Annotated in this window: 61 protein-coding genes and 1 tRNA gene (1 of these 62 only partly in view); 31 read left to right on the plus strand and 31 right to left on the minus strand. The window is 59.8% G+C overall.

All coding sequences use genetic code 11. From position 1 onward, the window contains the following. The first annotated feature begins 273 nt into the window (after window positions 1–273). The 7 genes from ACR0J2_RS13820 (at window position 274) to ACR0J2_RS13850 (ending at window position 6,080) form a co-directional block, all read left to right on the plus strand. Complete coding sequence (locus tag ACR0J2_RS13820) at window positions 274–1,455, plus strand: phosphoserine transaminase (RefSeq protein WP_480812926.1); 1,182 nt, start codon at window positions 274–276, stop codon at window positions 1,453–1,455. A 59-nt stretch (window positions 1,456–1,514) separates the two neighbouring features. Continuing rightward, window positions 1,515–3,110, plus strand: coding sequence for a phosphoglycerate dehydrogenase (serA, locus tag ACR0J2_RS13825; protein ID WP_480812927.1), 1,596 nt, complete (start codon window positions 1,515–1,517; stop codon window positions 3,108–3,110). A gap of 118 nt (window positions 3,111–3,228) precedes the next feature. Then, a complete protein-coding gene (locus ACR0J2_RS13830) occupies window positions 3,229–3,966 on the plus strand; it encodes a metallophosphoesterase family protein (RefSeq protein ID WP_480812928.1) in 738 nt (245 codons plus the stop codon). Window positions 3,967–4,069: 103 nt separating this feature from the next. Further along, on the plus strand, window positions 4,070–4,948 hold the full coding sequence (gene serB, locus ACR0J2_RS13835; protein WP_480812929.1) for a phosphoserine phosphatase SerB: 879 nt from the start codon (window positions 4,070–4,072) through the stop codon (window positions 4,946–4,948). A gap of 42 nt (window positions 4,949–4,990) precedes the next feature. Further along, window positions 4,991–5,320 (plus strand): ArsR/SmtB family transcription factor, encoded by a 330-nt coding sequence (locus tag ACR0J2_RS13840; RefSeq protein WP_170614139.1) that lies wholly within the window; start codon window positions 4,991–4,993, stop codon window positions 5,318–5,320. Then, entirely contained in the window at window positions 5,308–5,736 is a 429-nt protein-coding gene (locus ACR0J2_RS13845; RefSeq protein ID WP_170614140.1) for an SRPBCC family protein, read from the plus strand. The genes ACR0J2_RS13840 and ACR0J2_RS13845 overlap by 13 nt, the downstream gene beginning before the upstream one ends. Before the next feature lie 23 nt (window positions 5,737–5,759). Beyond that, a complete protein-coding gene (locus ACR0J2_RS13850; protein WP_170619302.1) occupies window positions 5,760–6,080 on the plus strand; it encodes a YciI family protein in 321 nt (106 codons plus the stop codon). Between the two features lie 5 nt (window positions 6,081–6,085). Here the strand turns inward: ACR0J2_RS13850 and ACR0J2_RS13855 are convergent, their stop codons facing one another. Further along, window positions 6,086–7,084, minus strand: a complete 999-nt coding sequence (locus ACR0J2_RS13855; RefSeq protein ID WP_480812930.1) for an asparaginase — start codon at window positions 7,082–7,084, stop codon at window positions 6,086–6,088. Window positions 7,085–7,264: 180 nt separating this feature from the next. Between ACR0J2_RS13855 and ACR0J2_RS13860 the strand changes: the two genes are divergently transcribed. The 5 genes from ACR0J2_RS13860 (at window position 7,265) to ACR0J2_RS13880 (ending at window position 10,786) form a co-directional block, all read left to right on the plus strand. Further along, window positions 7,265–7,798, plus strand: a complete 534-nt coding sequence (locus ACR0J2_RS13860; protein WP_170614143.1) for an invasion associated locus B family protein — start codon at window positions 7,265–7,267, stop codon at window positions 7,796–7,798. 171 nt (window positions 7,799–7,969) lie between these two features. Further along, window positions 7,970–8,134, plus strand: a complete 165-nt coding sequence (locus tag ACR0J2_RS13865) for a hypothetical protein (RefSeq protein ID WP_170679265.1) — start codon at window positions 7,970–7,972, stop codon at window positions 8,132–8,134. Between the two features lie 146 nt (window positions 8,135–8,280). Continuing rightward, window positions 8,281–8,658 carry a lysozyme inhibitor LprI family protein gene (locus ACR0J2_RS13870; RefSeq protein ID WP_170679751.1) on the plus strand — a complete coding sequence of 126 codons (378 nt, stop codon included), beginning with the start codon at window positions 8,281–8,283 and terminating at the stop codon, window positions 8,656–8,658. 79 nt (window positions 8,659–8,737) lie between these two features. Beyond that, entirely contained in the window at window positions 8,738–9,925 is a 1,188-nt protein-coding gene (gene rlmN, locus ACR0J2_RS13875) for a dual-specificity RNA methyltransferase RlmN (RefSeq protein ID WP_480812931.1), read from the plus strand. Window positions 9,926–10,186: 261 nt separating this feature from the next. Continuing rightward, complete coding sequence (locus ACR0J2_RS13880; RefSeq protein WP_480812932.1) at window positions 10,187–10,786, plus strand: cytochrome P460 family protein; 600 nt, start codon at window positions 10,187–10,189, stop codon at window positions 10,784–10,786. A 7-nt stretch (window positions 10,787–10,793) separates the two neighbouring features. Here ACR0J2_RS13880 and ACR0J2_RS13885 read toward each other — a convergent pair whose 3' ends face one another. Together ACR0J2_RS13885 and ACR0J2_RS13890 are read right to left on the minus strand one after the other, a co-directional pair. After that, on the minus strand, window positions 10,794–11,138 hold the full coding sequence (locus ACR0J2_RS13885; protein WP_480812933.1) for a hypothetical protein: 345 nt from the start codon (window positions 11,136–11,138) through the stop codon (window positions 10,794–10,796). Further along, the gene (locus tag ACR0J2_RS13890) at window positions 11,135–12,061 is read right to left on the minus strand and encodes a DnaJ C-terminal domain-containing protein (protein ID WP_480813127.1); all 927 of its coding nucleotides are present in this window, start codon (window positions 12,059–12,061) and stop codon (window positions 11,135–11,137) included. Before ACR0J2_RS13890 ends, ACR0J2_RS13885 begins: the two co-directional genes overlap by 4 nt. A 151-nt stretch (window positions 12,062–12,212) precedes the next feature. On the opposite strand from ACR0J2_RS13890, the gene ACR0J2_RS13895 reads away from it, so the two are divergent. Then, complete coding sequence (locus ACR0J2_RS13895) at window positions 12,213–12,596, plus strand: hypothetical protein (RefSeq protein WP_170679273.1); 384 nt, start codon at window positions 12,213–12,215, stop codon at window positions 12,594–12,596. On the opposite strand, the gene ACR0J2_RS13900 is transcribed toward ACR0J2_RS13895, so the two are convergent. Then, a complete protein-coding gene (locus tag ACR0J2_RS13900; RefSeq protein ID WP_480812934.1) occupies window positions 12,597–13,697 on the minus strand; it encodes a cystathionine gamma-lyase in 1,101 nt (366 codons plus the stop codon). A 3-nt stretch (window positions 13,698–13,700) separates the two neighbouring features. After that, entirely contained in the window at window positions 13,701–14,543 is an 843-nt protein-coding gene (locus ACR0J2_RS13905; protein WP_480812935.1) for an LOG family protein, read from the minus strand. 79 nt (window positions 14,544–14,622) lie between these two features. On the opposite strand from ACR0J2_RS13905, the gene ACR0J2_RS13910 reads away from it, so the two are divergent. The 3 genes from ACR0J2_RS13910 (at window position 14,623) to dapD (ending at window position 17,157) form a co-directional block, all read left to right on the plus strand. Continuing rightward, complete coding sequence (locus ACR0J2_RS13910) at window positions 14,623–15,534, plus strand: threonine/serine dehydratase (RefSeq protein WP_170614152.1); 912 nt, start codon at window positions 14,623–14,625, stop codon at window positions 15,532–15,534. A gap of 44 nt (window positions 15,535–15,578) precedes the next feature. Beyond that, window positions 15,579–16,178 (plus strand): GntR family transcriptional regulator, encoded by a 600-nt coding sequence (locus tag ACR0J2_RS13915; RefSeq protein ID WP_170614153.1) that lies wholly within the window; start codon window positions 15,579–15,581, stop codon window positions 16,176–16,178. A gap of 151 nt (window positions 16,179–16,329) precedes the next feature. Beyond that, complete coding sequence (gene dapD, locus ACR0J2_RS13920; protein WP_480812936.1) at window positions 16,330–17,157, plus strand: 2,3,4,5-tetrahydropyridine-2,6-dicarboxylate N-succinyltransferase; 828 nt, start codon at window positions 16,330–16,332, stop codon at window positions 17,155–17,157. 134 nt (window positions 17,158–17,291) lie between these two features. On the opposite strand, the gene ACR0J2_RS13925 is transcribed toward dapD, so the two are convergent. Both ACR0J2_RS13925 and ACR0J2_RS13930 read right to left on the minus strand, forming a co-directional pair. After that, window positions 17,292–17,762, minus strand: coding sequence for a hypothetical protein (locus ACR0J2_RS13925; RefSeq protein ID WP_480812937.1), 471 nt, complete (start codon window positions 17,760–17,762; stop codon window positions 17,292–17,294). Window positions 17,763–18,254: 492 nt separating this feature from the next. Continuing rightward, window positions 18,255–19,187 carry an MBL fold metallo-hydrolase gene (locus ACR0J2_RS13930; RefSeq protein WP_480812938.1) on the minus strand — a complete coding sequence of 311 codons (933 nt, stop codon included), beginning with the start codon at window positions 19,185–19,187 and terminating at the stop codon, window positions 18,255–18,257. Between the two features lie 116 nt (window positions 19,188–19,303). Between ACR0J2_RS13930 and ACR0J2_RS13935 the strand changes: the two genes are divergently transcribed. Together ACR0J2_RS13935 and gltX are read left to right on the plus strand one after the other, a co-directional pair. Then, window positions 19,304–19,738: a DUF1801 domain-containing protein gene (locus ACR0J2_RS13935; protein WP_480491148.1), complete on the plus strand. Its 435-nt coding sequence runs from the start codon at window positions 19,304–19,306 to the stop codon at window positions 19,736–19,738. Between the two features lie 95 nt (window positions 19,739–19,833). Further along, window positions 19,834–21,159, plus strand: a complete 1,326-nt coding sequence (gene gltX / locus ACR0J2_RS13940) for a glutamate--tRNA ligase (protein WP_480812939.1) — start codon at window positions 19,834–19,836, stop codon at window positions 21,157–21,159. 81 nt (window positions 21,160–21,240) lie between these two features. Here the strand turns inward: gltX and ACR0J2_RS13945 are convergent, their stop codons facing one another. After that, complete coding sequence (locus ACR0J2_RS13945) at window positions 21,241–21,810, minus strand: gamma-glutamylcyclotransferase family protein (protein ID WP_480812940.1); 570 nt, start codon at window positions 21,808–21,810, stop codon at window positions 21,241–21,243. A 95-nt stretch (window positions 21,811–21,905) separates the two neighbouring features. Here ACR0J2_RS13945 and ACR0J2_RS13950 point away from each other — a divergent pair, with 95 nt between their 5' ends. Beyond that, complete coding sequence (locus tag ACR0J2_RS13950; protein WP_170614159.1) at window positions 21,906–22,352, plus strand: RrF2 family transcriptional regulator; 447 nt, start codon at window positions 21,906–21,908, stop codon at window positions 22,350–22,352. A 3-nt stretch (window positions 22,353–22,355) separates the two neighbouring features. On the opposite strand, the gene ACR0J2_RS13955 is transcribed toward ACR0J2_RS13950, so the two are convergent. Together ACR0J2_RS13955 and ACR0J2_RS13960 are read right to left on the minus strand one after the other, a co-directional pair. Next, complete coding sequence (locus ACR0J2_RS13955; RefSeq protein WP_480812941.1) at window positions 22,356–24,884, minus strand: ABC transporter permease; 2,529 nt, start codon at window positions 24,882–24,884, stop codon at window positions 22,356–22,358. Continuing rightward, window positions 24,881–25,576 carry an ABC transporter ATP-binding protein gene (locus ACR0J2_RS13960; RefSeq protein ID WP_170619298.1) on the minus strand — a complete coding sequence of 232 codons (696 nt, stop codon included), beginning with the start codon at window positions 25,574–25,576 and terminating at the stop codon, window positions 24,881–24,883. The genes ACR0J2_RS13955 and ACR0J2_RS13960 overlap by 4 nt, the downstream gene beginning before the upstream one ends. A gap of 65 nt (window positions 25,577–25,641) precedes the next feature. On the opposite strand from ACR0J2_RS13960, the gene ACR0J2_RS13965 reads away from it, so the two are divergent. Together ACR0J2_RS13965 and ACR0J2_RS13970 are read left to right on the plus strand one after the other, a co-directional pair. Continuing rightward, window positions 25,642–26,262 carry an arylesterase gene (locus ACR0J2_RS13965; protein ID WP_480812942.1) on the plus strand — a complete coding sequence of 207 codons (621 nt, stop codon included), beginning with the start codon at window positions 25,642–25,644 and terminating at the stop codon, window positions 26,260–26,262. A gap of 9 nt (window positions 26,263–26,271) precedes the next feature. Beyond that, window positions 26,272–26,886, plus strand: a complete 615-nt coding sequence (locus ACR0J2_RS13970; protein ID WP_480812943.1) for an SOS response-associated peptidase — start codon at window positions 26,272–26,274, stop codon at window positions 26,884–26,886. Between the two features lie 5 nt (window positions 26,887–26,891). Here ACR0J2_RS13970 and ACR0J2_RS13975 read toward each other — a convergent pair whose 3' ends face one another. Both ACR0J2_RS13975 and ACR0J2_RS13980 read right to left on the minus strand, forming a co-directional pair. Then, the gene (locus ACR0J2_RS13975) at window positions 26,892–27,452 is read right to left on the minus strand and encodes a L,D-transpeptidase (RefSeq protein ID WP_170679301.1); all 561 of its coding nucleotides are present in this window, start codon (window positions 27,450–27,452) and stop codon (window positions 26,892–26,894) included. Between the two features lie 167 nt (window positions 27,453–27,619). Next, complete coding sequence (locus ACR0J2_RS13980; RefSeq protein WP_170378838.1) at window positions 27,620–27,826, minus strand: cold-shock protein; 207 nt, start codon at window positions 27,824–27,826, stop codon at window positions 27,620–27,622. A gap of 539 nt (window positions 27,827–28,365) precedes the next feature. Between ACR0J2_RS13980 and ACR0J2_RS13985 the strand changes: the two genes are divergently transcribed. Beyond that, entirely contained in the window at window positions 28,366–28,779 is a 414-nt protein-coding gene (locus ACR0J2_RS13985) for a hypothetical protein (protein WP_480812944.1), read from the plus strand. Window positions 28,780–28,969: 190 nt separating this feature from the next. Beyond that, the gene (locus tag ACR0J2_RS13990; RefSeq protein ID WP_480812945.1) at window positions 28,970–29,569 is read left to right on the plus strand and encodes an REP-associated tyrosine transposase; all 600 of its coding nucleotides are present in this window, start codon (window positions 28,970–28,972) and stop codon (window positions 29,567–29,569) included. A 376-nt stretch (window positions 29,570–29,945) separates the two neighbouring features. On the opposite strand, the gene ACR0J2_RS13995 is transcribed toward ACR0J2_RS13990, so the two are convergent. Together ACR0J2_RS13995 and ettA are read right to left on the minus strand one after the other, a co-directional pair. Further along, on the minus strand, window positions 29,946–30,683 hold the full coding sequence (locus tag ACR0J2_RS13995) for a hypothetical protein (protein WP_480812946.1): 738 nt from the start codon (window positions 30,681–30,683) through the stop codon (window positions 29,946–29,948). A gap of 167 nt (window positions 30,684–30,850) precedes the next feature. Next, entirely contained in the window at window positions 30,851–32,518 is a 1,668-nt protein-coding gene (ettA, locus tag ACR0J2_RS14000) for an energy-dependent translational throttle protein EttA (protein WP_010442471.1), read from the minus strand. A gap of 116 nt (window positions 32,519–32,634) precedes the next feature. Here ettA and ACR0J2_RS14005 point away from each other — a divergent pair, with 116 nt between their 5' ends. The 3 genes from ACR0J2_RS14005 (at window position 32,635) to dacB (ending at window position 35,325) form a co-directional block, all read left to right on the plus strand. Continuing rightward, window positions 32,635–33,126 (plus strand): MOSC domain-containing protein, encoded by a 492-nt coding sequence (locus ACR0J2_RS14005; protein ID WP_170824871.1) that lies wholly within the window; start codon window positions 32,635–32,637, stop codon window positions 33,124–33,126. A 32-nt stretch (window positions 33,127–33,158) separates the two neighbouring features. Further along, window positions 33,159–33,779 (plus strand): nicotinate-nucleotide adenylyltransferase, encoded by a 621-nt coding sequence (locus ACR0J2_RS14010; protein WP_170679308.1) that lies wholly within the window; start codon window positions 33,159–33,161, stop codon window positions 33,777–33,779. A 67-nt stretch (window positions 33,780–33,846) separates the two neighbouring features. Continuing rightward, the gene (dacB, locus tag ACR0J2_RS14015) at window positions 33,847–35,325 is read left to right on the plus strand and encodes a D-alanyl-D-alanine carboxypeptidase/D-alanyl-D-alanine endopeptidase (RefSeq protein ID WP_480812947.1); all 1,479 of its coding nucleotides are present in this window, start codon (window positions 33,847–33,849) and stop codon (window positions 35,323–35,325) included. Between the two features lie 2 nt (window positions 35,326–35,327). Here the strand turns inward: dacB and ACR0J2_RS14020 are convergent, their stop codons facing one another. From ACR0J2_RS14020 to modA, 4 genes are all read right to left on the minus strand, one after another. Continuing rightward, window positions 35,328–35,750, minus strand: a complete 423-nt coding sequence (locus ACR0J2_RS14020; protein WP_170614169.1) for a tellurite resistance TerB family protein — start codon at window positions 35,748–35,750, stop codon at window positions 35,328–35,330. Window positions 35,751–35,879: 129 nt separating this feature from the next. After that, the gene (modC, locus tag ACR0J2_RS14025; protein ID WP_170614170.1) at window positions 35,880–36,977 is read right to left on the minus strand and encodes a molybdenum ABC transporter ATP-binding protein; all 1,098 of its coding nucleotides are present in this window, start codon (window positions 36,975–36,977) and stop codon (window positions 35,880–35,882) included. Further along, on the minus strand, window positions 36,974–37,666 hold the full coding sequence (modB, locus tag ACR0J2_RS14030) for a molybdate ABC transporter permease subunit (protein WP_170614171.1): 693 nt from the start codon (window positions 37,664–37,666) through the stop codon (window positions 36,974–36,976). Before modB ends, modC begins: the two co-directional genes overlap by 4 nt. Before the next feature lie 5 nt (window positions 37,667–37,671). Continuing rightward, a complete protein-coding gene (gene modA / locus ACR0J2_RS14035; protein WP_480812948.1) occupies window positions 37,672–38,451 on the minus strand; it encodes a molybdate ABC transporter substrate-binding protein in 780 nt (259 codons plus the stop codon). Between the two features lie 204 nt (window positions 38,452–38,655). On the opposite strand from modA, the gene ACR0J2_RS14040 reads away from it, so the two are divergent. Continuing rightward, window positions 38,656–38,731: transfer RNA gene (locus ACR0J2_RS14040), tRNA-Val, on the plus strand. An 85-nt stretch (window positions 38,732–38,816) separates the two neighbouring features. Here the strand turns inward: ACR0J2_RS14040 and ACR0J2_RS14045 are convergent. The 4 genes from ACR0J2_RS14045 to ACR0J2_RS14060 are packed head-to-tail and all read right to left on the minus strand — an operon-like array spanning window position 38,817 to window position 43,486. After that, window positions 38,817–40,058, minus strand: a complete 1,242-nt coding sequence (locus ACR0J2_RS14045) for a dipeptidase (protein WP_480812949.1) — start codon at window positions 40,056–40,058, stop codon at window positions 38,817–38,819. Between the two features lie 46 nt (window positions 40,059–40,104). Continuing rightward, window positions 40,105–41,286 carry a carbohydrate porin gene (locus tag ACR0J2_RS14050; RefSeq protein ID WP_480812950.1) on the minus strand — a complete coding sequence of 394 codons (1,182 nt, stop codon included), beginning with the start codon at window positions 41,284–41,286 and terminating at the stop codon, window positions 40,105–40,107. After that, a complete protein-coding gene (locus ACR0J2_RS14055) occupies window positions 41,283–42,047 on the minus strand; it encodes a DUF3299 domain-containing protein (RefSeq protein ID WP_480812951.1) in 765 nt (254 codons plus the stop codon). Before ACR0J2_RS14055 ends, ACR0J2_RS14050 begins: the two co-directional genes overlap by 4 nt. Window positions 42,048–42,073: 26 nt before the next feature. Further along, window positions 42,074–43,486: an amidohydrolase family protein gene (locus tag ACR0J2_RS14060; RefSeq protein WP_480812952.1), complete on the minus strand. Its 1,413-nt coding sequence runs from the start codon at window positions 43,484–43,486 to the stop codon at window positions 42,074–42,076. 127 nt (window positions 43,487–43,613) lie between these two features. Here ACR0J2_RS14060 and ACR0J2_RS14065 point away from each other — a divergent pair, with 127 nt between their 5' ends. Further along, complete coding sequence (locus tag ACR0J2_RS14065) at window positions 43,614–44,621, plus strand: helix-turn-helix domain-containing protein (protein ID WP_480812953.1); 1,008 nt, start codon at window positions 43,614–43,616, stop codon at window positions 44,619–44,621. 132 nt (window positions 44,622–44,753) lie between these two features. Here ACR0J2_RS14065 and ACR0J2_RS14070 read toward each other — a convergent pair whose 3' ends face one another. The 6 genes from ACR0J2_RS14070 to ACR0J2_RS14095 form a co-directional block, all read right to left on the minus strand. Next, complete coding sequence (locus ACR0J2_RS14070; protein WP_480812954.1) at window positions 44,754–45,551, minus strand: DUF1217 domain-containing protein; 798 nt, start codon at window positions 45,549–45,551, stop codon at window positions 44,754–44,756. Next, complete coding sequence (gene flbT, locus ACR0J2_RS14075; protein ID WP_170614178.1) at window positions 45,551–45,949, minus strand: flagellar biosynthesis repressor FlbT; 399 nt, start codon at window positions 45,947–45,949, stop codon at window positions 45,551–45,553. Before flbT ends, ACR0J2_RS14070 begins: the two co-directional genes overlap by 1 nt. Further along, window positions 45,946–46,323 carry a flagellar biosynthesis regulator FlaF gene (gene flaF / locus ACR0J2_RS14080; protein ID WP_170807255.1) on the minus strand — a complete coding sequence of 126 codons (378 nt, stop codon included), beginning with the start codon at window positions 46,321–46,323 and terminating at the stop codon, window positions 45,946–45,948. The genes flbT and flaF overlap by 4 nt, the downstream gene beginning before the upstream one ends. Before the next feature lie 77 nt (window positions 46,324–46,400). Continuing rightward, complete coding sequence (locus ACR0J2_RS14085; protein ID WP_170807256.1) at window positions 46,401–47,612, minus strand: flagellin N-terminal helical domain-containing protein; 1,212 nt, start codon at window positions 47,610–47,612, stop codon at window positions 46,401–46,403. Between the two features lie 210 nt (window positions 47,613–47,822). Beyond that, entirely contained in the window at window positions 47,823–48,182 is a 360-nt protein-coding gene (locus ACR0J2_RS14090) for a flagellar biosynthesis protein FlgN (RefSeq protein WP_170679329.1), read from the minus strand. Beyond that, entirely contained in the window at window positions 48,172–48,447 is a 276-nt protein-coding gene (locus tag ACR0J2_RS14095; protein ID WP_480812955.1) for a rod-binding protein, read from the minus strand. The genes ACR0J2_RS14090 and ACR0J2_RS14095 overlap by 11 nt, the downstream gene beginning before the upstream one ends. 131 nt (window positions 48,448–48,578) lie before the next feature. On the opposite strand from ACR0J2_RS14095, the gene ACR0J2_RS14100 reads away from it, so the two are divergent. Genes ACR0J2_RS14100 through ACR0J2_RS14110 form a run of 3 tightly spaced genes read left to right on the plus strand, consistent with a single transcriptional unit; the run spans window position 48,579 to window position 51,375 of the window. Further along, a complete protein-coding gene (locus ACR0J2_RS14100) occupies window positions 48,579–49,784 on the plus strand; it encodes a flagellar hook-length control protein FliK (RefSeq protein WP_480812956.1) in 1,206 nt (401 codons plus the stop codon). 3 nt (window positions 49,785–49,787) lie between these two features. Further along, window positions 49,788–50,453 carry a flagellar hook capping FlgD N-terminal domain-containing protein gene (locus ACR0J2_RS14105; protein ID WP_480812957.1) on the plus strand — a complete coding sequence of 222 codons (666 nt, stop codon included), beginning with the start codon at window positions 49,788–49,790 and terminating at the stop codon, window positions 50,451–50,453. Beyond that, window positions 50,425–51,375: a phosphotransferase family protein gene (locus ACR0J2_RS14110; RefSeq protein ID WP_480812958.1), complete on the plus strand. Its 951-nt coding sequence runs from the start codon at window positions 50,425–50,427 to the stop codon at window positions 51,373–51,375. Before ACR0J2_RS14105 ends, ACR0J2_RS14110 begins: the two co-directional genes overlap by 29 nt. A gap of 7 nt (window positions 51,376–51,382) precedes the next feature. On the opposite strand, the gene ACR0J2_RS14115 is transcribed toward ACR0J2_RS14110, so the two are convergent. The 3 genes in view from ACR0J2_RS14115 to ACR0J2_RS14125 are tightly spaced (each overlapping or abutting the next) and all read right to left on the minus strand, a layout consistent with a single transcriptional unit that may run on beyond the window. Then, window positions 51,383–52,684: an NAD(P)/FAD-dependent oxidoreductase gene (locus ACR0J2_RS14115; RefSeq protein WP_480812959.1), complete on the minus strand. Its 1,302-nt coding sequence runs from the start codon at window positions 52,682–52,684 to the stop codon at window positions 51,383–51,385. Continuing rightward, complete coding sequence (locus tag ACR0J2_RS14120) at window positions 52,681–53,499, minus strand: ABC transporter permease (protein WP_170614186.1); 819 nt, start codon at window positions 53,497–53,499, stop codon at window positions 52,681–52,683. Before ACR0J2_RS14120 ends, ACR0J2_RS14115 begins: the two co-directional genes overlap by 4 nt. Next, a protein-coding gene (locus ACR0J2_RS14125) for an ABC transporter permease subunit (protein ID WP_170614187.1) crosses the window boundary here: on the minus strand, window positions 53,496–54,150 show its 3' portion. 236 nt of this gene lie beyond the right edge of the window; the window shows 655 of its 891 coding nt (coding positions 237–891); its start codon lies beyond the right edge, outside the window; the stop codon is at window positions 53,496–53,498. The genes ACR0J2_RS14120 and ACR0J2_RS14125 overlap by 4 nt, the downstream gene beginning before the upstream one ends.

Consider the following 54,150-nt stretch of genomic DNA (forward strand, 5'->3'; position numbering starts at 1 on the left):
GTCGACAACGCATACGGCGACAGAAACCTCATCTGCACATGCCCTCCAATGTCAGAATACGAAGAAGCCGCTGAGTGAAAGATAAAACCCCGCCAGCAAAATGGCGGGGTTTTTCGCCAATCGGAAACCTGCGTTCCAATTTGTGCCCTTTTTGGATGTCGTTTTCACCCAACGAAGCGTCTTTTCTGCTTGCTGCGGGTGCAAACTGACCATACCTCTGTCCGTGGGACACCCCTCCCCAACGAGGGGCGTGTATCTGGAAGGGTAATACAGATGACTATCGAACAACCGGCGTCGCTCGACGCCGTGCGCAAACCCGAACTGCGGCCGGCGAACCCGCGTTTTTCTTCGGGCCCCTGCGCCAAACCCCCTACATTCGAACTGAACAAGCTGGCCGACGCCGCACTCGGTCGGTCGCACCGGGCCGCTGTCGGCAAGGACAAGCTCAAGGCGGCCATTGAAGGCACGCGCGAAATTCTGGGTATTCCGGCCGACTACAAGATCGGCATTGTTCCCGCTTCGGACACCGGCGCGGTTGAGATGGCGCTCTGGTCGCTGCTGGGCGAACGCAAGGTCGAGATGCTGGCATGGGAGAGCTTTGGCGCGGGTTGGGTGACCGATGTGGTCAAGCAGCTGAAGATCGACGCCGAGGTCAAGACTGCGGATTACGGTCAGATTGTTGATCTGGCGACGGTCGATTTTGCCAATGATGTGGTGTTCACTTGGAACGGCACGACTTCGGGTGTGCGGGTTCCGAATGGCGACTGGATTGCGGATGACCGTCAGGGCCTGACGATCTGCGACGCGACCTCGGCAGCTTTCGCGATGGACCTGCCGTGGGACAAGCTGGATGTGACCACCTTCAGCTGGCAGAAAGTGCTGGGCGGTGAGGCGGCGCACGGGATGCTGATCCTGTCGCCCCGCGCGGTCGAGCGGTTGGAAAGCTATACACCCGCCTGGCCTCTGCCCAAGATTTTCCGCCTGACCAAAGGTGGCAAGCTGACCGAGGGCATCTTTACCGGCGCCACGATCAACACGCCGTCCATGCTGGCGGTCGAGGATTACCTGTTCGCGCTGGACTGGGCGCGCTCGGTCGGCGGGTTGCAGGGGCTGATGGCCCGTGCGGATGCCAATGCCGGTGCGGTGCACGCGTTCTGCAAACAGAATGACTGGATTGCCAATCTGGCCGAGGACGCGGCGACGCAGTCGAATACTTCGGTCTGTCTGAAGTTCACCGACGCGCGCATTCAGGACGGAGCGGGTTTCGCCAAGGCTGTGGCCAAGCGGCTTGAAGCCGAGAATATCGCGCTGGATATCGGGGCCTATCGCGACGCGCCTTCGGGCCTGCGCATCTGGTGCGGCGGCACGGTCGAAACCTCGGATATCGAGGCGATGCTGCCTTGGCTGGCATGGGCCTTCGAGGCTGAAATCGCGGCGCAATCTGAGGCCGCCTGATCTTATTCACCGGGCCACATCCGGCCCGGACATCCAATACAATTCAAGGACCAAAGAATATGGCTCCCAAAGTACTCGTCTCTGACAAACTCAGCGAAACCGCCGTGCAGATCTTCCGTGATCGCGGCGTCGACGTGGATTTCATGCCTGACCTGGGCAAGGACAAAGACAAACTGGCCGAGGTGATTGGCCAATATGACGGTCTTGCCATCCGGTCGGCCACCAAGGTCACACCGACAATTCTGGAGAAAGCGGACAAGCTGAAAGTCATCGGCCGCGCCGGGATTGGCACCGACAATATCGACAAGGAAGCGGCCTCGAAAAAGGGCGTGATCGTGATGAACACGCCTTTCGGCAACATGATCACCACCGCAGAACACGCGATTGCAATGATGTTCGCCGTGGCGCGCCAAATTCCCGAGGCCAGCACCTCGACCCATGCGGGCAAGTGGGAAAAGTCCAAGTTCATGGGGATCGAGCTGACCAACAAGATCCTGGGCGTAATCGGTGCGGGCAATATCGGCGGCATCGTCTGCGAGCGCGCGCATGGGTTGAAAATGAAGGTCATTGCTTATGACCCCTATCTGAGCGAGGAAAAAGCCGACGCGATAGGAGTCGAAAAGGTCGACCTGGATCAACTGCTGGCCCGCGCGGATTTCATCACTCTGCACGTGCCGCTGACCGACCAGACGCGCAACATCCTGAGCCGCGAGAATCTGGCCAAGACCAAGAAGGGAGTACGCATCATCAACTGTGCCCGAGGCGGTCTGGTCGACGAAGAGGCGCTGGCCGAAATGCTGCAATCGGGTCACGTCGCTGGTGCCGCGTTCGATGTGTTCAGTGCCGAGCCTGCGAAAGACAATCCTTTGTTCAACCTGCCCAACGTGGTCTGCACGCCGCACCTTGGGGCGGCAACGACGGAGGCACAGGAAAACGTCGCGCTTCAGGTGGCCGAGCAGATCTCGAACTACCTGCTGACAGGCGCAGTCGAGAACGCGCTGAACATGCCCAGCGTTACCGCCGAAGAGGCCAAGATCATGGGACCGTGGATTAAACTGGCGGGTCATTTGGGCAGCTTCATTGGCCAGATGACGGATGAACCGATCAAGGCGATCAACATCCTTTACGATGGTGTCGCGGCGGAAATGAACCTGGCGGCGCTTAACTGTTCGGTGATCGCTGGGATCATGAAGAAGTTCAATCCCGAGGTGAACATGGTGTCGGCGCCTGTGGTTGCCAAAGAGCGTGGTATCAAGATCTCGACCACCAATCAGGACAAATCGGGTGCTTTTGACGGGTATATCAAGGTGACTGTCGTCACGGAAAAGCGCGAACGTTCGATCGGCGGAACCGTGTTCAGCGACGGAAAGCCGCGATTTATCCAGATCAAGGGCATCAATATCGATGCCGAGATCGGGTCGCACATGCTCTATACCACCAACGAGGACGTTCCGGGCATTATCGGTACGCTGGGACAGACCATGGGAGAGCATGGTGTGAACATCGCGAACTTTACGCTCGGCCGGTCCGAAGCTGGCGGCGAGGCGATCGCCTTGCTTTATGTTGACGAACCCGTCCCGGCCGAGGCACGGGCCAAACTGGCGGAGACCGGATTGTTCACGCAGATCAAGCCGCTGGAATTTGATGTGGCCTGACACCTGTTGAGAATCTGAGACGCACGGATACCCGCAGGTGCATTCCCGCGGGTATCGGCTTTATGAAAGTCGTCAATTGCGCCAGAACGTTCCCTGTGGTCGTCACCGGAGGATACCAATGACAATGCCAGTTTACGCAGTCGGCGATCTGCATGGGCAAGTGGCCGAGTTTGAACGGGCGATGCAACTGGTCGAGCGCGATGGCGGGCCGGATGTGCGCATCGTGTTTCTGGGGGACTATGTCGACCGCGGCCCGGACAGCCGGGGTGTGATCGAAAGGCTCATTGCCGGCCGCGGTGAAGGCCGGGACTGGATCACGCTGCTGGGCAATCACGACCGAATGTTCGCCTGGTTCATGGAGGATGTTCCCCGCCACGACCCCCATCTGCTGGTCGGGTACCACTGGCTGCACGAGCGCCTTGGCGGCATCGAGACCTTGCGCAGCTACGGGGTGGAGTTCGAGGATCGCCTCCGGCTTGAAGACCTGCACGCAATGGCCCGTGCGGCGGTTCCGAAGTCGCATGTGAATTTCCTGCGTGATCTTCTTGCCATGTACCAGACCCAACAGGTTGCTTTCGTGCATGCCGGCGTCCGCCCCGACGCGTCGCTGAGCGATCAGAACGAAAACGATCTGGTTTGGATCAGGCAGGCCTTTCATGCGCACAAGAAGCCGTATTCAAAGCTGATTGTGCATGGCCACACACCGGTAGACAGGGCGACCCATTACGGAAACCGGGTCAATCTGGACAGCGGCGCGGGCTATGGAAAAAGCGTGAGTGTCGCGGTGTTCGAAGGTCGAAGATGCTGGTTGCTGACGGATCAGGGACGCGTGGAACTTCAGGCACCTGTCGGATGACGGGCGGGCACGACCTGACCCAGCGGGGCGTGTTTTCGCAACAGCCTCTGGCCGAAACACTGTACCCGCGATTCTTCGCAGGTGAGCTTGCAGGAGATCGATTATGTTCATTGCCACTCTGTTGACCAGCCCCGAGACACGGACGCTGGACCAGGCTTTGGTCGAGTCGTTGCGCAATGCCTGGGGCGGCGGCGATATTCTGTGGCTCAGCCCGGATGAGGCGGCGGAATTCCCGCTGTCAGAGATGCCCGGAAATCGCTGGGACGTCTGGGCGGATTTGCAGCAGATGGGGGTCGATCTGATCGTGCAGCCAGCGGAAGGGCGGCGCAAAAGGATGCTGCTGGCGGACATGGACAGCACCATGATCCAGCAGGAGTGTATTGACGAACTGGCCGATGAGGCGGGTGTCGGTGAACGGGTCAAGGATATCACGGCTCGGGCTATGAACGGCGAACTGGATTTCGAAGGCGCGTTGACGGAGCGGGTCGGCCTGCTGAAAGGTCTTGATGTCGGCGTCATAGAGAAAGTTCTGGATGAACGTATTACACTTATGCCCGGTGGTAAGACCTTGTTGGGCACAATGCGGACAAATGGCGGTTATGCAGCGCTGGTCTCTGGCGGGTTCACCGCCTTCACCGCACGGGTCGCTGAACTGTTGGGCTTTGACGAAAACCGGGCCAATACGCTGCTGTTCGAAGACGGCAAGCTGACCGGAAAAGTCCAGCACCCCATCCTGGGGCGTCAGGCCAAGATTGAAGCCCTGGAGCAGGTCACCAGCCGCCTGGGCCTGGCCGAGGCCGATGTTCTTGCGGTGGGCGACGGGGCCAACGATCTCGGCATGCTGAGCCGCGCCGGAACCGGCGTCGCGCTGCACGCCAAACCGTCGGTCGCTGAGCAGTGCGAGGTTCGCGTCAACCATGGTGATCTGACGGCGCTGCTTTACCTGCAGGGCTACACACGCGCGGAATTCGTCACGATCTGATCGAGGCTTCCTTTTATTTAACGTATGTGTTAATTATGGGTCATGAACACGCTTCTGACCGCTTTTTCTGCCCTGTCCGACGCCACCCGCTTTTCGATCGTTGAACAACTGATGGAGAAAGGTGAGCTGCCCGCCGGTGATCTGATTGAAGGCCGGGGCATGTCCGGTGCCGCGATCTCTCGTCATCTCAAGGTTCTGCGGGAAGCCGGACTGGTGCGGCAACGGGTGAACGGCACTCAACGGATTTACTCAATCCAGCCCGATGGCCTGCGCGCGATTGCGGAATGGACCATTTCCAAGCGGCAGTTCTGGGAGGCCAGCCTCGACCGTTTGGGCGACATTCTTGAACAGGAGAATTCATGGCCGACCTGAAACTCGAACGGGAATTTCCCGTCAGCCCCGAAACCCTGTTTGCCTGGATCAGCGACGGCGCAAAGCTGTTGCGATGGTGGGGGCCGGAAGGCGTACACGTGCCCGAGCATGATCTGGACTTTTCACGAACCGGACCATGGTTCTCGGTCATGCAGAACGATGAGGGCAAACAGTTCAAGGTGTCCGGTCACGTGACCCATGTTGATCCGCCGAAGTCAGTTGGCTTCACCTGGGCCTGGCATGATGATCAGGACAAGCGCGGCGCGGAAAGCCACGTGACCTTTTCCGTTGCAGCGACGCAAACCGGGGCGCGACTGACCGTGGATCACCGCGAACTCGCGGATGCCGAGGCCGCAGCCAATCACGAGATGGGCTGGACATCGTCCCTGCGCAAATTGCAGGCCCAGTGCACGTAGGTTTTCAAAAAGGGAGGAGCGATATGCCCCAATATTTGTTTGTCTATCACGGGGGAACAACCCCAACCGACCCCGCCGAGATCGAGGCGACCATGGCCGCATGGGGTGCTTGGTTTCAGGGCATGGGCGATTCGCTGGATATCCCCGGCAACCCGGTGGGTCAGTCCTATACGGTCAGCAACAATGGCGTTGCCGATAATGGCGGCGCCAACCCCGCCTCGGGGTTCACGGTCGTTCGGGCCGACAGCATTGATGCCGCGACCGAAATGGCCAAAGGCTGTCCAATGGTCGTCAATGGCTCGGGCTCGGTCGAAGTGGCCGAGGTGCATGAAATCGAGATGTAGCGGGCTTAGCCGGGAAACCCCGGTGCTGGTCTGATCACGCCGCATTCCAGCCCACGGCGGCTGTATTGAATGGCGTTCATGAACTTGCGGGTGGCCGGGTGATCGGCCTCCAGCACACCGAGGCTGACCAGAATAGCAGCGATGGCGCACTCGCTGGCGCGGGTTGTGCCATCAGTGATTTTCAGCGCAACGCCCATTCGTTTCTCGGGGATGATGGCGACAAAAACCGCCTCGGCCCCGGTTTTGATTGCAGCGCGACCATTCATGGCGCGCATCAGTTCGGTACAGGCCCGGGTTTCGCCAGCAACCAGTTCAGGGTGCGCGATCATGGCCTCGGTCAGTTGGCGCGCGGCATCGCTGGCCCGGTCAGATCGGACCGCCGCCGAGGCGAACCAGGCCATCGACCGCGCCAGACCCGAAAGTGTTGTTGCGAAATTCGGGGCGGAACACCCGTCAATTCCAAAGGTCGGGCTGGATACACCCGTGGTTTCTTCAAAGGCCGCCAGGCAGGCCTGCTGAACCGGGTGATCGATTTCAAGATATTCCGGCCCGGCGCCCATATGCTGCGCCACCGAAAGGAACCCGCAATGTTTGCCCGAGCAGTTGTTGTGGATCTGGCACGGCGTATCATCGGCCAGGATCAACCCATCCCGCGCGGCCATGTCCTGCGGCTCTTGCGGGCCGCAGCGCAGGTCAGGCTCGGCCAGACCCAGATGATCCAGCCACGCCGACACACGATCAGTGTGAATCGCGGCACCGCTATGTGACGCGCAGGCCAACGCCAGATGTTCGCTGTTCAACCCGTATCTGGCTGAAGCACCCGAGGTGAGCAGCGGCAGAGCCTGGATCATCTTGGCAGACGACCGCGGATAGATAACCGCCTGCGGATCGCCCCAGCTTTTTACGATCTGGCCACTGTCGTCACAGATCACTGCATGGCCCAGATGCAGGCTTTCCAGCAGCGAGCCGCGCCACAGTTCTGTCATTGCCACGGGCTGCGTCATGTTATCCTCCGAAATTATGCGCAAATTTCTGCCAATCGCCCTTTCGCCTGTGGCGAAACCTGCGTTAGTGTGTGTATGTCGGCAATTATCGGAATGCGCAACATACGAGAGACGGACCATAAGGGTTCGCGGGCGCGTCCGATCGGTTTGGGGTATGGGTCGGGCTAGGAGGCTGGACAAATGGGATCAAGACTAGTCCGCGCAGTTGCGGGCTTGTGCATGGCCGGGATGGCAACAACCGCAACGGCCCAACAGGCAAGCAGCACCAACAGGGTTGCAGCAAAAACCGACTGGAGCGTTTTTGTCGAAAGCGATCCGACGGAATGCTGGAGCGTTTCTGCGCCAAGGGAAACGGTCAACACACGTGGCGGCCGAGTGGTTTCGGTGCGCCGCAGCGATATTCTGCTGTTTGTGTTCTTCCGCCCCAATGCCGAGGTTAAAGGGCAGGTCACGTTTACCGGCGGCTATCCCTTTGCGCCTGGATCGACGGTCAATCTGAACGTCGACGGGACCGAGTTTGAACTGATCACCGAGGGCGAATGGGCTTGGCCAGCAACTGAAGGCGAAGACCTTAAGGTGGTTGCAGCCATGAAGCGCGGCACCGAGGCGGTTCTGACAGCCCGCTCGGAACGCGGAACTCAGACCAAAGACACGTTCTCGCTGCTGGGGTTCACCGCAGCGATCGAAGACGCCGAGAAGCGCTGCACCAACTAAGCGCTCACTTCACGTTCATGCGGCCCCGTCATCCGGCGGGGCTTTTTCGTGAAAAGGTGCAATGCAGTCTTTTCCTTGACGCAACGTTCGATCCTGAACTTGATCCGCATCAAGGCAGGCTACCCGCTTTTTCTGAACTAATCGGTTCAGGAATTGAGAAGGAACCTGCCAATGCTGAACAAATCACTTGCCGCGCTGATGATGGCCGCGATGTTGCTGAGCGCGTGTGAAAAGACCGCCGAAACATACCCTGTGACCGGTGAACAATGTGGCCCGGAAGATCCCGTACAAACCTTGGACGCTGCGGATTGCGATATCCTTCCCCCGGGCGTTTGACGTATTCGCCTGATCTGAAACCCTGAAAGCGAAATGTACTTGTTTCGGTCGCATCGACATGGTCTTTGCGACCGAACTGCGATTGGGACGCCGGGAAAACACGTGCTACTGTGCCCTGATGTAAGGGTTCACATGTGGAAACGATGATGCGTTACGTCTTGATAGCACTTCTATTCTCATCCGCAGCGTTAGCCGACCCCAGCCTGGAATGCTCTGATGCAGGTTCGCAGGTTGAGATCGGGTCTTGCGTCGGGAAAATGGAAGAACGCGTAAACATGGCAGTGAAGGCCAGTTACGATTTTGCCATGCAGACAGCGGCAGAGTTGGATGAGGTGACAGGCCGCGTGGCCGCGCAACCCGCACTTGAGGCCGCACAAAAAGCTTGGACCACGTATCGCGATATGCAGTGTGACGCCGTAGGTGCGTCGTATGGCGGGGGGTCTGGAACCGGGATTGCCATCGCGTCCTGCCGCATTGATCTGGGTCGGGCGCGCGTGGACGAATTGCTGCGCATGGCAAATTAAGTCGCACGATTCCTTTTGATCTTTGCGCGCAATCCTATATAGAGGCGCATCCCAAGCCAGAATTCTTCGAGATAGCCACATGTCGCCCAAAGCGCCGATCACTCAGGATGTCATGACCATCCCCCGCAAATTGCCCGAAGGGAAGGTAAACCTTGTTGGTCTGACCCGTAACCGCTTGCGCGAGGTTCTGATCGAACACGGGACGCCGGAAAAGCAGGCCAAGATGCGCACCGGCCAGATCTGGCAGTGGATCTATCAATGGGGCGTGCGCGACTTTGCCGAGATGACAAATCTCGCCAAAGCCTATCGCGTGCAACTGGCCGAGCATTTCGTCATCGAGGTTCCCGAGGTTGTGACCCGTCAGGTGTCCGAAGACGGCACCCGCAAGTACTTGTGTCGCATCGCCGGCGGGCATGAGGTCGAAGTGGTCTATATCCCCGAAGAAGACAGGGGGACGCTGTGCATCTCGTCTCAGGTCGGCTGCACTCTGACCTGTTCGTTCTGTCATACGGGCACTCAGAAACTTGTGCGCAACCTGACCGCGGCCGAGATTGTAGGTCAGGTAATGATGGCCCGCGACGACCTTGAGGAATGGCCCGTCCCCGGCGCGCCCAAGGACGAAACCCGTTTGCTGTCGAATATCGTTCTGATGGGCATGGGTGAGCCGCTGTATAACTTCGAAAACGTCCGCGATGCGATGAAGATCGCCATGGATCCCGAAGGGATTTCCCTGTCGCGCCGTCGCATCACGTTGTCCACATCGGGCGTGGTGCCGGAAATTGCACGGACTGCCGAGGAAATCGGATGCCTGCTTGCGATCTCGTTCCACGCGACCACGGATGAAACGCGCGATGTGCTGGTGCCGATCAACAAGCGCTGGAACATCGAAGAGTTGCTGCAGGCGCTGGCCAGCTATCCAAACGCGTCGAACTCGGAACGGATCACGTTCGAATACGTCATGCTGGATGGTGTGAATGATAGTGACGAAGACGCGCACCGCCTGATCGACCACATCAAGCGCCATAACATTCCGGCAAAGATCAACCTGATCCCGTTCAACGAATGGCCCGGCGCGCCGTACAAGCGCAGCTCGAACAACCGTATCCGGGCGTTTGCGAATATCATCTATCAGGCGGGCTATGCCTCACCCATCCGCAAGACGCGGGGTGAGGACATCATGGCGGCCTGCGGGCAGCTGAAATCGGCGACCGAACGCGCGCGGAAGTCCCGCAAGCAGATCGAGGCCGAGGCCGGTCTGGGAACCTGACCCTGACACTTGCAACCCTGCCGGTCGCGAGAATTAATGTTCCCGCGCCTGTTCTTTATATGCGCGATTTGTTATGTTTCATCTTGTCAGCGCCCGGGGGGTTCACGCGTGTGCACAAGGCGGTGAAAGCCATGGACCGGTTGTGGCAGGTTTATTTGCGCCTGTTATGATCGAATCTGATGCAGGTGCGCTGAAACAAGGCAAGCCTTTTTCAACTCAGGTGGGTCATCCAGTATGATTGCACGTTACCAGATTCAGTTTTTGAAACCCCTCGTTTTCCTGATCATGGCAACGGCCCTGCCATCTTTCTCGGCGGCTCAGTCCAGTGATGAAGACACGCATCTGGCCATCGAGAACCCGGCGGATTTGTCGAAAAAGGATGCGCGCAAGTTCTATAAGTCCCTGCAAAAGCGTCTGGCGCGCGGGTACGCGGCTGCGCAGATGGATTTGATCCGGAACTATCAAAGCTGGCCGCTGTTCAACGATGCGCCTTATATCTCGGCCACACACGGTCAGCGCTATGTGAACAGCTACGCCAATCGCATGGCGCATAATTACGGAACCCTGCAAGAGGGCGAAGAGTTGCCGATGGGGTCGGTTCTGGCCAAAGACAGCATGACGGTCACTGATACCGGCAATCTGCACCCGGGTGCCATGTTCGTAATGGAAAAGCTGGCCAAAGGCGCCAGCCCTGAAACCGGCGACTGGCGCTATATCATGGTTATGCCGGACGGATCGCTTTTTGGTGACACGATGGGCGCTCGGTCAGAAGCTGTTTCCTATTGCCACGACTGCCACGAGGCCGTGGCGGATCGGGATTACACGTTTTTCGTGCCGGAAGACTACCTTGTGAACAACTGATCGCCGATCACCTGCGGCCAAACCGGGCGGACCCGATGACCTCTATCAGGGTTTGGCGCACCTGTTCGGGTTGGGTATCGACGGCATTCAGAACCTCGCGCAGTTCGGCGCGCAGGCAGTGCATCTGGTCGATCAGGGAAATCATCATCGACAGCGCGTCGGGCTCCATCTCGTATTGATCATGCAGTTCGCAGGCCAGTTCCAGACGGGCGACGTCGATGCTCTGGTAGACAAGCCCTTGCTCGGTTTGCTCGGGGATCACAATTTCAGCGGCCAGATAAACGGACAGCCGGTCCGGTGTCAGGCGGGCAATAGTTGCGAGCACCTCGTCTTCTGTCAGGTGTCGGGTCATGACGGCATCCCCTCGCGTGGATCGTATCGATGCGATTCCCGCCAGGTTTCCATGAAGGCCCTGAGGTCATCATCGACCTTGTCCGGCAGGGTCACGATCAGTTCGATTAGCTGATCCCCGCGCTCGGACGCACCCCGCTTTTTGACACCCTTGCCGCGCAGACGCAGGGTCTTGCCGCTGCTGGTCCCCGCCGGGACTCTGACGTTCACGCCACCGTCAATCGTGGGGGCGGGAACCTTGCCACCCAGAACCGCCTCGTCGATCGAGATCGGCAGAGTGATGTGGATGTCGTCGCCCTGCCGGTCAAAGACCGGATGCTTGGCGACCGAGATGGTGACAAGCGCATCGCCCGCAGGCCCCTGTCCATATCCGGGCGCACCCTTGCCGCGCAGCCGGATGGTCTGACCATCGGTGATGCCAGCGGGGATTTTGACCTCGATTCGATCACCATCGGGCAGGGTCAGCTTCTGACTGGCCCCGAACACCGCGTCCAGAAAGCTGACCTGAAGCGAATAGTTCAGGTTGTGACCGGGCGCGTGAAATTTATGGCTGCGGTGCTGGCCGCGCCCGCCGCGCCCACGCATGAACTCGGCAAAGATGTCGGACATATCCTCGGGGTCCCCATAAGACGCACCCGAACGATAGGGATTTCCTGCCGCCTCGGCATAGTCGCGGTAATATTGCTGTTGGGGTCTCTCCTGGCCCGATGCATCAATTTCGCCATTGTCATAGCGCGCCCGCGTTTCGGGGTCTTTCAGCAGATCATAGGCTGCTGCGGCAGCTTTGAACTTTGCCTCGGCTTTGGCGTCACCCGGTTTCAGGTCCGGGTGGCAATCCTTGGCAATGCGCCGGTAGGCTTTCTTGATATCAGCGGCGCTGGCGTCTTTCTGGACGCCAAGGACCGAATATGGATCGTCGCTCATCTCACTCTCGCGGGTCACGTCTGATCGTTGGGCTTGTTTTTTATCATGCGATTTCAATGCCCCGATTGGAAGAGGCTTTTGAAACCGCTCGCAAATTCCCGCAGGTCTGATAACATATGCATATTTCAGCTTGTTTTCTGACGGAGCCCCCATGACACGCAGAATAAAATCCGCACTGGCCCTTCTGGCGGGGAATGCCATCGGGTTGTTGATCGCCTCACTTCTGTTGTCCGGTTTCGCGATCCGGCCAATCTCGTTCATTGTCGTGGTGATCGTATTCACCCTTGTTCAGGTCGTGGCCGAACCGCTGATCCTGAAGCTGGGAGAGAAGAAAGCGCCCGCGCTGAAAGGCGGGATCGCGCTGATCGTGACCTTTGTAGGCCTTTTGGTAACTGATCTGGTGACGACGGGCCTGACGGTCGGCGGCATCTCCAATCTGCTGGCTGCAACTTTGCTGGTCTGGTTGGGGGCTTTGATCGCCAGCGTGGTGCTGCCGATCTACGTGTTCACAGAACTGCGTGAGCCCAAGAAGTAATCACAGCGCGTTCAGGCTTGCCTCGATGGCCTGCCACAGTTCCTCCACCGGCTCGCATCCGACCGACAGGCGGATGAAGGCAGGATCGACGGCGTCGCCCCACCGTGCGCGACGCTCGGCCGAGCTGTGGATGCCTCCGAACGAGGTGGCCGGGCGCAGCAATGGGCAGGCGTTGATGAAGGTTTCGGCGGTGTCCTCGCTATCCAGTGTCAGAGACAGCAGAAAGCCGAACCGCGCTGTTTGGGCCTGTGCCAATGCGTGTGACGGGTCATTGGACAGACCGGGGTAACGGACTTTTTTCACGGCCGGGTGCGCCGCCAGCCGTTCTGCCAGAACCTGTGCCGACGCGCACATGCGGTCGAACCGGACGTCCAGCGTTTCCAGCCCGCGGTGCAACAGCCATGCCTCATGAGGTCCGGGGATCGAACCGGAGATCTTCCGCCATTCCTCGACCCGCTCCATGATCTTGGCGTCGCGGCTGGCCACATGGCCCATCAGCATGTCGGAATGCCCACCCATCGCCTTGGTGTCCGAAGACACGACGACGTCGATGCCCAGATCCAGCGGGCGCTGGCCCAACGGTGTCAGGGTCGTATTGTCGGCAATGGTCAGCCCCCCGGCGGTGCGCACCTGCCCGGCTACGGCTGCCAGATCGATCATGTCCAGTCCGGGGTTCGAAGGGCTTTCGACAAAGACCACATCGAACCCATCAAAGCCGCCTTCGGCAAAGGCGGTGGTGGGACGTTCCTCGATCTTCACGCCAAGGCGTGAGAGGAACCTGTCCGCCAGCAGGCGCGTGACGTAATATCCGTCCGATGGGATCAGCAGGCGCGATCCGGCTTGCACGGTCGCAAACAACGCCGCTGATATTGCCGCCATGCCGGACGGAAAGCTGAGGCAGGGCGCGTCTTCCAGATGTGCCAGCACGTTCTCAAGATGTACCCATGTTGGATTGTCGACGCGTCCGTAGGTCGCGTGACCATCCGGCGGGCCCGGCAAGTGGAACATGCTGCTTTGCGTCAGCGGCAGCGCCACCGGCTCGCCCATTTTCAGGGCATTCCCGCGCAGGTGAAGCATTTCTCCGGTCTTTGGCGCCGTCATCCGTCAGCGCCCCGGGATTTCGTCGCGGGGCGGGGCGGGTTCCCAGTTTTCGATGATCCCGACCGCCTCTTGTGCCGTGTCGACGAAACGGAAAAGGTCCAGGTCTTCGTCCGAAATGGTGCCAGCGTCCGCCAAAGCTTCCCAGTTGATGACCTTTTCCCAGAATGCGCGGCCAAACAGCAAGAAGGGGACGCGTTCCATACGACCGGTCTGGATCAGGGTCAGCGACTCGAACAGTTCATCCATCGTGCCGAAGCCGCCGGGGAAGATGGTGATGGCGCGGGCGCGCATCAGGAAATGCATCTTGCGGATCGCGAAATAGTGGAAATTGAAGCTCAGGTCCGGCGTCACGTAAAGGTTTGGTGCCTGTTCGTGCGGCAGCACGATGTTCAGGCCGATCGAGTAACCGTCGGCATCCTGTGCGCCGCGGTTTCCGGCCTCCATCACGCCGGGACCGCCGCCGGTGACAATCACGTTTTCGCGGCAGCCGGTTTCCTTCGACTTCAGGGTCATCAGCCGGGCAAATTCGCGCGCTTCGTCGTAATACTGCGACAGGCCAGCCAGCGTTTTGGTCCGAGCGGTGTGCTTTTGTGACGGCTCGGGAATGCGGGCCCCTCCGAACATCACGATGGTCGAGGTGATCTCGCGCTCGGTCATGATCATCTCTGGTTTCAGCAATTCCAGTTGCAGGCGCACCGGACGCAGTTCTTCCCGGCACATGAAGTCCTCGTCGGCAAAGGCCAGACGATAGGCGGGCGACCGTGTCTGTGGCGTGTCCGGCACCTCGCTTGCGGTCGACCGGTCGGTCTGCGCGTCGCGGAAGGGGCTGAGTCGGTCTTCTCTCATGGGTGAACGATCCCTGCTTGCGTGTTTTTCAAACAGCTATAGGGTTCGCGGACAGAGTGCCAGCCACGGAAAGACAAGAATGAACTGGAAGAGTGAAATATCGGCGGCGCGGGATCGCATTGCCGGCTATGCACAGGTCACGCCGGTGATGGAAAGCCGCATTCCGGGGTTTCCGGTTGAAATGAAGCTGGAGCATTTGCAGCACACCGGCAGTTTCAAGGCACGCGGGGCATTCAACACGCTGCTCAGCCTGGATGTGCCCGAGGCGGGCGTTGTGGCGGCATCAGGCGGCAACCACGGTGCGGCGGCGGCCTATGCGGCGCAGTCGCTGGGCCACCCGGCCAAGATTTTTGTGCCGGAACTGGCGGGGCCGTCCAAAATTGCGCTGATCGAGCAGACCGGCGCCGACCTGAGCGTTGTTCCCGGCGAATACGCCAATGCGCTGACCCAGGCCCGTTCTCATGAAGAAGAAACCGGGGCGATGCAGATCCATGCTTACGACGCACCGGCGACGGTGGCCGGGCAGGGCACCTGTTTCGCCGAGTGGGAGGCGCAGGGCTTGCAGGCGGATACCGTTCTTGTCGCGGTCGGTGGCGGCGGACTGATTGCCGGGGCTTTGGCCTGGTTTCAGGGTGCGCGAAAGGTTGTGGCGGTCGAACCGGAAACCTCCTGCGCGCTGCACGCCGCGTTGCAGGCCGGGGAACCGGTGGACGTGTCCGTATCAGGGGTTGCGGCAAACGCATTGGGCGCGCGGCGGATCGGATCGATCTGTTTCGATCTGGCACGCGGCATGTCATCGGTTCTGGTCCCGGATGCGGCCATCACCAAGGCGCAGCGCGCATTGTGGCAGGCCCATAGGCTTCTGGTGGAACCGGCGGGGGCAACGGCTTTGGCGGCCTTGATGTCGGGTGCCTATCGGCCGGAACCGGGCGAGAAAGTGGCCGTTCTGATTTGCGGCGGCAATATTGCCCCGGACCCGTTCGCGGGCTGAATTATCTGCTTGTGGAAGGCGGGCTTCATTTTTATCTACAATCTATGACCGCGACCATTGCCGATACGATCTATCAGAAACTCAGCCAGCAAATCGTCACCGGCGACCTGATCGCCGGTGAAAAACTGCGTCAGGACCATATCGCCCGCGCATTCGAGACCAGCCATGTTCCGGTGCGCGAAGCTCTGCTGAGGCTGGAGGCGCATGGGCTGGCCAAAAGCGAGCCGCGACGCGGGATGCGGGTCACCGCGCTGGACCCATCAGAAGTACGCGAAGTCATCGAAATGCGCGTGGCACTGGAATCGCTGGCGATGCAGCACGCGGTTCAGAACCTGACGCCAGCCGCCTTGCGTAAGATTGACGAAGCACGGCTGGCCTGCGACGCCGCCCGGACCATGCCGGAGTGGGAAGCGGGAAACCGTGCTTTTCACCGGGCCATCCTGACGCCCTGCGGATTGCCACGCCTGCTTCACACGATTGACGATCTGCATATCGCCAGCGCGCGCCATCTGTTTGCCTATTGGCGTCCCCGGTGGAAGCAACGCGCAGACACTGATCACGCCGCCATCGTGCGCGCGATGAAAGGCAGGGACGCAGCCGCCGCTGTCTCGATACTGGTTCGGCACATACGCCGGGCCAGCTGACAAAAGCCGCGAAAGGCTGCGGATAACCACCCGGGCGATGGGCTTTGTCCCACCAGTGACGCAAAACCGCCCGCCTACGCCGCATTGCGCCCTGTGTGTGGCTTGCTTATAGGCAAAAACAACGTGAACAGATTCAGCAGGGAGCGATCTCATGTCCAATGCGCAACTGGAAGCCGCAATCGAAGCCGCCTGGGAGGTTCGCGACACGATCTCGCCCGCCAGCTCCGGCGAGCAGAGAGAGGCGATTGAGGAAACACTGAACGCGCTGGACAGCGGATCGCTGCGCGTTGCCGAGAAGCTGGAAAATGGCGATTGGCACGTGAACCAGTGGGCCAAAAAGGCAGTGCTGCTGGGCTTTCGCATCAAAGATATGGAAATCCACGCCGGCGGACCACAAGCCGGTGGCTGGTGGGACAAGGTCGACAGCAAGTTTGCCGGTTGGGGTGAGAGCCAGTGGCGCGCCGCCGGGTTCCGCGCCGTGCCCAACTGTGTTGTCCGCAAGTCAGCCTATATCGCACCGGGTGCGGTTCTGATGCCGTCCTTTGTGAACCTTGGCGCCTATGTTGACGAAGGTACCATGGTCGACACCTGGGCCACCGTCGGATCCTGCGCGCAGATCGGCAAGAATGTGCACCTGTCAGGTGGCGTCGGAATCGGCGGCGTGCTTGAACCCATGCAGGCCGGTCCGACCATCATCGAAGACAACTGCTTTATTGGTGCCCGCTCGGAAGTGGTCGAAGGCTGCATCGTCCGCGAAGGTTCGGTTCTGGGGATGGGGGTATTCATCGGTAAATCCACAAAGATCGTGGATCGCGAAACCGGTGAGGTCATGTATGGCGAGGTTCCACCCTATTCGGTGGTCGTTGCGGGTTCGATGCCGTCGAAGAACAATATCAGCCTCTATTGCGCCGTAATCGTGAAGCGTGTGGACGAAAGAACCCGTTCGAAAACCAGCATCAACGAGCTGCTGCGCGACTGAAGATATCGTACAGAGTTGAAAGGCCGGTGCGGGACAGCACCGGCCTTTTTTATTGAACTTTCCCGAAGGATTTTGATCCTGAGCTTTCAAAGCTCTGATCAATCGGCTTTTCGGGTAATACCAACCGTGTTTGGTTAGCGATCTTCGCCCGGCCGTTCTACGTCATTCTCGGTGGACCCTTCGTCATCTCCCGAATTGCCTTCGGTGTCTCCATCGTCTTCGGTCTCGCTGCCGCCTTCATCACCGCCCGAGTTGCCATCGGTTTCACCACCGCCTTCGGTCTCGCCACCGCCTTCGGTTTCACCACCGCCTTCGGTTTCACCACCGCCTTCGGTCTCGCCACCGCCTTCGGTTTCACCACCGCCTTCGGTCTCGCCACCGCCTTCGGTCTCGCCACCGCCTTCGGTCTCGTCACCGCCCTCGGTCTCGCCACCGCCTTCGGTTTCGCCACCGCCCTCGGTTTCACCACCACCCTCAGTCTCGCCTTCGCCTTCCTGGGCATAAGCGGAGGTTGCGACAAAGCCGGTCAAAACAGCCGCCGCTGGGGTCATTGACAATACAAGAACACTTGCAGTGGTAGTCAGCAGTTTGGACAAAATGCTCATTTGATTCCCCTTTTGATGAAATTACGGATGCAGTGCCGTCATTCTAGGGACGGGGGTGCTGGCTTCGTAACGGCTTGACCCTGTCTCATTCTGATAGGCCATTACCCGCGTGACTCAGCGCGGGTGGTTGGCAGTTTGATGCCCAATACAACCAGGTAGAGACTCGCCAATGGGTGCGACACTTTTCAGGTGTGGATTCGATTCGCACTGCCGGTGAACTGCCCCAGAGTGCCAAGGACGGTTTCAAGCTTTCTGACTGGCCGGGCAATGTCGCACAGACAGAACTAGTGACGCTCGATGAGGTGTAGCGATATGGCTCGTTGGCCTGCGATGGTCCAGTCGAACAGGCCTCCGGTCTTGCGGCTTTTGCGCGATCTGAACTTTTGCTGGCAAGGCCGCCGCAGGTTGCGACAGGTGGAAATACACGCGCAAAAAAACCCGCCCTAGTTCAAGGGCGGGCCGGGTCCGCTATGAAATCCTGTGTCTTTGGGGTCAGCCCATCATCTGATAACTGACGGGGACAAACCGGAACCCTTCACCACGGGTTTCGACATATCCCGCTGCGGGAAATGGCATGTGATAACCGATCATCGGCACTTTGTCGGCGGCAAGAAGCCCAAGCACATTGCGCCGTGCCGCTGTGGCTGCCGCCTTGTCCATGTCAAACCGGACTTCCCATTCCGGATGGGCGAACGACCAAACATAGTGGTTTGCCAGATCCGCAGTCAGGATCAGACGCCGGCCGTTGCTTTCCAGGTGATAGACTGTATGGCCGGGCGTGTGGCCAAAGGCAGACATGGCCGTGATGCCGGACGCAACATCGCCGCCGTCTTCGATAAAGGTCATCTTGTCGGCCAGTGGTGTCACCTTGGCCGCGACCAGATCGCCGACTCGGTTACCAGCCTCCTGCCCTGCCCAGAAATCGTATTCGTTCGAAGCAGTCACATAGCGTGCATTCGGAAAGGTCGGTGCGTCATTGGTTGTCATACCGCCGATGTGATCGGGGTGCATGTGGGTGATGACCACCACGTCGATCTGATCGGGTGTCACACCGGCATCGGCCAGTGCCGCCTGAATACCACCTTTTCCGAGGCCTGTGTCGAACAGCACCATTTCGGACCCGGTATTGACCAGCGTTGGCGTGAAGAAGAACTGGGCCATGTCGTCTGGAATAAAGTTCTCGGCGGAAACCCTCGCGAATTCCTCGTCCGATGCACCGCCGCCGAAAATTTCCTTGGCGCCGTCGCGCGGCAGACTGCCATCCAGCAATGTTGTAACAGTGAAATCACCAAGCGCGAACGATCTGGCGGTTGTCGGGTTTGCGCCGGTTTCAGCATCATTGGCCAGAACCGGAGCTGCAGCCGACGCAAATGGCATTGCTGCAGCAGCGCCGAGCGCTGCTCTTCTCGTCAAATTGATGGTCACTATGTTTCTCCCTGTCAGGACACCAGGTTGGGAACTAGCCCGCTATGGGTCGTTTGCCATATCTTACCCGCCTGACATGGGCTGCATGGATAAACATTACGTGTTAATTTTTGCTCATGTCCCGATCCGAAAACAAAACACAGCCGACAGGGCAGGCCGTCGACGGGTTTTTGTCATCCGTCCTGCCACCGCGAAAGGCAGACGAGGCGCGGGTGCTGGATGCGCTGTTTCGCGAAGCCACCGGATTTGAACCGGTGATGTGGGGACCTTCGATCATCGGGTATGGCCGCTATCACTATCGCTACAAATCCGGGCGCGAGGGAGACTTTCTGGCAACCGGGTTTTCCCCGCGCAAGGCGGCGCATTCCATCTACATCATGCCCGGTTATGCTGATTTCGGTGACATCCTGTCCCGGCTGGGAAAACACAAACTTGGGAAATCCTGTCTTTACGTGAACAAGCTGGCGGATATCGATCCTTCGGTTCTGTCTGAGCTGATCGTCGCGGGGCTTCAAGATCTGGGCCGGCATTGGCAAGTCGAGCCGACCTGAGCATTACTGGCACGCTCAATCCTGTCCGGATCCTCATTCGCTTGCTGGACAAAACGCCCCTCATGTGACAAGAGCCGCGCCAACAGGAGATATCCATGACCACCACCCGCTTCGCCCCGTCGCCCACCGGTTACATCCACGTGGGCAACCTGCGCACTGCTCTGATGAACTATCTGATTGCCCGCAAAAACGGGGGTACGTTCATCCTGCGCATTGACGACACCGATCCTGAGCGGTCGAAGGAAGAATATGTCGATGCCATCAAGCAGGACCTTGAATGGCTGGGCCTGCACTGGGATCGGGTCGAACGTCAATCCGAGCGTCTGGACCGTTATGCCGAGGCCGCTGACAAGCTGCGCGGGATGGGGCGGTTCTACGAGGCGTTCGAGACGCCGACCGAACTGGACCTGAAGCGTAAGAAGCAACTGAACATGGGCAAACCGCCGGTCTATGACCGCGCCGCGCTGAACCTCAGCGACGCCGAGAAAGACGCGTTGCGCGCCGAACGTGGCAACGGGGTCTGGCGCTTCAAGCTGGATCACGAGCGGATCGAGTGGACCGACGGTATTCTGGGCGACATCTCGATCGATGCAGCCTCGGTTTCCGATCCGGTGCTGATCCGTGGTGACGGTCAGGTTCTTTATACGATCGCTTCCGTTGTGGATGACACTGAGATGGGCGTGACCGACGTGGTCCGCGGCTCGGACCATGTAACCAACACGGCGACCCAGATTCAGATCATCCAGGCACTGGGTGGTAACTGCCCTCGCTTTGCCCACCATTCTCTGCTGACCGGTCCGCAGGGCGAGGCGCTGTCAAAACGTTTGGGCACGCTGGCGCTGCGGGATCTGCGTGAACAGGGCGTGCAGCCGATGGCCTTGCTGAGCCTGATGGCACGTCTGGGATCGTCCGACCCGGTCGAACTGCGCGCGGATATGGCCGAATTGATTGACGGGTTCGACGTAAGCCGCTTTGGTGCCGCGCCCACCAAGTTTGACGTGCAGGACCTGTTCCCGCTGACCGCGAAGTATTTGCAATCACTGCCGCTTGCCGATGTGGCTGATGCTGTTGCCGATGCCGGTGTTCCGGCAGATCTGGCCGAGCCGTTCTGGGCCATGGCGCGCGAGAACATCACCACGCTGGGCGATTTGAAAGCCTGGTGGGAGCTGTGCCGCGTAGGCGCGGAACCACTGATCGCCGATGAGGATCGCGCGTTCATTGCTGAGGCGATGGCGCTGCTGCCGGAGGGCCCGTTTGACGGCGAAACCTGGGGTAAATGGACCAGCGCCGTGAAAGAAGCGACCGGCCGCAAGGGCAAAGGTCTGTTCATGCCGTTGCGCAAGGCGCTGACGGGGATGGAACGCGGGCCCGAGATGGCGGCCCTGTTGCCCCTGTTGCAGGTGATCCGCGCGCGGGGGTGATGAAACGCGCCTTGCGGCGCGTGCCTTCGGCGGGAGTATTTTGAAAAAGATGAAGAGGGCTGGTTGAATCCGGCCCCTTTTTTATGCGTTTTGAACGATGTTTGCCGAGATACTGCGCAGGCGGTCGTCGACGAAGTCTGTTTCGTCGGGGCGGAGCTGTTGATGGCGCGGATAGCGGGGTTCGGAGCGGTCATTCAGGATCGGGGCGTCCCACCCGTCCGTGGTGGCGAAGAAACGATCTGCTCCGTCCAGACCGAAAGCGCGCAGATAACCCTGTACCACCACGTCGATATAGCTGAGCAGCAGCGGATGTTTGTTGCTTGGCGCATTGTGCCGATCCCGCGGAACGGCATAGACGGCGATTTCAACCTCATGCGCCAGGGGGTGGGTCACTGATTGCGTCGCAGTCACGCGATCGTAGGCCCGTTCGCGCTGATCCAGCGCTGCCCAGTCGTTCTTTGGAACATGCGCGATCATGCCTTCGATTTCGGCACCGGGGTCAGGTACCGCGGTCAGAAACGCCACTTCGCGCAGGTCGGTATGGCGCCATGCGCGCCGCCAGCCCTTTAGCCGGGCCGGATGCGGATCGGGAAAGTCATGGGTGGCCAGATTGACCAGGCTGCCATAACCGAAGAAATACGGGTCTTTCATGCGCTGTACCGTCCTGGATCTCGATTGATGTATGTCAAACCGCTTTTTTGCGGAACATGCAATAAGACTGCATCTTGATATTTGGGAGGCCTGTGATGCGGATTACCAAACGGACGAATATTGCAGTGCGCCTGCTGATGTATTGCGCGGCGCATCAGGATCGGCTGGTGACAAAGGCCGAGATTGCCGAAGTGTGCAACATCTCGGAAAACCATCTGGCGCAGGTGATCAACCAGCTCAGCCAGCTGAACTATCTGAACACGCAACGCGGGCGCAACGGCGGCATGATGCTGGCCCGTCCGGCGGAACAGATCCGGATCGGATCGGTGTTTCGCCATGTGGAAGGCAATCTGCCGATTACGGAGTGCTTTGCCGATGCGGACAACACGTGCCCGCTGACCGATGCCTGTCGATTGCGGTTGGCCCTGCGCGATGCAGCCGAAGTGTTTTATGCGTCGCTGGATGAAATCACACTGGACGCGCTGGTCTGTGATAATGATCGCTTGTTGCAGATTTTGCAGCCGGTGGCCTGTGTTCGCTGAGACCTAACCGGCGGCGCGCAGGATGCGCGCCGGCCTGACAGCCAGAGGGCGCAGGGCAAAGACCAGGCCGGCTCCTGTGGTCACGGCGATTCCGGCCAGAACGATGGCAAGGGCGGATGGCCAGATGATCGTGAAGCCGGTGTCAAAAATGAACGTTGCCACGGCCCAACCACCTGTGATGCCGGCCAACAGGGCCACGCCTCCGGCTGCCGTGCCAAGAAGTACGGCGCGCAATGCAAAGCTGAGAAGAATGCGGCGGCGGCCAGCCCCGAGCGTTTTCAGGATTGCGGCCTCGTAGCGGCGCGCGGGCTCTCCGGCGGCGGCCGCGCCGATCAGCACGAGAAACCCGGTCAGCAAAGATACCCCGGCCCCGTAAGACGTGGCGGATGCCAGCCCGGCAAGCAGGCCGGAAACCCGGTCGATCGCGTCCCGCACACGGATCGCGGTGATGTTGGGAAATTGCCCTGCCAGATCGCGTAGTATGGCGGCCTCGGCCTGTTCTTCGGCATAGACCGTTGCGATGAAACTGTGCGGTGCCCCGGCCAGCGCGCCGGGGTTCATGGACATGACAAACCCCATTCCGGCGGTTGAGAAGTCAACCTCACGCAGAGAGGTCAGTCGGGCCGTGATGTCCCGGCCGAGAATGTTAACCGTCAACTCATCGCCCAGCTTGAGTCCCATCTCAGCAGCTTCTTCCGCGGCAAAACTGACCTGCGGCGCGCCGGAATAGTCATCTGACCACCATTCCCCTTTGGTGATGCGCGCGTTCTTGGGGGGACGTTCGGAATAGGTGATACCCCGGTCTCCGTCCAGCACCCAGTGATCGCCAGCCACCTCGCGTGCAGGCTGTCCGTTGATCCCGGTTATGATTCCGCGCAGCATTGGCGCACTTTCGATGCGGCTGACCGCCGGGTCGGTTTCCAGCCGTTCCATGAACCCGGGCATCTGGTCTTTCTGGATGTCGACAAAGAAGTAAGACGGCGCCACGTCCGGCAGATTGCCCGAGATTGCGTTGCGCAATGTTCCGTCAATCTGCCCGACGGCCGCCAGCACCGACAGCCCCAACCCAAGCGACAGCACGACGGGACCAGCACCTTCGCGCGGGTCAGAGATGGCCGACAGGGCCCAGCGCAAGGCGGGCCGCCCGCGTGTCGCCGAGGCGCCGGCTCGGGCAACCCGTCTTATGATCCACGCGGTTGCGGCCAGCAAAGCCATCGCTCCGGCCAGGCCGCCGCTGGTCCACAGGGTCAGGCGGGCGGAGCCGCTGAACCATGCGGCGGCTGAGATCAGGAGAGCAAGGCCCACTGCGGTGGCGATCACGTAAGCAGGACGGGGAAAGAACCGCGCCGATGTCAGGGCGTCGCGAAACAAGGTTGCGGCGCGGACCTCTTCGGTTCGGGCCAGCGGCCAGAGAGTGAACAGGAACGCCGTCAGAACGCCGTAGAGGGCAGCCTCGGCCAATGGCTGGGGATAGATCGAGAATACAGCGGGAACAGGCAACCGGCTTTCGATCAGCGATGAAAGCACCAGGGGGGCAGCGCCGCCCAGGGCTAGGCCCAGCGCGATGCCGATGACAGACAAAATGCCGATCTGGATCATGTATGTCTGAAAAATCGTGGCACGGTCGGCACCAAGGGTGCGCAATATGGCAACCGTTTCCGTCTTTTGCGATAGGTACGCCCGCACCGCTGCCGAGATGCCGATGCCGCCCACGGCCAGACCTGACAGACCTACTAGCACCAGAAAGGCGCTGAGCCTTGCGACGAATTCAGTGATGCCAGGGGCACCGTTGCGAGCATCTGTCCAGCGCATGCCAGTGCCGGCAAAGGCTTCTTTTGCTTCGGTCGACAGGGTGGCAAGATCTGTGCCGGGCGGCAGGTCCAGTCGGTATTTTGTGGAAAACAGCGTGCCGGGTTCCAGCAAACCCGATTTGTCCAGGTCCTTGGTGCGCACCAAAGTACGCGGCCCCAATCCGAATCCGTCAGCGGCCCCGTCCGGCTCGAACACCAGCGCGGCCATTACGACAAACTCCTGCGTCCCGAGCGTGACGGTGTCCCCTGCCTCCAGGTTCAGCCGATCCATCAGGGCGGGGTCCATCACCGCTCCGGGCAGATCATCCTGACCGTTCAACGCAACTGGCAGGGGCATCGCGGGCTCCAGCGTGACAGAGCCAAGCAATGGGTACGCGTCATCGACCGCCTTCACCTGTGTCAATGCGCGATCCGGACCGTCATCGTGTTGCGTGACAGCCATGGACCGGAAGTCGACGATTTCGGATACCTGCCGAGCTGACGCGTTCATCCAACTGCGTTCTTCGTCGCTGGCATAGCGGTAGGTGAATTCCAGCTGCGCGTCCCCGCCCAAAAGGGCGGCGCCCTCTTGGGCCAAGCCAGCCTGAATCGCGTGCCGGACTGAACCCACTGCGGCGATCGCGGCGACACCCAGCGCAAGGCAGGCCAGAAACACGCGAAATCCCTGCAATCCGCCGCGCAGTTCACGGCGCGCCAACCGTCCGGCCAGCCGCAGGCTCATTCAGCGGCCTCCTGTTGGGCATCCCCGGCAATGCGGCCATCCCGCAAGCGCACGACTCGGTCGCATTTCCGGGCCAGTGCGTGGCTGTGCGTTACCAGAACAAGGGTGGCACCGTGTTTGTCCCGCAACCCAAACAACAGCTCGACAATGGCGGCGCCATTGCTTTCGTCCAGATTGCCGGTCGGTTCATCCGCCAGCAGGATCTGCGGCCGGGGGGCCGATGCGCGGGCAAGGGCAACGCGCTGCTGTTCCCCGCCCGACAACTGCGCCGGGTAGTGATTGCGCCGGTGCGACAGTCCAACGGCTTCAAGCTCGGCCTCGGCGCGGGTGAACGCATCCTTGTGACCAGCCAGTTCCAGTGGCGTGGCGACGTTTTCAAGCGCGGTCATTGTCGGGATCAGGTGAAAGTTCTGAAACACAACACCCATGTAGTCGCGCCTGAAACGCGCCAAAGTGTCTTCGTCCAGCCCTGTCAGATCGCGCCCTAGCGCCGAAACCGTTCCACGGGTCGCCTGTTCAAGCCCGCCCATCAGCATCAGAAGTGAGGATTTGCCTGACCCGGACGGCCCGACCAGGCCTATCGTTTCACCCTGCCGCACAGTCAGGTTGATACCATGCAGGATATTCACCCGACCGGCATTGCCATCCAGCGACAATGAGGCATCTTGGAGCGTGAGAACTGGTGACGTCATCAGTCTTTCCGAAAAGGAGCGGTCATTTGGGATATGGAGCGGTTGGGACCTTGCGCAAGACCTTGATGTCGGGCCTGTTTGTCTTTTGCGGCTTTGCGGCCACAGCCGAACCGGTGGTCATCGCGGCGGTAGGGGATTCGCTGACGCATGGCTATGGCTTGCCCGAGCAGGAGGGATTTGTCCCTCAGCTCGGCCGCTGGCTTGAAGATCGCGGCGCCGAGGTGACGCTGATCAACGCAGGTGTGTCGGGGGACACAACAGCCGGTGGCGCGGCGCGTATCGAATGGACGCTGACACCGGAAGTCGATGGCGTAATCGTTGCCCTCGGGGCCAATGATCTGTTGCGCGGTGTTGATCCTGCGGTGTCGCGTGAGAACCTCGATACCATCCTGCAGACAGCCAAAGCGGCCGATGTCGCGGTCTTGCTGATTGGGATGGAAGCGCCGGGAAACTTTGGCCCTGACTACAAACAGGCCTTTGACGCCATCTATCCTGAATTGGCGCAGAAACACGGAACGCTTTATGCAGAAAGCTTTTTCGCCGGTCTTGATGCCGGGGGCGATCCGACTGCCGCGCTTGGGTTCATGCAGGCTGACGGCATCCATCCCAATGCACAGGGCGTGGCCCTGATTGTCGAGGCGCTTGGGCCAGATGTTCTGAAGCTGGTCGGGAACGCAAACCGATAGGAGCGCATCATGCCGGGGCGGTTTTTTCTGACGCGGCCCATTTCCGAGATTGCCCGGATTCTGGGTGTGCCCGCTGAGGTGGCCGCTCAACCGCCGCGTCATAACATTCAGCCGGGGCAGGAGGTGATGACCCTGACAAGCGCGGGGCTGGCGCCGATGCGCTGGGGCATGATCCCGGTGGGGCGGGTCAACGCGCGGGGCCGCCCGGTGATGGAGACGATCATCAACGCAAGATCCGAAACGGTGTTTGCCAAGACGGCGTTTCATGGTGTGGGCCGGGCGGTGATTCCTGTCGACGGCTGGTACGAATGGACCGGAGAGAAACGGCGCAAGACAGCGTGGCGCATTTCGTCGGTTGACGGCGCGCCGCTGATATTTGCGGCGATTACGGACACCTGGCAGGCCCCCGGCGGACTATGTGTCAATCAGGTTGCCGCAGTGACCTGCGAACCGAACGCCGACGTCCGGCCGATCCATCATCGCATGGGGGTTTTGCTGAATCCGTCCGATGTGCCAGGATGGCTGACCGGAACCGAGGCTGAAGCGCAAAGCCTTGCTCGCCCGTGGCCAGAAGGGCGGTTAAGGATCGAGCAGGCTGCGGATGTGGATTGGTCAGCGCCCTGATCGGATTAAACCACACTGACCACCGTGCCCAATGGTACGCGCTGGTAAAGGTCGATCACATGCTCGTTCAGCATTCGGATGCAGCCGTTTGACACCGCCCGCCCAATGGTCTGCGGCTGTGTTGTACCGTGAATGCGGAAATAGGTGTCGACGCCGTTTTGGAACAGATAGAGCGCCCGGGCCCCCAGTGGATTGTCTCCTCCGCCGGGCTGGACATAATCGTTGTCCTTGAACTTGGCGTAAGTCACCGGTTCCCGCTCGATCATTTCGTCCGTTGGCCGCCACGTCGGCCATTCCTTCTTCACGTCGATTGTCGCGGTGCCGGTGAATTCCAATCCGGCTTTGCCGACCCCGCAGCCATAGCGGATCGCCTTGCGCGGCTCGGTCACGAAATACAGATAGAACGAGCGTGGCACGACCAGCAACTGACCAGGCTGAAACTGTTTCTTGATCCGGACCACCTGCGGCGTGGGGTCGTATTCGACGGCTTTCTTCTTGGCCAGGCTCATTCCCGGTGTGAGGCTGGCTGCTGCTGTCGATGCAAGAAATACACGGCGCGTGAACATGGTGGGCTCACCTATCCTTCATGAAAAACATGAATTCAGTCTCGGAAGGATACACGATCCGGTCAATCGCTGCGCACTGATAAAGGGATTGTGATGTATTTTGCGCGCCACAGTTCAAGGGCGCGGCAAGAAAAAGGGCGGAGAGATTCTCCGCCCTTTCTAACTGGTCAGGCCAGTTCGATATTGTCCGCGCTTTCGCGGCCGTCACGACCCGAGCGCAGCTCGTACGTGACTTTCTGGTTGTCCGCCAGACCGGTCAGGCCGGAACGTTCAACGGCCGAGATGTGTACGAAGATGTCTTTGCCGCCATCTTCGGGTGCGATAAAGCCGTAGCCTTTGGTGGTGTTGAACCATTTTACGGTGCCTGCTGGCATGTCCGTTGTCTCCTGTTTTGATGCTGCCCACGGGGTTGCGGCAGCCTGGCGTCGTCGGTCTGGATCGATAGACTGAGCGCCGGAAACGGAGACAGTAGGTCGAAATAGAAAAACGTAAGCAACCGGGATATGGCACCGCGCAGGGCGTGTGACAAGGGAGTTTGTGTGGTTTGTACAACGGTTTTAAGGGCCTGCTGCACGATTTTTACGGTTTCCCGCCTAAGGGTTCGGCCCGAATCCCGCGCACGTCAAACCTGATACGGGGACCGTGATTTTGACAACCTGAGCAGAAATGACAGAAGCGCCTACCACCATGGACCGTGCCCGGGCAATCGTCAGTTGAGTCCCGAGTCGCAGAGCACCCGAAAAACAACAGGGTAGAGAAGCAGGGCCGCCCACAACCCTCGGATTTTATTCAGATATTACGATGTTTTGAAAAGCAGGCTTTTGGTGCTATAGTAACGCACATAACCGTGGGGGCGGATATGAGACTTGTTTGTACATTTGCGGTCCTTTGCTGGGCTGGTTCTACCGATGCATTGACTGTTACAGTTGATTGGGAAAGCCCGTTGCCTGATGGTATCGAACGGGAAACCAACCGGTTGTCCACGTATTCGAGCGAAAAATCCCGTGAGGATATGGAATGGGACATGTTCCGAATCATCCAGTCGGCAGCAACCTCTGATCGCCATCTCGAAGAAATTCGGCATCTTGAAGAGCTGGAGTTGGAGCAGGACCCAATCGAACAGGATCCCATCGAACAGGATGAGGAATTGACGGAAGTTACAGAGCCCGACTTCTGTGAATTGTGGTGCGAAGAGCCCGGGTCGGAAGGTACCGTGACAGAAGTGAATGTCTCTGCCGTCCCAATTCCGGCCACTGGGTTGTTGCTGATCGGTGCTTTGGCGGGACTGTTCGGGTTCAGAAGGATGGGTGGCAGCCGGTCCGGGTAGGCGCGGTAACGAACGACCCCCTGTTATTTCGAAAGTGAATTCTGTAGTCCGTTGGCGCGGTGCTTTGGCGTTGCGCGGTCGCGTATGCAATGAGTCGCTGGATGGGTGGAACCGCCCGTCCTTCCGGTCCCTTACCGTTTCAGTCCACCCCTTTAAGAGTTGGTAGTTATAGCTGCCGTAAACCGGATGCATGTCCAACTATCGGCGTGTCCGCATTCCCGGCGCCAGTTATTTCTTCACCGTTTCTTTGGCCGATCGTTCGTCGGACCTGTTGACACGCGAACTGGCGCATCTGAGGGCGGCCTTTGCGATGACGCAGAGGGAGCGGCCATTCTGGTGCGATGCGTTTGTTGTGTTGCCGGATCATTTGCATGCAGTATGGACCCTGCCACCTGGGGATCCGGATTATTCGACGCGGTGGGGCGCGATCAAGGCACGGTTTAACATGCGTGTGAATAAGGCAAGTTGTAGGCCGGGCTTCAGCCCGGCACTCGTGCCCAGGGAATTGCCTGTAGTGACATCCGGCAGGTATGCCGGGCTGAAGCCCGGCCTACGAGCCGATAAACGCGAAGCGCCTGTATGGCAACGCCGGTTTTGGGAACATTGCATCCGGGACGAACGGGATTACCGCAATCATATGGCGTATTGTTGGGGCAATCCGGTCAAACATGGGTTGGTGGAGCAACCGGCCGATTGGCCGTATTCGTCGATACACCGCGATATTCGCGCGGGCCGGGTTGATCCGCAATGGAGTGGTGTGGTCACCGATGGCACGTTCGGTGAGCCGTAGGATGGGGTTTCACCCCATCATTTGAGAGGTTGGAGTTTAGAAGAAGTTTGGTGCGCGGGAACAGATCGTGCGGGTGTTCGGGTAGGGTCGTTGAGTGGGTGATGGGGTGAAACCCCATCCTACGCTTGCTGATCCGGAATGGAGCGGTGGTGTGACGGACGGCGCATTCGGAGAGCGGTGAAACAAAGAACACCCCCCGTAGGCCGGGCTTCAGCCCGGCATCCACCATTTCCCTCAGAGCAATTGAAGGGGTTTCAGGCCATTGATCGGCGGATTTTGGTAAAGGTGTGGGTGTTTCGAGGGGTGCCGGGCTGAAGCCCGGCCTACCAGTTGGCGAAAGGGGAGCGCGCGCTGGTCCTAGGATTGCAGTCTGCTCTTAGAAATCCGACATCACCCTTCTGAGATCATGTGACCATTCGCAATCGCCGACAAGTTTACGAACAGAATCGTTCGTATGTTTCAAGACTTTTTGCAGGTAATCTTGGTTTCCCTGATGAACGACGCTCCGGCGGCTTCGGCTTTTGTTGTCGACAGCCTCACCCGCAAACTCACTACGGTCTGCATGGGCCACCACCAAATCTTTAATTTCAGGCATGGCTTTGAGTAAAGCGGGTAAGGCAACCGGCCGAAACTTAACACTCTCGTTTGCGTCGTGCCTGTCAAACATAAACATACTGTCTGAGTGTCTAACAAACTCTTCCAGCCCGGCTGTGTCTGACATCGACTGAGGGACAACTCGGTCTGGATGTGCGGTTGTATCCCAGACCGCGGTAACACCAGAGATTTTTTTGCCCCCCTCCACGATCTGCATTACATCAAGCAACATACGGCTAACGCGCATGCGATCCACCTCTGGCAAGTGGATTTTCTTAAGCTCTCGGTACGTGTCATAGGAAACAAATAGCGATTTGACTCGTAAAGTTGAGTTTACAGACAACCCCCTTGAGGCTGCAAATGATGATAACTCAATGTTTCGACCCTTTTCGTTTGGCCAAGGGTACAACATCTTAAATTTACTGTCCGGTTTTTGATCGTAGGACCTGACACACCGTGCTTTGCTAAGTAGCGCCACGGTTTGACATGCGCTTTGGATTGCCTGTTGAAGTTCTGTCATTGTTGTCCTTAGAGCAAATTTTCTGAGTAAGTGAATTGGCCCATTTTTTTTGGACAGGGCCGCAGCGCGGAAATGGGTAAGATTGCGCCGGCGGAAGGATGGGTCAAACTCCATCCCACTCGGTTTCCGTTCCGCTCGACTAGGCGCGACTGCGCCCATTCGAAAACCTACCTAGCAAACTTCTTATGCTTCAATCGCTTGGGCTCCAGCGCGTCCGGTCCCAGACGGCGCTTTTTGTCCTCTTCGTAATCCTCGAAGTTGCCCTCGAACCACTCCACGTGGGCATCGCCTTCGAACGCTAGGATATGCGTGCAAATCCGGTCGAGGAAGAAGCGGTCGTGTGAGATGACAACGGCGCAGCCGGCGAAATCGACCAGCGCGTCTTCCAGTGCGCGCAGGGTTTCGACGTCAAGGTCGTTGGTGGGTTCGTCGAGCAGCAGGACGTTGCCGCCCTCTTTCAGCAGGCGGGCCATGTGGACGCGATTGCGCTCACCCCCTGACAGCAGCGAGACCTTCTTCTGCTGGTCACCACCCTTGAAGTTGAAAGACGAGCAATAGGCGCGGGAATTGACCTGCGCGTCGCCCAACTGAATGATCTCGGCACCGCCGGTGATCGCTTCCCATACAGTGTCGTTATCTTTCAGGTCATCGCGGGACTGGTCGACATAAGACAGCTCGACCGTGTCGCCCAGCGTGATGGTACCACTGTCGGGCTGTTCCTGACCGGTGAGCATCTTGAACAGGGTTGATTTACCGGCGCCGTTGGGGCCGATGACGCCGACGATGCCGCCGGGGGGCAGGGCAAAGTCCAGCCCTTCGATCAGTTGCTTGTCGCCCATGTGTTTCGACAGGCCCTCAACTTCGATCACCTTGCCGCCAAGGCGCTGGCCGTTGGGGATGACGATCTGGGCGCGGGTCAGCTTTTCCCGCTCGGACTGTTCGGCCAGTTCGTTATAGGCGTTGATCCGGGCCTTGGATTTGGCCTGACGGGCCTTCTGGCCCTGACGCATCCATTCCAGTTCGCGCTGCAGGGTCTTTTGCTTGGACTTGTCCTCGCGCGCTTCCTGCTCCAGCCGTTTGGCCTTTTGTTCCAGCCACGCGGAGTAGTTGCCCTCGTACGGAATGCCGCGGCCGCGGTCGAGCTCCAGAATCCAGCCGGTGATGTCATCCAGGAAATACCGGTCGTGGGTGACGATCAGGATGGTGCCTTTGTAGTCGATCAGGTGCTGTTGCAGCCAGGCGATCGTCTCGGCGTCCAGGTGGTTGGTCGGTTCGTCGAGCAGCAGCATGTCGGGCGCTTCCAGCAGCAGCTTGCACAGCGCCACACGGCGTTTCTCACCCCCCGAGAGGTTTGCGATGTTGGCGTCGTCCGGCGGGCAGCGCAGCGCCTCCATCGAGACGTCGATCTGGCTGTCGAGGTCCCACAGGTTTTCCGCGTCGATGGCGTCCTGCAGGGTGGTCATTTCCTCCATCAGCTCGTCCGAGTAGTTCTCGGCGATCTCCATGGCGATTTCGTTGAACCGGTCGACCTTGGCCTTTTTCGCGGCCACGCCCAGCATGACGTTTTCGCGGACCGTCAGCGATTCATCCAGCTGCGGTTCCTGCGGCAGATAGCCGACCTTGGCACCCTCGGCGGCCCAAGCCTCACCGGTGAAATCGGTGTCGAGGCCGGCCATGATCTTCATCAGCGTCGATTTACCCGCGCCGTTGACGCCGACAACACCGATTTTCACGCCGGGCAGAAAGCTCAGGTGGATGTTTTCAAAGCACTTCTTGCCACCGGGATAGGTCTTGGAGACACCCTGCATGTGGTAGACATATTGATAGGCGGCCATGTCGCGTCCTCTGGGTCGGGAAATTGGGTTGGAACGCTAGATATCCAAGCGGGACGGGCGGGGCAAGCTGGTGGTTTCGTGAATTTCGTTCACGGATCGCGACGGGTATTGTGGCCATGATCGAATGGGAGAGTGTTTTGTCGGAACTGGCAGGTTTGATAGCTGGATGGGCGCAGCCGGGGCACGTTGAATGGATCGGGTTGCGGCCGGACAGGCGGGCCGCGATGATCCCTGTGAAACAGGTTCTGGTATCCGAGGCCGGAGCCGAGGGCGATCGGGGCCGTGCAGGTAAACGCGCAGTGACGCTGATCCAGCAGGAACATCTGGCGGCAATCGGTGCGTATCTGGGGCAGGGGCCTGTTTTGCCAGAAACCCTCCGACGCAATCTGGTGGTTTCGGGGATCAATTTGGCCGCGCTCAAGGGGCGCGAGGTGCAGGTGGGTGAGGCCATTTTGCGGTTCACCGTGATTTGTGCGCCCTGCAGCCGAATGGAGGAGGCGCTGGGCAAAGGTGGCTACTCAGCCGTGCGCGGACATGGCGGCTGGTGTGCCGAAGTGGTGCGATCCGGGCAGGTCCGCCTGGGCGACGCGGTGCAACCAGTTGATTGACAAGCCCGACCGAATTTGAACATCAGCAAAGAATGAAGCGGTATTCGATCCCTTTTGCGCGGCCCGGGCAGGTCGTGGGGCTGTTCGGTGGATCCTTTGATCCGCCGCACCAAGGCCATGTGCATGTGACGCTTGAGGCGATGAAGGCGTTCGGGTTGGATCGGGTGTGGTGGCTGGTTTCACCGGGCAATCCGCTGAAAGAGCGTGGCCCCGCGCCGCTGAAACAGCGGGTTCGGGCGGCAAGGGCGGTCATGCGGCACCCAAGGGTTAAGGTCACGGATATCGAGGCGCTGACAGGAACGCGGGCGACGGCGGATACTCTGGCGGCGTTGCAGAGGCTCTATCCGCAGGTCAGGTTTGTCTGGCTGATGGGTGCGGATAATCTGGCGCAGTTTCACCGCTGGAAAGACTGGCGGAAGATCATGGACAGTGTGCCTGTGGGTGTGGTCGCGCGGCCCGGCGACCGGATTTCGGCGCGGATGTCTCCGGCAGCGCGGGCTTACGCAAGATATAGGATTGACGGGCAGGCGCGGCATTTGCTGGGGCGGGCCAGCGCCCCGGCCTGGTGTTTCGTGAATGTGCCGATGGTCGATGTCAGCTCGACCGAAATACGCGGGCGCGGTGAATGGGCAAATCAGGTGTTGCCGGAATAGCCCCCATGGCCACATAATCCTGTGCAGGCGGTTGTTTGGGCGAAAACTCTGGGATTTTAATTGACCTATGGTTGATCGTTATTCGCGTCGATTCATTCTTGGCGGGCTTGGGGCCGCGCTGATCCCTGCTACCGGACTGGCTGGGGCGCCGCTGGTGTCACTGCGGCCGCAGATGCGCGGGCCGGAGTTGAACGGTGTCGAGCGGATTGTCCGCGCAGCCGGACTGCAGGGTGAGGTCGTCTTTGCCGTCGCCGATGCGGAAACCGGGGCGCAGCTGGAAGGATATGGCGCGCAGGACGGATTGCCGCCAGCCAGCGTGGCCAAGGCGCTGACGGCATTGTATGCGCTGGATGTGCTGGGGCCAGAGCATCGGTTTGAAACCAGATTGATGGCGGACGGACCGGTCGAGAGCGGTATTCTGAAGGGCGACCTGATCCTTGTGGGTGGCGGCGATCCGCTGCTGGATACGGATGCACTTGCCAGCATGGCGGCCAATCTGCGCGAGGCCGGGATCACCGAGGTGCGCGGCGCGTTCAAAGTGTATAATGGCGCGCTGCCCTACGTGAACAGCATTGACCCGGGCCAGCCGGATCATCTGGGCTACAGCCCGGCGATCAGTGGCATATCGCTGAATTTCAACCGGGTTCATTTCGAATGGAAGCGCGACGGCAAGGGCTATGATGTGGCCATGGATGCGCGCAGTGCACGGTATAACCCGGCCGTCGACATGGCGACGATGCAGGTCGAAACCCGCAGTTTGCCGATTTACACCTACCAGCCCAGTGCGCGGCAGGACCGGTGGACTGTTGCCAAGGCGGCGTTGGGCAATGGCGGCGCGCGGTGGCTGCCCGTTCGAAAGCCGGCGCTATATGCGGGCGATGTGTTTCGCACGCTGGCGCGGGTCAACGGCATCGTTCTGGGCCGGGTTCAGGTCACACGGCAGGCACCCCAAGGTACGGTTCTGGTGGTGCACCAGAGTGACCCGCTGGAGAGCATCCTGCGGGGAATGCTGAAATACTCGACCAACCTGACGGCCGAGATGGTCGGGTTAGCGGCCTCACGGGCGCGGGGCGCGCGACCGCAGACCCTGGCCGAGTCCGCGTCCGAGATGAACCGATGGGCGGCTGAAACCTATGGTGTCGAGCGGATCGCCATGGTGGATCACTCGGGTCTGGGCGATGCCTCGCGCATGGCGCCCGGCGATCTGGTCAAGGCACTGGTGGCGGCGCGCAAGACAAATGTGCTGCGCCCGTTGTTGAAGCCCTTCACCCTGACCGACAGCAAAGGACGCGCCGTGCGGGATCACCCCGTCAAGGTAGCCGCCAAAACCGGTACGCTGAATTTCGTTTCCGGCCTGGGCGGGTTTTTGACCACGGTTGACGGAACCGATCTGGCCTTTGCCATCTTTACCGCCGACGTGGACCGGCGCGCCACAATTCCACGTGCGCTGCGCGAACGCCCCGAGGGTGCGCGCAACTGGAACAGGCGCTCGCGCAAGCTGCAGCGCACGCTGATCGAGCGCTGGGGGTCACTTTACGGCAGTTGAACTCAGACGGTGTGGCGGGCGCGGGCGCCACGCTCGATCGCGGCAGCGTGCAGGCGGTCGACGTCCAGTTCGTACCGGATTTCCTCGAGCAGGCGCAGTTCGGTTTCCGCAAGGGTGCCATCGGCGGCTGCAACGTCGCAGGCCAGCGCGTAGGCGGTTTCGTTCAGCCGCTCGGGCAGGTTTTCCCGGATCAGGCCAAACAGGGCGTCCAGGCCGTCTTCCTGTTCGAACAGGTCAAACACGATTTGTGACACCCGGCGGGTACGGTCGATGTCGTAATCGGCAAAGACCGGCAGCATGTTGACGGCGGTTTCTATCTTGACCAATTCGGCAGTGCGAATGTTTTCGTCCGAGGCCGAGACCGCAACCATGATCGCCACGAGGCAATCCTGCGGGGACATGGGATGTGCAATTTGGTCGGTCATGGCCTGTTCCTGACTGGTTTTTCTGAGTGGGCACGATAGGAGGGCACGCAGGCAGGTTCAACACCTTGTTTTCTGTGACTTGGTCGGGGAATGCCCGCGGTTCGTATCCGGAATGCCGCTCCGGACGGATCAGCTTGTGTTCACCCGGCCGCCGACATCCTGAGGTGCCAGAGCCACGGTTTTGATTACGGCGTAACAGGTGCGTCCCGGGGCCAGGCCCAGGGCCGACACCGACCGACGTGTGACGCGGGCCAGAACCGGGCCCGCGGGGGTTTGCACCGATACGATTGCCCCCGGACCGTCACCGGCGCGGATCGTATCGACCGTGCCTTCCAGGACGTTCAGGGCCGACAGACCTTCGGGTTTTCGGTCTGACAGGATGACTTCCTGCGCCGGGATGCGAATGCGCAGGTTTTCCCCGACCCGGTGCGGGATGCGAGGCAGGAACAGGCGTGCACCGCCCGCGTCCAGTTCGCTCAGCCCGTCGGCGTGGTGATCGTGGACCCGAACCCGCAGCACCGCGCCGACCGCGCGCACACCGGCAGGTGCAACAGAAGGGTCTGCCAGCACGTCCGAGGCGGGACCGTGCCGCACGACCTTGCCGTCCTGCAAGGCCACAACCGAGGTCGCCAACCGGGCCACCTCGGCGGCGGAATGCGTGACATAGAGGATAGGCACCGATACTTCGTCCCGCAGCCGCTCGAAGTAGGGCAGGATTTCCGCCTTACGGGCTTCATCCAGCGCGGCGAGCGGTTCGTCGGCCAGTATCAGGCGGGGGCTGGCCAATAGCGCCCTGCCGATGGCAACACGCTGCTTTTCGCCACCCGACAGGCCCGAGGGGCGGCGATCTAGCAGATGACCAACGCCCAGCATTTCGATCACTTTGCCGGGATCTTCACGGTGCGCCCTGCGGGGCGCAAACCAGCGGCCGTAAGCAAGGTTCTGGCGGACGGTCAGATGCGGAAACAGGCGGCCTTCCTGAAAGATATAGCCAAGACGTCGCCGGTGAGGTGGCAGCCACAGTCCCTGATCCGTGTCGAACAGAACCCAGTCATCCACGGCCACCCGCCCCGCCCGGGGACGCAGCAGACCGGCCACCGCATTCACAACGGTGGTCTTGCCGGAACCCGATCGCCCGAACAGGACGGTCACACCGGGCGGTGCGTCAAAGCTGAGGTCCAGATCGATCCCCGGCAGTTCCTGTTGCAGACGGACAGAAAGGCTCATGACCCGGCCACCCGTTCCGCCGCACGGCGGCCGACATATTCGGACAGAAGCAGCGCGCCCATGGCAATGATGATGGACACGATGACCAGCCGGGTTGCGGCGGCCTCACCGCCGGGAACCTGCAGAAACGCATAGACTGCGGATGGCAGGGTCTGTGTCTGGCCGGGGATGTTGGACACGAATGTTATGGTGGCCCCAAACTCACCCATTGCCTTGGCAAAGGCCAGAATTGCCCCGGCGATGACGCCCGGAAGGATCATCGGCAAGGTCACGGTGGCAAACACCATGGGCCGTGAGGCCCCCAAGGTCGCACCTGCCTGTTCCAGTTTGGGGTCCACCGCCTCAATCGACAATCGGATGGCGCGAACCATCAGGGGAAAGGCCATGATGCCGGCGGCCAGCGCCGCGCCGGTCCAGCGAAAGGCAAACACGATGCCGAACTCGGCCAGGAAGCTGCCTAGTGGCCCCTGAATGCCGAAGGTCAGCAACAACAGATATCCGGTCACGACAGGTGGCAGGATCAGGGGCAGATGCACCAGCCCGTTCAGCACCTGCCGCCCCGGAAAGCGCCAGCGTGCCAAGGCGTAGGCCACAAAAATGCCAAACGGCAGCGTGGCCAGTGTGGCCCAGAACGACACCCGCAGGGACAGTTTCAGCGCCTCAAGCTCTTCTGGTCCCAACCAACCCATCGGCGTTACCCGTTCGGCAGGGAAAAACCCTGCGCGGCAAAAACGCCCTGAGATGGCGTAGATTGCAAGTGTTCGAGAAAGGCCCGACTTGCCGGATTGGCGGTTGCGGTCAGGGCGGCGGGATAAACGATTGGGGGGTGCAGGTCACCCGGTATCGCAGCGACCACGCTGACCCGGGCTTCGGCCTGCGCATCGGATCGATAGACGATCCCCAGCGGGGCTGCGCCGCTTGCGACCAGCGCAAGTGCGGCGCGCACGTTGTCGGTCTGTGCAACCTGTTCCTGCACATCGTCCCACAGGCCGAGGCTTTGCAACGCGGCCTTGGCATAGACACCCGCAGGGACGGCATCGACCAGCGCCGTGGCCAGATACCCGCCGTCCAGCGCGGTCATCAGATCGAAATCAGCGGACAGGTCTTGCGCGGGTGCCTTACGGGAAGGGCCTATCAGCACAAGACCGTTGCCCAGAAGATCGATACGGGAATCGGGCGCAATCAGCCCCATGTCCTGCAACTGATCCATCCAGTCCTGATTGGCCGAGATGAAAAGATCCGCCGGTGCGCCCTGCTGAATTTGCCGCGCCAGAACTGAGGATGCGGCATAAGACACCGTCACCTGATGCCCGGTCCGGTCTTCGAAAGCAGGGACGATTTCATCCAGTGCCGTCTTGAGGCTGGCCGCCGCAAAGACGAGAACACCCTCGGCGGTGGCCCGCACCGGAGCCAGCGTCAGGGTGCCAAGGACCAGGGCCGCAATGAGAAAACGGCAGGCGCGGGTCAGGATCATGCGCATTCCTGTGGTTTCAGTCCTTTCGGGAATATCGGAGGCAGCAGGGAACACGCAAGCGCCTTTCCCTGCGGCGAAGGAATTTGTGGGCCAGTGGTCTGACGAAATCGCTGATCTGATCCGGTCCGTTCCTGTCCTTTGGCGCAAGAATTTGTTCCGGACCCTCTTGCGCCCGCGCGCAGGCTTGGCTACATGCACCGTCACGGGTGATTAGCTCAGTTGGTAGAGCGCTTCGTTTACACCGAAGATGTCGGGAGTTCGAGTCTCTCATCACCCACCATACTTCAGCCCTGATGTTCTGGCGTCTTTTCAAATAAAGACGCGACAACGCCACTTTGCGTTCATCGCGGGTGTTTGTTGTTGGTCTAACGTGAATAGAACCCGTCACGAAGCTCTTGTCGCAAGCGCAGACGCTCGGGGTATTCTTTCAGAAATTGTTCGGGCGGCTTGCCCTCCCAGACCTGCGCGTAGACCCGCATCTTGTTGCCGCCATAGATCTTTTCGAGATCCTCGTTGGAATAGCCGCGCGCCCAAAGATCATCTGTGATGGCCGCCAGGATCTTGGCGAGTTCACCGTTGCCGGTGGCTCCTTTGTTGAAGGCGTCGATCATGTATCCGCCATCATCGTACATGCTTGCGTTTGCAGTTGCGAACTGCACGACGAGTTCGAGCGAGAACATGTCATCCGTTGCGATCCCGACATGGTCGACACCCACAAGCTGGACGTAATAATCGATCATGTCGGCAGCTTGTTTGGGCGAGATATCCTCGGGCCAGACGCCGTCCATCATCCATTCGGTGAACGTCGGCGATACGTATCCGCCCGACTTGGCCGCGCGCAGCGCCTCGTCGTCGGGAATGGCCCTATAACACCCGCGTGCCGTGGCATTGGGTTCGTTTGCGTAAAGTCCGGCAGGCACAGAATGCGTGTAGACATAAGGCAAGCCGGGGTAATTCTCGTCCATACAGTCCATGGCGTCGTTGGCGGTCTTGGAACCAGTATGGCTGAGGTCCAGCAGGATGCCGAACCGCACCATTTCATCGATGACGGATTTGCCCCAGGGCGTAAGGCCGATGTCACGTCCGTTGTAGGCTGCTAATTGTCCCGAACCCGTTCGGAAAATATCGTTGTAGGCCAGGATCATGCTCTTGATGCCCATGTCCTTCAGCAACGCCATCTTCCTGAGATCGCCATCCAGGATCGTTGCCGTTTGGCTATTCCAGATGACCGCCGTCTTGCCTTGGATATGGGCGGCCTCGATGTCGCGTGTCTCGTTCACGATCAGGTAGTTTTCAGGCTGTTGCGCCATGGCTGCGCGGAAATGGTAGTGCTGCTCAAGCAGGGATTCAAAGGACATGCCAGCGGCTGCCAGCGTCATCTCATGCCCCGTGATGCCATTTTCCCGAGCACGTTCAAAGTAGGTGTGCAACTGTTCGTACTCGGTCCAGCCGGTGCCGTAGGGGCTGGCCAGCATACCCAGAACGATTGTGTCCTTCACGAACTGCCTGGCTTCATCTGACGCGTCCCATGTCTTGCTTTCTTCACTGGCAAGCAACGCGCCACCAAAGATTATTGCCAGGGCGCTTGCGGCCAACAGGGTCTTCATTACGGAATCTCCCTTGTTATTTGTTGTTCAGGACGTCGGGCGAACCTCAGAAAACGATCCGGGTTCGCAGACTGAACAGCGTGATATTATCCTGATTTGGGTTCAGCAGCGGATTGGAAATGAACTGCACCGATGGCGTGATCTGCAGGCCGGGCGAAATCGAAAAGCGATAAAACGCCTCGACTGTGAATTGGTCTCCGTCGATGCCGCGGGCTTCGGCCCAGTTCAGGCCCAACCCGGCCAGATCGGTGTTTCGGCCGTAATATCCCATGCCGGCCGAGACCGACCGCTTGTACAGCGCGGCCGTCCCTTTCGCGGCCCCGGCACGCAGGAACGGCATCCATTTGTTGTCCACAAACCAAGCAGCAGAGAACGCACCGCCATAGTCTTCGGGGCGGCTGCCGTCGTCGGCGGCATCCGCGTGCCAGAGGGTAAGATGGACATTGTCAAAATAGATGCGGTCGAAGCCGGATGTGTAACCAAGTTCGAGCGATTTGAAGAGATTGCCATCGCTGAAAACATCAAAATCCGGATCGGACGGGTCGGCATTGGCATCGGCGAGACTGGCGACCACATAGAGATTGCTGTTGAGCTTGAGGCCCCCGGCAATACCAAGCCCAGGATTTGGGGCATTGATGGTTGGATTGGTGTTGAATGCCAGGTTCTGAAACCCGCTATATGGGCTGACCAGACCGTAGATATCAACGAAGTCGGTCACATCGATCTGACCAAACTGTAATGTCCACGCCCCGTCGTCGGCCCTTTGCGTCCAGAACAGATTGGTCAACAGCAGCCCGGTGTCGTTGAAAGCCGTCCCGGTGATCGACAGGGCGCCGCCGTCCAGTCCAAGAAACTGCGGCGCAACATCCGTATAGCTGTGCCGGTGCTCGATCTTGAATGTCAGAGAGCCACGCTCGGTCGCTTGCCAGTTTCCGTAAAAGCGCGCGATGCCGCTGGCTGCTTCTCCGGTTCCCCAGTCTGCATTCGTGGTTTGGCCCAACGCCAGATAATCCAGGTTGAACCGAACCCCGTTTTCGGCCAGCCGATCTTTCCAATTGAACCAACCCGGCGCGATGTTGCGCGGAAAATCCGAACGGTATTGCGGGTCGGTCAGCCCGTCCCCGGGTTCAAGATCGGCCTCAACGGATGAAGGTCCTGACAGCCCCTGCGCATTGGCTGCAGCAACGGTCGCGATGACAAAAACGGCGGCAATCAGGTGCCTTATCATTCGGAAATCCTTGCCCCACCGGTCTTGCGGTCACCCGCCGCGCGGAGACGATCTGCTGCCTGCTTTTTCCACTCCAGCCTGTCTGCCTCTGTTTCCAAAGTTTCGACGCTGTCCGTCTCCAATTGGAAAGTTGCGCGCATGGGCACAAGTCCATCGACAACCATCAGTTCCTGATCCGAAGGATCAATTGTCAGCTTTCCAGTCAGTCGCACAGGTTCATGAACATAGCTGGGCGTCCAATCGCCGTTCAGCCGCACCCGGATCATCTGGTTGGGCACAGGAGGGGGCATGTGGCTGCACATTCCGCGTTCCGGCACCAAATAGGCCACGGGCTGGCCGTCCGGGTCGCTGGGTGCGGGAATAGCAAAACCCGCCAGCGTAATTGTCTGACCGTCGAATTGCGGGTTACCGGCAGTCCCCGCCTTTCTTCGGCGTTCAGTCACGACTTCCCGCTGATCCAGCAGCCAGTCGACATCCACACCACCGGCCAGCAAGGCATCCTCGGTCTCGGTCAGAAGCTCTTGCCAGTTCTGCCGTTCTTCGGCGCTGCCTTTGTCCTGCTGCAGCCTGCCGCGCAACCGCACAACAAACAGAACGTCGTCGAATTGTTCGGGGCTGAGGTCCCGGTACGGGTCCTCGAATTCCTGCACGGACGGGTCGGGCAAATCAGCCCAGTCCAGCGCTGTGCCTGACATCGCCACCGCAGATTGAGCGCACCAGGACATGGCTGCGACGACAGCGAGGAAAAACCAGTGACGCATTAAGAACCTCCGGGTGATTTCTGCGGTCAATCCAGCGTGTTTTTGTAAATTACACCGTCTTTCATGATCACGCGAATGGTTTCCGGGCTGTCGGGCCTGGGATCAGCACCGAACCACTGATCCCCGGTACCAACCACCGAGAATTCCTCGAGCGGGTTGCCATCGATCAGCAGAATGTCGGCATAGGCGCCTTCTTCGATCACGCCCAGCTTGCCGGCGGTATACGGGTTCATGAAATCGCCCGACAGCGCCACAACCTCGCCACCGGTCGAGGTCAGCGTCACCAATGACGTGTAGGGACCGAAGAATTCGTTATTGAGGTGCTTCTCGTAGGCGATCTGGATGTTGCACGCCTCGACCGAGCCGACGCAATCTGTCTGGAACCCGCGCTTGACCGGGCATTTTTTCATGTTGTCGATGTAGCCAGCGAAAGTGGCTGAGGCCGATTTCGCCTTGGCAAGGCTGGACGGCACATTGGCAACCGCCGGAATATCCAGCAGGCCGGGATCGAAGGCTGTCAGGTTCGTGGTGATGTAGGCCCCTTTCTCGTTCATGACCTGGGCAATTTCGCAGTCAAACGAGAAGCCATGTTCTATCGACATCACACCTGCGTCGAGCGCACCCAGGATCGCTTCCTTACGATAGGAATGCGCCATGACGTAGCTGCCGTATTCATTTGCCACCTGCACTGCGGCTTTGATCTCTTCAGGAGATCCCGCCAGCAATTGCCAGGGGTCGAATGCCGAAACCACACCGCCGGACTGCATGAATTTCAGTTGCGTCGCACCCATGCGAAAATTGTTGCGCGCGAATTTGTAGACGTCGTCAACTCCGCTGACCTCCTGCGCCAGGTTCAGGCGGCTCATATTGGTTTCCGAACCCGGCGGCGCGGTGAAATTGGCAAAGTCGGCGTGGCCACCCCGGGTTCCGATGAACGCACCGGACGGATAGTAACGGGGGCCCTCGATTTGACCCGAGTCGATTGCCCTGCGAAGTCCTCCATTGGCCCCGCCCGCATCCCTGACAGTGGTGAAGCCCTGCATCAGGTACATCTCGGCCATCCGGGCGCCGTGAATGGCGAAGTCTTCCCACGTCGTGTTGGCCTCCATCGCCGGAAGCGTCGGGCCCATCAACATGAGATGCGCATGGAGCTCGATAAAGCCGGGGGTCAGTGTCCGTCCTCCGCCATCGATCACGGTGGCATCCGGTGCCTCAATCGCATCAGTCGAAACGGATTTAATGAGGTTTCCCTCGACCAGAACGCTGGCATTCTCGATGCGCTGCTCATTCACACCGTCGAAGACATGGACATTGGTAAACAGCGTCTGGGGCGCTTTTTCGTCTTGCGCCTGTGCGGCCAGAGAAGAGGAAAACGTTACCGTGACAACGGCCGCTGAAAGAAAGAAGTTTTGTAAGCCGGACATGAGAAACCTCGTCATATTCAGATCCTTTTAAACTAGCCCGAAAGGGCTTGGACCGGTTGCCACTTTTTCAGTAGGATGTTCGAATGTGGCAGGAAAAGTGGCTACTCGCCTAAACTTGCCGCTTGAGCCGAAGGGGACGATCGTGCCTGTCAATTCTACCGCCGGGGACCATAGCGAGGGCTTTATTCGGCTGGCATTGGCCGCGCCGTTTCTACGGTACCTCACCAACCGCAAAATCGACCCGCGACCGGCCCTGGATCAGGTTGGCCTCAAGGCCGAATTGTTGTCCGATCCATCCGTCTATGTGCATTCCGAGCTGGTTTTCGGACTTCTGAATGCGTTTTCGGAATTGGCGGGCGATCGGTATCTCGGGCTTCATGTCGGCGAAACCTTCGATCTGCAAGGCTGGCCGCCTTTTGCGCAGGCGCAGCAATCCTCAAAGACGCTTTTCGAGTTTTTCGCCCATTTCGTGCGGCTTGTGCCGCGGGAATCCAGCTCGGTTCGGCACAGGCTGATCGTGGATGCGGACAAAGCGACCTATCGGGTCGAGCGGCAACAAGAGCCCGCGGTTCCACCGATCCAAGTCACCGGTTTCGGCGCCGCAATCTATGTCAGGCTTCTGCAAACCGTTGTTGGCAACTCGTGGGATCCAACTGTCGTGCGATGGGAAAGCCGATACATCAATGGCTTGCCGATTAATTATAAAGGGATCGAGGTTGGCCTTGGGGCCGACCCCGGAATGCAGCTGAGTTTTCCCGTCGATTGGTTGTTTTTGCACAATGTTTCAGGGGGTTCTGTCGCCCCCAAAGCCTCGGCGCGACAAGAGGAAGAAGTAACCGTGGTGGCAGCATTGCGATCCGTCTTGCGCGACAAACTGGATGAAACGGATTTAGGGCCGGATGTGGTGGCCGGGTTGCTTGGCATACAGCCGGATCGGTTTCTGAGGGCACTTCAGCAACAACGCACAACGCTGCCGCGCGAAATCAAACGGCTGCGCGTCGATGTAGCAAAGGAACACCTGAAGGACGACAAAAAGACAATCGCAGAGATTGGTCTCTTGCTGGGTTACTCGGACAAGTCCCATTTCACGCGGTTTTTTCGAGGCCAGACTGGAGTGACACCAACCAAATTCCGGCTTGGATCTGGCTGAAGCGCAAAAGTCCGGACTGGCGGTTCGCGGCCTTTCATAGGCATGTCCGTCAAAAGCCGACAAGAATTCGTAACACATTCTCTCAGAAGGCATCTTAGGGTTGTGAGGTCTCGAGTTCTGCTCGCTATCCCGTCAGAAACCGCCCCCCAACAGGACCAAAGCTGTTTGCGCCGGAGAAATTGAACTTTGTATTTGTGCGATTTGACTGCGGGCCAGATACTTGTCGGTCAAAAGGCCAACGGCATCCGGATCTGAGAATTGAGACAGATCGTCGGAACCGGTCAGGCGGGACAACTTGTCTTTGAAAACCTCAAGCTGTTTGTCGATATCAAGCTGTGCGAAACTTGCTGGCAGGCCCAGCGCCGTTTCCATCATCTTGCGCAGGGGCGGCAGGCTCATCAGATCAAACCACATTGTGTCCGCGCTCCCGCCGCTTGCTGCCAGATCGGCCAGCGCGTGCTGCGCATAAAGCGAGATTCGCAACGTTTCGTCGCTTTCGCCCACCGCAATCTCGAACCGGGACACCACGTTGTTGCGTGCTATTTCTTCCATCTTCGCGATTAGGCCGGTTTTTCTGATTTCTCCTGGCCCCAGGCCAAAGGCTTCGGAGAACGCGCGATACCTTTTGTCGGACAAACGATTGGACAGCGCATCATCGGCCCGAGTGCCGTCTGACAGGATCTTCTGAATGAAAAACCGATTGTTCAGGTCGTTCTCCAGCCCAAACGCCCCCAGCGCAACCTGTAACAGGCGGCGGTCAGACACCAGATCCTCTGCCGCTTTCACTTTGCCGATGTTGTCCAGAAAATACCGGGCCTCGCGGTCATTGACGTTGGACGTGCCGAAGCTTTGCAACTGCGCGTCATAGGTACGCTGCAGGAAGCGCCAACCGACCAGTCCGCCCGATGGTATGACCGGCTGAAAGCTCATCACTGATACGCCATCAGCCGCGCTTCCCGCGGCAGCAGGGATCTGAGCGCTTTCAGGCATTTATAGTGCTGTCCGGCGACTAGGGCCTGCGTTGCCTCGGCCAGAACCCGTCGGCTGTCGGCGTCGGTGAACACCTGGCTCAACTCCTCGACCCGGCGCAGCAATTGTTGGCGGGCCTGATCCGGATCCATATCTCCGGACAAAACAAGCTGAGCCGCGTAGCACACCCGTCGGACAGGTGTATTGACCTCGTCCGGATGAATGGCATCCCGCAACCGCAATACATTTGCCTCCGGCGTCATGATCGAGAACCGGCTGCGCCGGTCTCCGTTTTCGATCACCACCCCGTTGATCAGCACCCGTTCCTTTGGGGCAAGCTTCAGAACCAGCCCGCTCATCTTGGGTCTCCGTTTTGGCGAAGACCGCGCAGGACGGCCATGTTGATCTCAAGCAAAGGGTCCACCATTGCGTCGTTGCTTAGCACTTTGCTGCTGTGCTGTTCCGTGAACTCGGCCAGATAGAATATCCGGGCACGCAGTTCGGCGGGCAACGCGTTCTCGGAGTCTGAAACACCGCTGGCAAGCACCGACCACAACCGCCGGTTTTCGTGCAGCGCATGAACAAACCCGCCATAATCCGAATTTCGGCGCGCGGATGCGGCCTTCAGCCTGTGAGTGATCTTGGAAATCGCCTCGTATTCCGTGTCGCGCGGCGTTCGTGTCGGCGCAGCGGTTTGAGCATAAGCGCGTTGGGCTAGAGTGAGAGGGGTCACATGAAATCCTTCCAGCAGGTCGTCTTCAGGCTGTCATTGCCGGGGCGGATCGCGCCCGCCCCGACAAGGTTTGGATATTACCGGAACAGCGACAGGATCGACTGCGGTGCCTGGTTGGCGATCGAAAGCGACTGGGTGGCCAACTGCTGCTGTACCTGTAGCGCCTGCAGGCGCGCCGAGGTCTCTTCCATGTCGGCGTCGACCAGCGAGCCGATCCCCGATTTGAACGAGTCCGCAAGGTTCGAAATGAACGCTTTTTGGGTTTCGATTCGACCCTGCGATGAGCCAAATGCCGCAGATGCGTCAATCGAAGTGTCGATCAGCGATTCGACTGCTGCCAGGGCGGCGGTCGCTCCTGCTCCGGTGGAGACATCGATCCCCGCCAGTGCGCCCAGGCCGCCGGATCCGGCGTTCACGTACTGGGCCGAGAACGAGATATCCTCGCCGGTGCCATTGGTCACGGACAGTGTCCCCGCAGTGCCTGAATCGTAATCGACGGTCAGGCCGGTAATGCCCAATTCCTCAATCTTTGCTTTCAGGCCTACGGCGACCAGATCGCCGGTAGTGGTCGCAGCGGCATCCGCTGCCGACACCGTGTAGGATACAATCTGATCGTCAATCGCGACGACAACCTTGTCACCGGCGGCGAAGGCACCGCTGGATTCATCCGTCACCAGGGCGGTGGCGGACGTGGCGCCATTGTCAATCGTGGCCCCCACGCGGTCGTTGCCGGTCGACGCGCCCGTCGAGCCATCGAACACCTGCGCCGCCACATAGCCGCCCGTCGAAAGGTTCTGGCCGGCAACCGTGATGGACGACGCCGTTACCGCGCCGGTATTGTCGCGGTCCAAAGAGGCCAGGATTGACGCCGACCCGGCAGATCCGTCCACCAGATTCAGGCCGTTGAACTGGGCCGCGCTGACCACGGACGCGATCTGGTCCTTCAATGCGGTCACGTCGTCATTGATCTTGCTGCGATCAACGTTGTCTTCCTGCGCCGCAACGATCTTGGCCTTCATTTGGGTCAGCAGATCCGTCACCGTCTCGGACGCATTGCGCGCCACGGCGACCGTCGATTCACCCAGTGCGAGGCTGTCCTTGATGGCGTTGAACCCCTTGACGTCCGACTCCATCACCTTGGAAATTGCCCAGACGGCAGAGTTGTCCTTGGCAGTCGCAACGTCTTTGCCTGTCGAGATCGCGTTCTGGGTCTGCGCCAGGTTCTTGTTGACCGACTTCAAGGTTTGCAGCGCCACCATTGCGCCGTTGTTTGTCAGAATACTGGACATGTCATTCATCCTTCTCTGTTCGGGCACTTCGAGCCCATGCTGTCCCGCCAAATAGGGCGGGCTTTGATGTCTTTCTGACGGATGCGATGCGCCGTTCGGTCGTTCGCGCCACCTGCTGTTTCCAGATGCAGGCTCACTATTGGTGCCGATCCCCTAACGGAGTGCTAAAGCGAAATGCCGCTAAAATTCCGATTTGAATCAAACCTGCGGCTATGCCCGTTTTTCCAGCTTTGCACTGCGCCGAACGGAAAAGCCGCTGCGTTGCCCGTCTGCCCCATAGGTGCTGAACTCTTGCTGAACACGGCGCAGCTCGGCGATGCGGTCAGCCACCGACCGGATACCTTCGGCGGCGCTTTTCAGCAGATCCTGATTCCGCGAAACCTTGCCTTGAACCCGCATCAGTTCATCCCGGCGAAAAACCTGCAGGTCATTGATCGCGTTAATCAGTTTTTCCTTCTCGGGCTCCAGATAAGCCACACGATCCAGATCACCTTCGGTGAGCGCGATGCGCTCAAGCTCCAGGATGCTTTCCAGTGACTTCAGCAGGTCAGCGTTTCGTTCAGTCGGCATCGGTGTTCTCCATCATGGCTTTCAACAGGATCTCGGACAGGCCCACACCGCCCGACAGGGCCAGTTGCTTTGCCTGATGCTGGACCAGAAAGGTCGAAAACTGATCTTCTCCTGTGCCGCCACCAAAGGCCTTGCGCGTATCGCCCAACCCGGCGGATTTCAGCATCTCGGCCAGAAACGTGGCCTCGAGCTCGATCGCGGCGGCCTGCAACCTGGTCAGAGGCGAAGACGGCTGAGGTGAGGCGGAAGGGGCGGCGATCTTCATGGCTTTCTCCGAAAATTGGATCGAACTTTCCTGATCAAAAGGGAAAGCGGTTAAAATAAACGTAACTTCCGCAAGGCAGGTTTCCGGATACGCAAACGGAGCCCCGGAGCAAAATGCCCAACCCGATTCTCATGTCCGCCCCGTCAAAACCTGTGCCCGCCAAAGCGGACGCGAACCCGCACCCGCGTGGTGACGTCAAAAAGGAGGCGACCTTCCAGGACATTCTGGCAGCGGAGATTGACGCGACCGAGACGGGCGCTGATCCCGAAGCCCCTGAGGTGACGGACGCGGTGCCAGAGCTCGAAGATCAATTGCTGAGGGAAAAAGCCGAACCGCAAGCGGCGCCAGAACAGCCCGCTCACCCGGCACCGCCGGATGTGCTGGCGGCCGACGCTCCAGAAGTCGGTGGGGGACCGGATGACTGGACGGAGATTTCCGTGCCGCCGGACGGGGGGACAGACTTCAACGCATCACTAGAACCTCGGGCGGAAACCGCTCAGGCTTTGAGTCACCCCGTGCAGAGGGTGGAAATGGCTGATCAGGTCGGGCGCAAACCGTCATACTCTCCCATGCCCGCAAACCCTGAAGCTGCGCCGGTCCAAGCGGCTATGTCTTCCCTGATAGACAAGCACTTGGTGCTGAGCGCCGCCACCGGGTCTGAACCGAAACAGCAGGGGGTCAGTGCCAACCTTGCGGAGATACCTCTGGGGGATAGTTCGGTCGCTTCAGAATTCAGGCCCGCACCCGCCCGCACCACCGGCGCGGCAGCTGCACCGGGCTTTGCTCAGATGCAATTGCTCGCGTCAGCTAAATCGGATCCCAAGACCGAGCAGTCAGCGGTTCAGGAACTCGACATTTCACAATCGCCGGGTGACACCCGTTCACCTGTCGCGACGCGCGAAGCATCACTTATGAGCAGTCCGCCGCCCACGTCCCGCGCAGATATCGCGCGTGCCGTCGCAGGGCAGATGGCCGCCGTCATCTCGTCAAGGCCCGGCACCGGAGCCGTTGAGGTCGCCCTGAACCCGGAAGAGCTGGGGCGGGTCTCGATCGTGTTGAACGGGCGCGAGGACGGGTTGCACATGAGCATCGCTGCTGAGCGTCCGGAAACGCTGGACCTGATGCGCCGGCATATCTCGATTCTGGAAAGCGAGTTTCAGAAACTCGGTTTTGGGGGGCTGTCCTTCGAGTTCGGCACATCACCCGATACCGGACACGGCGGGTCGGACGCCCATCGCCCTGCAAGCGCGGACACCGGTTTGGCCGAGGCCGACCAAATCCTTGATTCGTCTAGTAAAAAATTCGGCCCCTCAAGGGGCATCGACATAAGGCTTTGACACATGATCACACCGGCCCAATCCGTCACGCAGTTCACTGCTCAGCCGCCTACTGCGGCCCAATCCCGGGCATCTGCCCTGACATCGGATTTTGAAACCTTCCTTTTGATGTTGACAGCACAGGCCCGCAATCAGGATCCTTTGGAACCCCTGGATTCGTCCGAATACGCATCCCAGCTGGCGCAGTTTTCAATGGTTGAGCAACAGGTCCAGACCAATGATTTGCTGACCAGCCTTGCCATGGCGATGACGGGAGCCAATCCCGAGCAACTTGCCAACTGGATCGGAATGGACGTCCGGTCTGCTTCGGCGTTTCAGTTTGATGGCCAGCCTGTCACCCTGTTTGTCGAACCGGAGCCGGATGCAGACCAAACCGTGCTGGTCATCCAGAATGCCGAAGGCGCTGTTCTGCAGCGGAAAACTCTGCCCGTCACCGAACCCGAACTGGACTGGGCCGGGGTGGATCCGTCCGGCAATCCTCTGCCGTCGGGCAGCTATTCCGCTACACTGGAAAGCTACAAAAGCGGCGAGTTGATATCGCACAAGCTGGCCTCGGCCTACACGCGCGTTGTCGAGGCTCAGGTCGCGGAAGGAACGGTTCTTTTGATTCTGGAAAGCGGTGCGGCGGTTCCCGCCGGCGATGTCACCGGTATCCGAACCGGCGCTTGATCTGCCGGGCCGTACAGGCCAAAGGTTGGCAAAGCCCGACTCGTTATTAATCCCGGTAAAGCCCCTGTCCCGTCCGCTTCTTCCTCCGACCGACCTTGTCGATCACCTCTGCCGTCAGAAGCTGATCGCGACCGATGCACAGTTTGAGACGCTTTATGGCGGGCGCACCAATCAGGTGTGGAAGGTGCTGGGCGAGGAGTACGACAGGGTGCTAAAACTATACCGCACGGCACTGCGAAACCCCCTGTTCCGCAATGACGCGGGTCTGGAAGCTGGTTGTCTGCAAGCGCTGGCGCATACCGGGTTCGTACCGCGCCTGCGTGGTTCGGGGCTGTACGGAACGGATCGATGGGTTTTTTATGACCACGCCCCCGGATCGCCCTGGCAATCCGGGCCGGAAGAGGTCGCGTCGCTGCTGAACAGGCTGCATTCCCTGCCTCCGGCGGTCGAGGCCCCGGATGGTTGCAACGGCAGCGCCGATCTGGCCCGTCATGGCCAGCAAATCCTTGAAGCCTGCACGTCCGCAGACCGGTCCCGGCTTGAGGGTTTGAAGCCGGTCGGGCAAGTCGCTGCTTTGCCCCATCGCTGCCTGATCCACGGGGACCCGGTTCCGGGCAATATCCTTGTTGCATCATCGGGCTTGACCCTGATCGACTGGCAATGCCCGGCTTTGGGGGATCCGTGCGAAGACCTTGCCCTGTTTCTGTCGCCCGCAATGCAGGTTCTGTATCGCGGAGCAGCTTTGACGCGGGATGAAGAAGACCGGTTCCTGTCAGCCTACCGAAACGCAGCGGTTACGGACCGGTACCGGAGCCTGCGCCGCTGGTACACGTGGCGCATGGCGGCCTATTGCCTGTGGCGCAAGGAAAATGGCGCACCGGATTACGCAAAAGGGTTCGAACTGGAACTGGCCGCGCTTTGATCCGTGCTCAGAGATCGTCCAGCGCGAGCAGCGCATAGGCGGGGGGCATCAGGGCACGCCGCCAGGGCCCTAGTGGGAAACGACGCGGCAAGCGGGTCATTGGTGGCGGAAGATCGTCAGGCTGTCCCAGGACAAGCCGGGCCAAGGCGCGGCCGCTATAGGTCCCCATGGCGACCCCGTTGCCATGGTAGGCAAAGCCGGCGAACATCCCGGTCTGCCCGGGAACAGCCCCGACAAATGGAACCAGATCGCGGGCCAGGCACACCATTCCGGACCATGTGTGCGTTACGTCCACATCGGCCCAGCCCGGGAACATGCGCCTGAAATCCTGTTCCACTTTCCGGCGAATGGCCGCCTCGGCGCGGGTCGAGGACAGCAACCCGCCGCGCATACCGAACAGAAACCGCCGGTCGGGCATCAGCCGGAAATAGTGCAACAGGTTCCGGCTATCGTATGACATCTGATCCGTGGTCCAGCCCTGCGCCTGCAATTCGGCTTCGGACATGGGCCGGGTGACCAGAACCGTCGACTGGGCGGGCATGTAGCGGCCCGCCATCCAGGGCGGGATATTTTCACTGGAATATCCGTTGGTGCAGACCAGCACGTAATCCGCACGCAAGTTGCCGTTCGGTGTTTTGAGTTCGAAGCCACTGCGGGTCTTTTCTATGTTTGAAACCGGACTGGACTGAAAGAACTGTGCACCGGACGATCCGGCGGCGGCCGCCAGACCGAACAGGTATTTCCGGGGATTCAGGGCAAAACCAACGGGAGTTGTGTAACCGCCGTAAAACGGACCGCCGAACCCCAAGTGCAACAATTCTTCCCGCTCGTGCAAGACACCGGACGCGTCCGCCTTTTTGCGCAGTGCATCCATCGCGCGTTTTGAATGGGCAAGCTGTGTCTCGCCGCCCGAATGGGTATCGGCCTCAATGCCGTGGGCCGAGAGCAGGTCGGCAACAAGCGCCACGGCGTCCTGTTCGGCCTGTTCATAACGCTCGGCTGCGGGTTCCCCGAAACGGCGGGCCAATCCGGTGTGGCTCAGTTTCGATCCCCCCAGACAGCAGAACCCGCCATTGCGCCCCGAGGCGCCCCAACCGGGCGTTGCCGCTTCGAGCACGGCGACCGAAACTCCATTCCGGGCCAGGTGCAAGGCGGCGGAAACGCCTGTGAAGCCGCCCCCGATGATGGCGACGTCAACCTGCGACCCGCCAGGAAACGTGGGCCAATCCGGTGCTGCGATGGTTTCGTCCCACCAGCACCCCTGCCGGGGGGCGGGGCCGTAGGTATAATCAGGAAACAGGCGCTTCATTCAGTGCGCGCCGCCGCCGTCTCGTCCTGACGTTGCCGTACCATGGCCCGCTTTGTCACCAGTGACGCGGTGATTACCCCGACCGTCACCGCCGCAATCATGAGCGTGGACAGCGCATTGATCTCAGGGCTGACGCCCAGCCTGACGGCCGAGAATATCTTGATCGGCAAGGTCGTGGCCGACGGCCCCGAGGTGAAGGATGCAATCACCAGATCGTCCAGTGACAGGGTGAAAGCCAGCAGCCAGCCGGAGATCACCGCAGGCGCGATGATCGGCAACGTGACCAGCCGGAACGCCTGCGCCGGAGAGCATCCCAGATCAAGCGCCGCCTCTTCCAGAGACTGATCGAACGTCACCAGCCGCGAGGAGACCACGACCGAAACGAAGCACATCGAAAAGGTTGTGTGGGCCAGAACGATGGTCAGGATGCCCCGGTCCAGACCGATGCCGATGAACAGCAGCAGCAGGGACAGGCCGGTAATCACTTCGGGCATGACCAGCGGCGCGTAGATCATGCCGGAAAACAGCGTACGGCCAAAGAACCGCCCGCCGCGCACCAGCACATAAGCCGCCGCCGTGCCCAGAATGGTGGCCAGCGTTGATGAGAACACCGCAACCCGGATCGTGACCCAGGCGGCATCCAGAAATGCTTCGTTCTGGACCAGTTCCCCATACCATTTGGTCGAGAACCCGGCCCAGACCGTGACCAGTTTGCTTTCGTTGAAGCTGAAGATGATCAGGATGATCATCGGAATGTAAAGGAAAGCGAAGCCCAGTGTCAGGGAAACCGCGTTGAACCAGCTTAGCCTGTTCATTTCTCGGCCTCCGTCTGTTTCTGCTGATTGCGCTGGAACAGCACGATCGGAATGATCAGGATCAGCAGCAGAACCACCGCCACGGCGCTTGCCACAGGCCAGTCGCGGTTCGAGAAGAACTCTTCCCACAACACCTTGCCGATCATCAGTGTCCCGGATCCGCCCAGAAGCGACGGGATCACGAACTCACCAATCACGGGGATCATCACAAGGAAGCATCCGGCGATGATGCCGGGCCGCGACAGCGGGATTGTCACCAGCCAGAACGCCTGCAGACGTGAACATCCCAGATCTTCGGCGGCTTCGATCAGCGATCCGTCCATCCGTTCCAGCGCCGAATAGACCGGCAGGATCATGAAGGGCAGATAGGTATAGACGATGCCGATATAGACCGCCGTGTTGGTGTTCAGGATGGTCAGCGGGGTCGAAATGATCCCGGTCCACAGCAGAAACTGGTTCAGATAGCCTTCGTTGCTCAGGATGCCCATCCAGGCGTAGACCCGGATCAGGAACGAGGTCCAGAACGGCAGGATCACCAGCATCATCAGCGTCGGGCGCCATTCCTCGGGCGCGCGGGCCATGCCGTAGGCAATGGGGTAGCCTACGATCAGCGTCAGAACGGTCGAGATCAGGGCGATTTTGACGCTGGAC

The sequence above is a fragment of the Ruegeria sp. CG4 genome (assembly GCF_056537185.1).

Coding starts and splice junctions, on each gene's coding strand:
- flbT (WP_170614178.1), bottom strand. CDS start 45,949: ATGAGCGGGCTGGTTCTGAAGCTTGCCCCAAAGGAACGGGTGCTGATC.
- modB (WP_170614171.1), bottom strand. CDS start 37,666: ATGGGTTGGTTGGGACCAGAAGAGCTTGAGGCGCTGAAACTGTCCCTG.
- ACR0J2_RS13850 (WP_170619302.1), top strand. CDS start 5,760: ATGCCCCAATATTTGTTTGTCTATCACGGGGGAACAACCCCAACCGAC.
- ACR0J2_RS13945 (WP_480812940.1), bottom strand. CDS start 21,810: ATGAAAGACCCGTATTTCTTCGGTTATGGCAGCCTGGTCAATCTGGCC.
- ACR0J2_RS13995 (WP_480812946.1), bottom strand. CDS start 30,683: ATGACAGAACTTCAACAGGCAATCCAAAGCGCATGTCAAACCGTGGCG.
- modC (WP_170614170.1), bottom strand. CDS start 36,977: ATGAGCCTTTCTGTCCGTCTGCAACAGGAACTGCCGGGGATCGATCTG.
- ACR0J2_RS14085 (WP_170807256.1), bottom strand. CDS start 47,612: ATGTCCAGTATTCTGACAAACAACGGCGCAATGGTGGCGCTGCAAACC.
- ACR0J2_RS13890 (WP_480813127.1), bottom strand. CDS start 12,061: ATGAGCGACGATCCATATTCGGTCCTTGGCGTCCAGAAAGACGCCAGC.
- ACR0J2_RS13910 (WP_170614152.1), top strand. CDS start 14,623: ATGAACTGGAAGAGTGAAATATCGGCGGCGCGGGATCGCATTGCCGGC.
- ACR0J2_RS13855 (WP_480812930.1), bottom strand. CDS start 7,084: ATGACGCAGCCCGTGGCAATGACAGAACTGTGGCGCGGCTCGCTGCTG.
- ACR0J2_RS13870 (WP_170679751.1), top strand. CDS start 8,281: ATGCGTTACGTCTTGATAGCACTTCTATTCTCATCCGCAGCGTTAGCC.
- gltX (WP_480812939.1), top strand. CDS start 19,834: ATGACCACCACCCGCTTCGCCCCGTCGCCCACCGGTTACATCCACGTG.
- ACR0J2_RS14095 (WP_480812955.1), bottom strand. CDS start 48,447: ATGAAGATCGCCGCCCCTTCCGCCTCACCTCAGCCGTCTTCGCCTCTG.
- modA (WP_480812948.1), bottom strand. CDS start 38,451: ATGATCCTGACCCGCGCCTGCCGTTTTCTCATTGCGGCCCTGGTCCTT.
- ACR0J2_RS14070 (WP_480812954.1), bottom strand. CDS start 45,551: ATGAGCTTTCAGCCGGTCATACCATCGGGCGGACTGGTCGGTTGGCGC.
- ACR0J2_RS13965 (WP_480812942.1), top strand. CDS start 25,642: ATGTCGGGCCTGTTTGTCTTTTGCGGCTTTGCGGCCACAGCCGAACCG.
- ACR0J2_RS13925 (WP_480812937.1), bottom strand. CDS start 17,762: ATGAGCATTTTGTCCAAACTGCTGACTACCACTGCAAGTGTTCTTGTA.
- ACR0J2_RS13950 (WP_170614159.1), top strand. CDS start 21,906: ATGCGGATTACCAAACGGACGAATATTGCAGTGCGCCTGCTGATGTAT.
- ACR0J2_RS13845 (WP_170614140.1), top strand. CDS start 5,308: ATGGCCGACCTGAAACTCGAACGGGAATTTCCCGTCAGCCCCGAAACC.
- ACR0J2_RS13915 (WP_170614153.1), top strand. CDS start 15,579: ATGACCGCGACCATTGCCGATACGATCTATCAGAAACTCAGCCAGCAA.
- ACR0J2_RS13865 (WP_170679265.1), top strand. CDS start 7,970: ATGCTGAACAAATCACTTGCCGCGCTGATGATGGCCGCGATGTTGCTG.
- ACR0J2_RS13955 (WP_480812941.1), bottom strand. CDS start 24,884: ATGAGCCTGCGGCTGGCCGGACGGTTGGCGCGCCGTGAACTGCGCGGC.
- ACR0J2_RS14100 (WP_480812956.1), top strand. CDS start 48,579: ATGTCCGCCCCGTCAAAACCTGTGCCCGCCAAAGCGGACGCGAACCCG.
- ACR0J2_RS14050 (WP_480812950.1), bottom strand. CDS start 41,286: ATGATAAGGCACCTGATTGCCGCCGTTTTTGTCATCGCGACCGTTGCT.
- ACR0J2_RS13960 (WP_170619298.1), bottom strand. CDS start 25,576: ATGACGTCACCAGTTCTCACGCTCCAAGATGCCTCATTGTCGCTGGAT.
- ACR0J2_RS13900 (WP_480812934.1), bottom strand. CDS start 13,697: ATGACGGCGCCAAAGACCGGAGAAATGCTTCACCTGCGCGGGAATGCC.
- ACR0J2_RS13980 (WP_170378838.1), bottom strand. CDS start 27,826: ATGCCAGCAGGCACCGTAAAATGGTTCAACACCACCAAAGGCTACGGC.
- ACR0J2_RS14105 (WP_480812957.1), top strand. CDS start 49,788: ATGATCACACCGGCCCAATCCGTCACGCAGTTCACTGCTCAGCCGCCT.
- ettA (WP_010442471.1), bottom strand. CDS start 32,518: ATGGCCGCCTATCAATATGTCTACCACATGCAGGGTGTCTCCAAGACC.
- ACR0J2_RS14090 (WP_170679329.1), bottom strand. CDS start 48,182: ATGCCGACTGAACGAAACGCTGACCTGCTGAAGTCACTGGAAAGCATC.
- ACR0J2_RS13820 (WP_480812926.1), top strand. CDS start 274: ATGACTATCGAACAACCGGCGTCGCTCGACGCCGTGCGCAAACCCGAA.
- ACR0J2_RS14020 (WP_170614169.1), bottom strand. CDS start 35,750: ATGACCGACCAAATTGCACATCCCATGTCCCCGCAGGATTGCCTCGTG.
- ACR0J2_RS13990 (WP_480812945.1), top strand. CDS start 28,970: ATGTCCAACTATCGGCGTGTCCGCATTCCCGGCGCCAGTTATTTCTTC.
- dacB (WP_480812947.1), top strand. CDS start 33,847: ATGGTTGATCGTTATTCGCGTCGATTCATTCTTGGCGGGCTTGGGGCC.
- ACR0J2_RS13935 (WP_480491148.1), top strand. CDS start 19,304: ATGTCCCGATCCGAAAACAAAACACAGCCGACAGGGCAGGCCGTCGAC.
- rlmN (WP_480812931.1), top strand. CDS start 8,738: ATGTCGCCCAAAGCGCCGATCACTCAGGATGTCATGACCATCCCCCGC.
- ACR0J2_RS13840 (WP_170614139.1), top strand. CDS start 4,991: ATGAACACGCTTCTGACCGCTTTTTCTGCCCTGTCCGACGCCACCCGC.
- ACR0J2_RS13895 (WP_170679273.1), top strand. CDS start 12,213: ATGACACGCAGAATAAAATCCGCACTGGCCCTTCTGGCGGGGAATGCC.
- ACR0J2_RS14060 (WP_480812952.1), bottom strand. CDS start 43,486: ATGACGAGGTTTCTCATGTCCGGCTTACAAAACTTCTTTCTTTCAGCG.
- serB (WP_480812929.1), top strand. CDS start 4,070: ATGTTCATTGCCACTCTGTTGACCAGCCCCGAGACACGGACGCTGGAC.
- dapD (WP_480812936.1), top strand. CDS start 16,330: ATGTCCAATGCGCAACTGGAAGCCGCAATCGAAGCCGCCTGGGAGGTT.
- ACR0J2_RS14110 (WP_480812958.1), top strand. CDS start 50,425: ATGTCACCGGTATCCGAACCGGCGCTTGATCTGCCGGGCCGTACAGGC.
- ACR0J2_RS13860 (WP_170614143.1), top strand. CDS start 7,265: ATGGGATCAAGACTAGTCCGCGCAGTTGCGGGCTTGTGCATGGCCGGG.
- ACR0J2_RS14055 (WP_480812951.1), bottom strand. CDS start 42,047: ATGCGTCACTGGTTTTTCCTCGCTGTCGTCGCAGCCATGTCCTGGTGC.
- ACR0J2_RS14120 (WP_170614186.1), bottom strand. CDS start 53,499: ATGAACAGGCTAAGCTGGTTCAACGCGGTTTCCCTGACACTGGGCTTC.
- serA (WP_480812927.1), top strand. CDS start 1,515: ATGGCTCCCAAAGTACTCGTCTCTGACAAACTCAGCGAAACCGCCGTG.
- ACR0J2_RS14005 (WP_170824871.1), top strand. CDS start 32,635: ATGATCGAATGGGAGAGTGTTTTGTCGGAACTGGCAGGTTTGATAGCT.
- ACR0J2_RS13885 (WP_480812933.1), bottom strand. CDS start 11,138: ATGACCCGACACCTGACAGAAGACGAGGTGCTCGCAACTATTGCCCGC.
- ACR0J2_RS13970 (WP_480812943.1), top strand. CDS start 26,272: ATGCCGGGGCGGTTTTTTCTGACGCGGCCCATTTCCGAGATTGCCCGG.
- ACR0J2_RS13830 (WP_480812928.1), top strand. CDS start 3,229: ATGACAATGCCAGTTTACGCAGTCGGCGATCTGCATGGGCAAGTGGCC.
- ACR0J2_RS14010 (WP_170679308.1), top strand. CDS start 33,159: ATGAAGCGGTATTCGATCCCTTTTGCGCGGCCCGGGCAGGTCGTGGGG.
- ACR0J2_RS14115 (WP_480812959.1), bottom strand. CDS start 52,684: ATGAAGCGCCTGTTTCCTGATTATACCTACGGCCCCGCCCCCCGGCAG.
- ACR0J2_RS13975 (WP_170679301.1), bottom strand. CDS start 27,452: ATGTTCACGCGCCGTGTATTTCTTGCATCGACAGCAGCAGCCAGCCTC.
- ACR0J2_RS13905 (WP_480812935.1), bottom strand. CDS start 14,543: ATGAGAGAAGACCGACTCAGCCCCTTCCGCGACGCGCAGACCGACCGG.
- ACR0J2_RS14045 (WP_480812949.1), bottom strand. CDS start 40,058: ATGAAGACCCTGTTGGCCGCAAGCGCCCTGGCAATAATCTTTGGTGGC.